Raw genomic sequence first — 56,623 nt, forward strand, 5'->3', positions numbered from 1 at the left:
GGAAGCAAGCAGTTGCAGGCTCTGCCCAACTGGGTATCGGTGAGCGAGGTTTTCAAAGGCACCGATTACTCGGAGTTCTTCGAAAAAGCAGGCATCACCTCCTTCAAGGACCCGCGCTGGCAACGCTACACGCAGCGCCTGAACAAGCTGCGCGACATCGCCAAGTACTCCTACGTCGTGCATGTTCTCGAACGTTCCATGAGCTACGAGGAGGTGACGGAAATTTTCGTGCGGGTGAACTCGCTCGGGGCGAAGCTGCGCTCCTCCGATCTCGCTCTCGCTCAGATGACATCGCGCTGGCCGAACCTGCTCAAGGAGCTCGAACAGTTTCAGGAAGAATGCGAGCAGAGCGGCTTCACGATCGACCTTGGTCAGCTCGTGCGTGCGATCGTCGTTTTTGCCACGGAGCAGTGCCTTTTCCGCGCCGTCGCGACCACCTCGGTCTCAGACCTTCAGAAGGGGTGGGCCGAGGCCAAGGAGGGATTGCGCTTTGCTATCAACTTTTTGCGTGCCAACGCGGGCATCGAGGATGAATCCCTCCTTTCCTCTCCGATGTTCGTCCACTCCCTGGCCGCTATCAGCCGCGTGAAGAAGAACAAGATCAGCCGGGAGGAGCAGCAAATCCTTCTGCGCTGGCTCCTGGTGGCCAATGCCCGTGGCCGCTATTCGCGCGGCTCAACCGAAACACTGCTCAACGAGGATCTGGCCGTCATCTTCCGCCGGGACGACCTCTCGGAACTCCTCGACATTCTCAAGCGGCAATTCGGGCGCCTTCACATCGAAGCGGGTGATCTTGCCGGACGCGGCGCAGGCAGTCCGCTCTTCTCGTTGGCTTACCTCGCGCTCAAGGATGCCGGAGCCAAGGATTGGTTCAGCGGCTTGGGTCTTTCGCTTACCCATCAGGGCCGCCTTCACTTCATCCAGTGGCATCATATCTTCCCCAAAGCGCTCCTCAAGGAGAACGGTTACGAGACCGGCGAAATCAACGAAATCGCCAATATGGCTTTCATCACGGGCCAGACCAATCGTCGTCTGGGACGCCGCGAGCCTACGGATTACCTGAAGGAGATCATGCAAAAGCAAGGGATTGGCGCTCTCACCACACAGCGTGTTCCGGCGGATCTCGACAGACTGCAGGTTGCGAAATATCGTGACTTCCTGGCTGAACGTCGCGAGGCGCTGGCGGCCTGCATGAACGCACTGATCGAGAAAAAAGCCGGGGCAGAGGATGGGGTCGCAATTCAGCTTTCTGTCGCCTGAATTCGCGGAGGTCTACGAGCATGCAGCGCGGGCCGAGAGCCTCGCCCACGCGGATCCTCGGGCCGCATGCTTCTATGCCCGCTTCTCCGTCGAAGTGCTGGTCAAATGGCTCTACCGCCATGAGGCGAGTTTAAGAGATCCCTTCGAGCATACGCTCTCGGCCTATATCCACGAGGCCAGCTTCAAGAACCTCGTGGGCGAGCCAATCGTCGCCAAGGCGCGGATCATCAAGGACCTCGGCAACAAGGCCGTCCATGATGGGCAGACCGTGCCTTTCGCGAAGGCCGCCACGGCCTTGCGCGAGCTGTTCCATATTTCCTACTGGCTCGTTCATACCTATGCCAAGGGCGCGAAGCCGGATCCGGCCGTCACCTTCTCGCCCGAGGCGCTGCCGAAGACCTCCCCCGTCGAAGCCAGAACCCTCGGCCAGCTTCAGGAGATCGCCCGCCGTTTCGCCGAGACGGTGAAAGCCCGCGACGACGCGGAAGCCAAGCGTCTCGCCAGCGAAACCGAGCGGGCCAAGTTGAAGGACGAGATCGCGGCGCTGCGCGCCCAAATCGCGCAGGTCAAGGCCGAGAACAGCCACCAGGCCGATACCCACGACTACGACGAGGCGGCAACCCGCGACACCTTCATCGATCTTCTCCTGAACGAGGCCGGATGGCCGCTCGACAAGCCGCAGGACCGGGAATACCGCGTCACCGGCATGCCGAACCTGAAGGGCGAAGGCTATATCGATTACGTGCTGTGGGGTGATGACGGCAAGCCGCTGGGCCTCGTGGAAGCCAAGCGGACAAAGCGTGATCCCCGAGAGGGCCAGCAACAGGCAAAACTCTATGCCGATTGCCTTGAGACCCATTTCGGCCAGCGTCCGGTGATCTTCTACACCAACGGCTACGAGCATTGGATCTGGGACGACAGGCGCTATCCTCCGCGTCCCATCCAGGGCTTTCTCACCAAGGACGAGCTGGAACTCGCCATCCGCCGCCGCGAGACCCTGAAGCCTCTTGGCTCCGCCGAGATCGACCGCGCCATCGTTGAGCGGTATTACCAGACACGCGCGATCCGCCGCGTGGCCGAAACCTTCGAGAAGGATCACCAGCGCAAGGCCCTTTTGGTGATGGCGACGGGCTCGGGCAAGACCCGCACGGTGATTGCACTGGCCGACCTGCTCATGGCAGCGAACTGGGCGCGGCGCATCCTGTTCCTGGCCGATCGCGTGGCGCTCGTGAACCAGTCGGTGAACGCGTTCAAGACCTTCCTGCCCGCAGCCTCGCCTGTGAACCTCGTCACCGACAAGGAGGCGACGGGCCGCGTCTATGTCTCGACCTATCCCACCATGATGGGCCTGATCGACGAGGCGCGGGACGGCAAGCGCCGGTTCGGCCCCGGCCACTTCGACCTGATCGTCATCGACGAGGCTCACCGCTCCGTCTATCGCAAGTACGGAGCGATCTTCGATTATTTCGACAGCCTTCTTGTCGGCCTCACCGCAACGCCGAAGGATGAGATCGACCGAGACACCTATCGCCTGTTCAATCTCCAGCGCGGCGTCCCGACGGATGCCTACACCCTGGACGAGGCCGTGAAAGATGGCTTCCTCGTGCCGCCGAAAGCCATTTCGGTACCGCTCAAGTTCCAGCGTGAAGGCATCTCCTATGACGACCTCTCCGACGAGGAGAAGGAAGCCTGGGACGCGATCGAATGGGATGAGGAAGGCACGGTTCCCGACCGCGTCGAGGCCGCTGCCGTCAACAAGTGGCTGTTCAACAAGGATACGGTCGACAAGGTTCTGGAACACCTCATGACCCACGGCCTCAAGGTGGCCAATGGCGACCGCATCGGCAAGACCATCGTCTTCGCCAAGAACCACGATCACGCGCAGTTCATCGCCTCCCGGTTCGACGAGAACTATCCGCACCTCAAGGGGGCCTTTGCGCGGGTCATCGACTTCAAGACCGAATACGCCCAGTCCCTGATCGATGATTTCAGCCAGCCGGAGAAGGCTCCCCATATCGCCATCTCCGTCGACATGCTCGACACCGGCATCGACGTGCCGGAGGTGGTGAATCTCGTCTTCTTCAAGATCGTGCGCTCGAAGACGAAGTTCTGGCAGATGATCGGGCGCGGCACCCGTTTGTGTCCGGATCTGTTTGGGCCGGAGCAGCACAAAGAATTCTTCGCCGTCTTCGACTTCTGCCAGAACTTCGAGTTTTTCAATCAGAACCCGGATCTGGCCGAAGGATCTCTCGGCGACTCCCTGTCGAAGCGGCTGTTTGCGTCGCGTGTTGAACTCATCGGCGAACTTGATCGATTGCTGGGCAAGGATGCTTCCCCTGCCCCGCCCGGCGACTACAGCCAGCCCCCGACGCCCATCAGCTCCATAGGCGAGCCGGGATCCAAGGCCGATCTTGAGGCACAATGCGGGATCCTTCGTGACGAGCTGGCCAAGCGCCTGCGGGACGAAGTGAACGGCATGAGCCTCGACAACTTCCTGGTTCGCCCCAAGCGTCGTCTGGTCGAGAAATATGCCGCCGATGACGCCTGGTCGAAGCTCGGCCTCGATGAGCAAACAGAGCTTATCGACGATATAGCCGGACTGCCATCGAGCCTCGTGGACGATGATCTTCCGGCCAAGCAATTTGACCTGCTCATCTTCAAAACACAGCTGGCCTGTCTGCGGCTGGAGAAAGCCTTTGAGGGGCTGCGCAAGAAGGTGTCGCAGATCGCACGCCTGCTCGAAGAGCTTTCGAACGTGCCCATGGTGGCGCGGGAGATTCAGCTTATCATCGACATCCAGTCAGACGAGTTCTGGCAGGACATCACCGTCCCGATGCTGGAGACTGTGCGCCGCCGCCTGCGTGAGCTGGTCAAGCTGATCGAGCTGAAGCAACGGCCCATCGTCTACACGGATTTCGAGGATGAGATCGGACCGGGTAACGCCATTGAACTGAGGGGCGTCAGCGTCGGCACCGACATGGATCGCTTCCGGCTCAAGGCTCGACATTTCGTCCGCGCTCATGAGAACCACATTGCGATCCTGAAGCTGCGCAGGAACGAGCCGTTGACGCCGACCGACCTGTCCGAGCTTGAGCGCATGTTCCTGGACGCTGGTATTGCCGCGCCGACCGAGATCGAGCGGGTCCAAGCCGATGGCGGCCTTGGCCTGTTTGTGCGCTCTCTCATCGGGCTGGAACGGGATGCGGCCAAGCAAGCCTTCGATGCCTTCCTCTCGGCCAAGAACCTGTCTGCCGACCAGATCGAGTTCCTCAACATGGTCATCGATCACCTGACGGAGCGCGGCGCCATGGACCCGCGGCTCCTCTACGAGAGCCCCTTCACGGACCTCAATGACATGGGCATTGCCGGCATGTTCACCGAAAGTGAGGTCGACCAAGTCCTTTCTATCCTGGAAGACGTCCGCCGACGTGCCGCGGCTTAGATCGTTGGCGCGAAGCATTCCGGCACCAAGTGAAAGACTGGGGCGGCCTTGCGACGCGTCTCGTAGAAGTTGTCCCAGAGTTGCTGAATCTCGAATGCCTGTCGCACCTCAAGCAAGCGACATCACAGGCAAATCAAAATGTGGGATGGAATGCGGGCTCAACCATTACCAACACAGCTAATCCACTGTGCAATAAGGCTTTTTAGAAAGGGAATGGCGGAGACGGAGGGATTCGAACCCTCGATACCCTTTTGGGGTATGCTCATTTAGCAAACGAGTGCCTTCAGCCTCTCGGCCACGTCTCCGTTCGCGAATGGACAGGGTCCACAACCCTGCCTCGCAGGTGGCGCAATAGACGCGAACAAGGGCCCTTCGTCAAGGCCCAAAAGCATCCCGTTAAGAAGGAAAAGGCCACGCGCCCGACCTCGGCCGTGCGGTCCTCTCCTCGAGGAGCGCATCGGATGGAATCCCAAAAGCGGATTCCACTTTTCACGTCCGATGCTCTAGGAGGCGGCATCGAAGAGACCAAAGGAGCCTGACGTGGCAGATATCAATCGAATCGGCGTCGCCGCCCGTTACAGCGATCTCGTGATTCACGGGAACACGGCCTATTTTTCGGGCTACGTGCCCGAGACCACCCTGGCAGGGACGGTCACGGAGCAGACCCGGGACGTGCTGGCGCAGATCGAACAGTCCCTGACCGAGATCGGCAGCGACAAGTCCAAGCTCCTGCAGGCCACGATCTGGCTGAGCGACATGGGGTCCTATGATGAGATGAACGCGGTCTGGGACGCCTGGGTCGTGCCCGGCCATACGCCCGCGCGGGCCTGCGTTGAGGCGCGGCTCGCCAACCCGGCTTATGCCCTCGAGATCCAGGTCACGGCCGCGCTCTGACGCGACGTTTCCCCGCGAAGGCGCTCAGGCCCGCTCGGTCTTGGTCGCCTTCGCCATGGAGCTCAGGCGTTTTTTCTCGTAGTGCTTGGCGAGGCGCAGGTGGCGCCAGATGGCGTAGTTCATGGCGATGAGAAAGCCGTAGGTGCCGCGCAGGAAGTGCAGCCGCCCGAAATAGGCCTTGAGAAAGGCAGCCGGGAACTCGCAATAGAGCCGCCAGGTCGGGATCGAGACGCCGCGCACCTCGAGGTCGAGGGCGAGCTGGTCGGTGTAGACGTTGAGCTTGGCGATCTGGTCGCCGAGCGAGCGGATCGAGCGGTGATGGACCAGGCCCTTGAGCTTGCCGACCCGCGTGCCCGGCTTAAGCTCGACCCGGTCGTGCACCAGCGAGGTCGAGTAGCGCCCGACCTCGCGGTGGTAGAGCCGCACCGGCGCGATCCGGTAGGCCAGCGGATGCGGCGCGGCCTCGCCGGGATAGGTCTCGGCAATGCGGATCCCATAGGCCGGGCGTGGCGGCTCGCCGTGCGCGAACAGCGCCCGGATCTCCGCGCGCAGGGCCGGCGAGAGCTCCTCGTCGGCATCGAGGTTGAGCAGCCAGGGGTGGCGGCACTGCTCCTCGCCGAAGCGCTTCTGCTGGCCGTAGCCCGGCCACGGATTGAACAGCACCCGTGCGCCCAGCTCCTCGGCCAGCGCCTGGGTGCCGTCGGTCGAGCCCGAGTCGATCACCACAACATCGTCCGTCAGGTCGCGCACGGCGCGGATCGTCGCGCCGATCCGGTCGGCCTCGTTCTTGGCAATGATGAACACGGACAATGGCAGCATGGCAACGGCTGCCTAGCCGCCCACGAAAAAGATGGCAAGGGGTTCCAAGCCCTTAGCGGCTCCTTGCCTCCCCGTGTTGTTTTTGGATCCCACGCATGGGCCTTCAGGCTCGCGGGAGTCCCCGAGACTTCCCGGAGTCATAGAGGCGGGCGCGGCGCGCCTTCATTCCGAGGCGGGATCCTGGCCGGACGCGATCAGCTCCCCTTGCGGCACCTCCCTGCCGCCCGCGGCCGAAGCCGTGGCGTGGCTGCGCACCCGCAGTTCCGCCAGTAGGGGGAAATGGTCCGAGGCGACGCGGGTGAGCAAGGTCCTGACCGGGGCAGCGTCGACCACCTCCACCGAACCGGTGACGAAGACATGGTCGAGGCGGAGCAAGGGGGCCCGGGTGTGGAAGGTCGGCTGCGGCGCCCCGCGCGCGCTCGAGAGCTGCGCGTCCCGCAGCCGGTCGGCGATCATGCGGTAGGAACGCGAATAGGGCGGCGCATTGAAGTCACCGAGCAGGATCGCCGGATCGGCACATTCGGGATGTCCCATCCAGTCGGGTCCAACCAGGGCCGACGCCTGAGCCCGGCGCTCGCCGGACCGGAGGGACAGGTGGGCATTGATGACATTGACCGTCTGCCCGTCGATCTCGGTGCGCACCCACAGGGCGCTCCGCTTCTCGAAGGAGGGTCTGGTCGATTGCGTCGGCAGACGCCCGGATTTCACGAGACGGGCGGGATGCCGGGTCAGAATGGCGATCCCGTACTGCTCGCCCAGGATCCGGATCGTGGGCTGGAAATGAAGATCCATCCCGAGCTTCTCCGCCAGGCCGGCAGCCTGGTCGGCCTCCCCCGCCCTCGTGCGTCCGGCCCGCACCTCCTGAAGCGCAACGATATCCGGGTTGCACGCCGCGATGACCTCGGCGGTCCGCATGGGTGAGATTTTTCGATCGGTGCCCAGCCAGCGGTGAACGTTGTAGGTGAGGATCCGGAAGGGGCGCCCCTGGTGATGGCTATGCTTCAAAGGTCGGTACCAGCTCGGTCAAGGGTGACGATGGACATGCATGGCCTTCCTGCAGGCATGCGGCGACGTTTCAGCTCGCGGCCTAGGGCGCGAACATGTCGGAACAATGGCCCATGATCGGCCCGAGTTCCTGCAAAACGCAACCATAAGGCCGTCTTGACCTTCCCATGATTGGAAGGATTACACCTCATCCCCATATGGGGATCAGGAGATTCGAGATGGCCGCCACCAACCGTTCCACCGCACCGGAGAGCGTCGACATTCCCGTCCGGGGGATGAGCTGCGCGTCCTGCGTCGGCCGTGTCGAGAAGGCGATCCGCGCGGTTCCCGGCGTGACGGCCGCGAATGTGAACCTGGCGACCGAACGGGCGCATGTGTCGTTCGCGGCCGACCGGGCCGATTCCCGCGCGGTGGCCGAGGCCATCCGGGCCGTGGGCTATGAGCCTGCGGAACACCACGCGGATCTCGCGATCGAGGGCATGACCTGCGCATCCTGCGTGGCGCGGGTCGAGAAGGCGCTCAAGCGCGTTCCCGGCGTGGTGGACGCCCGCGTGAATCTCGCGACCGGGCGCGCCGGCGTCGATTATCTCGGCGGACCCGACGTGGTCGCCCGGATGATCGCGGCCGTCGACGCGACGAGCTACGAGGCCCGCGAGATCCGCCAGGACCGGGACGAGACGGACCGGGAGCGCGCGGCCCGCGAGGCCGAGATCTCCGGCCTGAAGCGCGCTCTCGCCAGCGCGGCCGTCCTCACCCTGCCGGTCTTCGTGGTCGAGATGGGTTCGCATTTCATCGACCCCATCCATGACTGGGTCATGAACGCCCTCGGCCACCAGACCAGCTGGTATCTGCAATTCGCCCTGACGACGCTCGTCCTGTTCGGACCAGGCCTGCGCTTCTTCAAAAAGGGAGTTCCCGCCCTGCTGCGAGGAGCGCCCGACATGAATTCCCTCGTCGTCCTCGGCACCAGCGCGGCCTATGCCTATTCGGTGGTGGCGACCTTCCTGCCGGAGGTTCTGCCGGCCGGCATGGCCAATGTCTATTACGAGGCGGCCGCCGTGATCGTGACGCTGATCCTGCTCGGCCGCTTCCTCGAAGCCAAGGCCAAGGGCCGGACCTCGGAGGCCATCAAGCGTCTCATCGGCCTCTCCCCCAAGACCGCACGAGTGATGCGCGACGGCGTAACGCTGGAACTTCCACTCGACCAGGTGCTCACCGGCGACATCGTGCAGGTGCGCCCGGGCGAGAAGGTGCCGGTCGACGGCGAGGTCGTCGAAGGCTCCTCTTTCGTGGACGAATCCATGATCACCGGCGAGCCGGTTCCGGTCCGAAAATCGGCGGGCTCGGAGGTCGTCGGCGGCACGATCAACAAGAATGGCGGCCTCACCTTCCGGGCCACGCGCATCGGCGCGGACACGGTCCTGTCTCAGATCATCCGCATGGTGGAGCAGGCGCAGGGTTCGAAGCTGCCGATTCAGACGATGGTCGACGCGATCACCGCATGGTTCGTGCCCGCCGTCATGGCGGCGGCGGCCCTGACTTTCGCCGCCTGGCTCATCCTCGGGCCGGAGCCCGCCCTCACCTTCGCGCTCGTCAATGCGGTGGCCGTGCTCATCATCGCCTGCCCCTGCGCCATGGGGCTGGCGACACCGACCTCGATCATGGTCGGCACGGGACGCGCGGCGGAGCTCGGCGTACTCTTTCGCCGGGGCGAGGCGCTGCAGAGCCTGAAGGAGATCGGCGTCGTCGCGCTCGACAAGACGGGCACGCTCACGCAAGGACGCCCCGACCTGACGGATTTCGTCACCGCCGCCGGCTTCGCCGAGGCCGATACCTTGAGGCTCGTCGCGGCTGTGGAAACCCGCTCCGAGCACCCGATCGCCCAGGCGATCGTCGCGGCCGCCGAACGGCGGGGCTTGACGGTTCCCGTCCCCGAGAGCTTCGAGGCCGTGCCCGGCTTCGGCGTCTCGGCCGTCGTGGTGGGCCGCCGGGTCGATGTCGGCGCCGACCGCTTCATGCGGAAGCTCCGGCTCGACGTGGCCGCTTTCGCCGACACGGCGGCCCGCCTGGGCGCGGAGGGCAAGAGCCCGCTCTATGCCGCGATCGACGGCAGGCTCGCGGCCATCGTCGCCGTGGCGGACCCGATCAAGGAATCGACGCCGGAGGCCATCGCGGCCCTGCACGGCTTGGGCCTCAAGGTCGCGATGATCACCGGCGACAACCACAGGACCGCGCAGGCCATCGCACGGCGCATCGGCATCGACGAGGTGGTCGCGGAGGTGTTGCCCGATGGCAAGGTGGACGTGGTGAAGCGCCTGCGCCAAGCCCATGGCCGCATCGCCTTCGTGGGCGACGGGATCAACGACGCGCCCGCGCTGGCCGAGGCCGATATCGGTATCGCCATCGGCACGGGCACGGACATCGCCATCGAGAGCGCGGACGTGGTGCTCATGTCCGGGGATGTGCGCGGCGTCGTCAACGCCATCGCCCTGTCGAAGGCGACGATCCGCAATATCGGGCAGAACCTGTTCTGGGCCTTCGCCTACAACGTGGTCCTGATCCCGGTCGCCGCGGGCGTGCTCTATCCTGTCGACGGCACCCTTCTGTCGCCCGTCGTCGCGGCCGCCGCCATGGCGCTCTCCAGCGTCTTCGTGGTCGGCAACGCGCTGCGGCTGCGTCGCTTCAAGGCCCCTATCGAGACGCGGCAGGACCCAATGCCTGCCGCCCAAACCGCAGGAGGTGCGGCATGAACATTGGACAAGCGGCTTCGGCCTCCGGCGTTTCCGCCAAGATGATCCGGTACTACGAATCCACCGGCCTCATCCCGAAGACCGTGCGCACGGAGGCGGGCTACCGTGTCTATTCGGATGACGACGTGCATACGCTCCGCTTCATCCGCCGCGCCCGCGATCTCGGCTTCTCCGTGGAGCAGATCGCCGATCTCGTCTCGCTGTGGCGCGACCGCGAGCGCGCGAGCAAGGACGTGAAGGCCATTGCCCTCGGCCATGTGGACGTGCTCGAGCGCAAGATCCGCGAGCTGCAGGAGATGGCCTCGACCCTGAAACATCTCGCCGAGCATTGCTGCGGGGATTCGCGTCCCCATTGCCCGATACTCGAAGAACTCGCGAGCGAGGAACCGCTGCCCGTCCACGCGAGAGCGGAGGATGCGCGCTTCGGCGCTTTGGGCAAGGCGTAGAGCATCGACCGCAAAAGTGAGAACCGGTGTTGCGCGCAACGAGGCGCTCATCGAAGAAGGGAGCATCTGAATCAAGCGTCCGCCGCGTTGAGGCGGCGGACGCTTGCTCCCCTTACACGCCGAAGATCACATTCCCGTCTGGGCTGATCGCCCAGGCGGGGTTCCATGCGATCTCCCATGCATGCCCGTCAGGATCGGCCACATAGCCTCGAAAGCCCCCATGCGGCGGCGCGTCGGCCGGCCACATGATCCGGCCGCCTGAACGGGACAAGCGATCCAACGTGGCCTGCACATCCTCGCGACGGGTGACATTGTGGGCGAGAGAACAGAGGCCCGGCGCGGCGGGATCCTCGCGCCGCATGTCCTCGGCAAGGGCGCGCCGGATCCATGTTCCGAGGACGAAACCGTTCATCTGGTAGAAGACGATGTCTTCGTTCTCGAAGACGGGCCTCCAGCCGAAACCTTCGACATAAAAGCGCCGGGAGCGGGCGAGATCGCCCACGCCGAGCGTGATGACGGATATCTGTTGCTGCATCAGGTCATGTCCCTACGTTGTCCTGGCGCACCATGCGCCAGGGCTCACGTCATGGGACTTGGTGCAACCGCACCAGCCAGAGCTTCCCGCGGGAAACGACCGGGCTAACCAAACCGGTCCGCCTTTTTCGACGGCGCAAGAGTACCCGTCCCGGGCTCCCGGTCAAGAACCGAGGCGTCGGCGCCTCAGGCCGCCATCTCGACCTCGCGGCCGCGGCCGAGCTCGTGCATCCACTGCGCGAATTCGGGCTTGCGCCCGATCTGGCGTCCGTAGTGCCGGCGCAGGGCGTCGACGAGGCGGCCGTTGCGGGACAGACAATCGTCGGCGAACGCGATCATGCGCGAGTTCGGCCAGGCCTGGGGCCTGATCTCGACCAGGCGCTCGAAGAGACGGTCTTCGCTTTCCTCGGGCGTGCTCTGGGCCATCAGGGTGAGCATCGCGGCGGTCGAACGCGAAATGCCCATGTGGCAATGAACGAGCAGATGCCCTTCCGTCCGCTGGGCCCTGCCCGCCGCCACCTCGTCGCCGAAGCGCAGCACGGCCTCCACATGCTCGGCCTGCGGCAGGATCATGCCCTCGATGGGATTGATGATGTCGTGGAAGCGCAGGATCGTGCGGTGGTGGGGATCGTAGGCCCCGAAAGCCTCCGGATCCGGATGGTCCGGATCGAGAATCGAGAGCACATGCGTGACGGCCCTCTCCTTCTGGTCCGGCAGTTCGGAAATCCCGCAGATCGTCAGCATGGAAATGGCAAGAGATTGCATCGCGTCACTCATTGAAGGAAAGGCCGTGCCCCTCGCAGGGCCCTGCGCGGATGTTGTACCCATCCTGGGGGAAGCCTTTCAACCCTGCCCAATGATTGTGTCCTTTTGATCACAGCGCGGCTCAGCCACATTTCTGCCATTGCAGTAACACCTTGTTGTCACCACCTGGGCTATGAACTTCTTGGATCTTTAGCGCCGCCAGCAACTCCTGGCGGCAAAAGCGAAAAACCAGAAACTGCGAGCCTCCCCCACTGATGTTTGCTCTAACGGCCTCACGCTTGCCCATGTTGCGAAACGCCATCCGCTTCTGCGCCCTGATTCTTCCGATGGCGCTCGCCGCCTGTGTCACGACGTCGGGTCCGCCGCAGCAGGCGGTCAGCCGCATCGATCCCGCCTTCATGGCCATGTACGGCTCGCGTCCGGACGAGACCCATCCGCTTCCCGCCACCGACATCTCCGAAGTCGACCCGCGCTTCCTGCGCCGAGAGGTTGCCTATTATGGCCGCGAGGAACCCGGCACCGTCGTGGTCGACACCTCGGCCCGGTATCTCTATCTCGTGCGGGAAGGCGGCCGCGCCATCCGCTACGGTATCGGCGTGGGCAAGGAAGGCATGGCCTGGGCCGGCCGCGCGCGCGTCGGCCGCAAGGCCGCATGGCCGAACTGGACGCCCACCGCCGCGATGATCAAGCGCGAACCCGAGCGCAACCGTCCATGGGCAGGCGGCATGCCCGGCGGCCTTCAGAACCCCCTCGGTGCCCGCGCGCTCTATCTCTACAACAACGGCGTCGACACCATGTACCGCATCCATGGCACGACGGAGCCCTGGTCGATCGGCCAATCGGTCTCGTCCGGCTGCATCCGCATGTTCAATCAGGACGTGATCGACCTGTACAACCGCGTGCCCGTCGGCTCGCCGGTGGTGGTGCTGAACGGCCGCAGCCCGTTCAACGACGTCGACACGGAAGACGGCCGCGTCTCCTATTACTGATCCGACAGCCTCCCCTCCCGATCATGAAGCAAGGGCCGGTCTTAGACCGGCCCTTGTCTTTGGCGTACCGGACTTCCTGGGGAGCTTCCCCTGGAGGGCTGAACGCACTGTCCTATGAATCATTGTCCAGGCTCCGTGCGAAGGATTGCTCATGGACGATTGGTTCCCGCAGGCCTTGAAGCTCACCACACGCGCCATCGAGGTCGGCGGCATCGCCATCATCGTCCTCGGCACCTTGGGGGCGACACTCGCCGTCCTCTGGCAGTTGCTTCAGGGGCGCGGCTTGGACGACATCTTCGGGCTCTACCGCTCCAATATCGGGCGCGCGATCCTGCTCGGCCTCGAGTTTCTCGTTGCGGCCGACATCATCAACACGGTCGCCATCGAGCCGTCCCTGGAAAGCCTGCTCATCCTCGGCGGCATCGTGCTCATCCGCACCTTCCTGAGCTTCTCCCTCGAAGTGGAGATCGAGGGGCGCTGGCCGTGGAAACGGCACCGAAGCGAGCCCGGCGACAAGGGCCGTGGCCCGGGCAGCTTGGCGGTTGACGGCGCGGATTTGCGCTCATAAGAAAACACTCCGGCCCGCAAGCCGCCGCCGCCCTTCAAGCGTCCGTCGGCTCCACAATCTGCCTTTTCCTCCGCTCCACCCATGTGTGGATGGCGTGTGATCGCGCACATCCGTCCGCGATCTCCTCCGGCAGGTTTTCCATCTGACTCGAAGCAGCCCTCTGTTCCTCTCGCGCATAGTCCGCGACAGGCTGCCTCCAGCGACAGCTTTCGACCATGACGACTTTCGACACAGGCACATTCCTGAGCCGCATTCCCTTCGCGAAGATCGGCTCCGGCCCCGACCCCATCGTTGTTCTCAACGGCGGGCAGGCCTTCGTCCGGCGCCCCACGCCCGCCCGCACGGCGAGAGATGCCAGGCGCATCGCCCGGCTCCTGCCGTCCCATCGCACGGCCTATCTGCTCGGCTACGATCCCGCGCCGCCGGCGGGCTACAGCATCGGCACCATCGTCGGGGACGTGTCGCGGATCCTGCGCGAGGAGATCGGCCCCGCGAGCGTGATGGGCATTTCCTTCGGCGGCTTCGCGGCGACGCGTCTGGCCGCCGACCATCCCGATCTCGTCAAGGATCTGGTCCTCATGGTGAGCGCTCACCGCTTCTCGCGGGAAGGCCGTCGCAGCGTCGACCGGCAGATCGCCTGCGCCTGGCAGGGCGATTTCGAGGGCTTCCTCGACGAATTCGGCCTCGTCTTCCGACGCCCCTGGCTCAACTGGCTGCTCCGGATGCGCCTGAAGCAGGAGCGCAGCAGGCTCCGGGAGACGATGAACGATCCCGCCACCATCGTGCGCGGCCTCCACGCGGTGGCGGGCGAGGATTTTGGCTCAAATCCGGATTGGCTGAAAGCGATCCGGGCCCGCACGCTCCTCGTCGGCGCGACCCGCGACCCGTTCTTCGACGTCGACGCGATGGAGGAAACGGCCCGGCTGATTCCCTCCTCGCAGCTCAAGCTGTTCAGGGGCGAAACGCACATGCTTCCCGTCGAACGGACCCGGGCCGTGGCGAGGGCCGTGAAGGCGTTTCTGCAGTGATGATCGGAAGCGGAGGGAACCTTTTTCGTGTCCTTCCCGCCTCCCCGTCCTGGCCGTCCCCGGACTTGATCCGGGGATCAGCCCTGACCATCCACGCCTTGGAACCGGAGCCGCTCTTTCGCGCGATGCTCCACTCCTTGAATGGCGCATCGTTGCGAGCGGACCCGGAGGGCCGCGTCAGCGAAAACCGGGTCCACTTTTCCGCACGATGCGCTAGAGCCTTTTCCGCAAAAGTGGATGCCGGTTTTGCGAAGAAAAGGCGTCTTTCTCAAACAACAAATGCCTTTTCCGTGAACCGAAGTTCATGGAAAAGGCTCTAGAAGTACCGCGCCAGATTGGTCCGGATGCGCTCCAGCACCGGCACGCCTGCATCCGGCAGAGCGAAGGTCCGGCCGGTGATACGCTCATAGGCGTCGATATAGACACGCGAGGTTTCCAGAATCACGTCGGCGGGGATTTCGGGGATCGGGTCCTTGTAGGGATCGCAGCGCGCGACGACCCAGCTGCGCACGAAATCCTTGTCGAAGCTCTCGGGCCGCTCGCCCGCCTCGAAGCGCTCCGCATAGCTCTCGGCGAACCAGTAGCGGCTGCTGTCGGGCGTGTGGATCTCGTCGGCGATCATGATCCGGCCCGCCTCGTCGATACCGAACTCGTATTTGGTGTCGACGAGGATCAGGCCGCGCGCCGCTGCCATCTCGCGGCCCCTCGCGAAGAGCGCGAGAGCGTAATCCGACACGGTCTTCCACTGCTCGGCGGTCAGCAGCTTGCGCTCGACGATCTCATCCGCGGTCAGCGGCTCGTCGTGGCCGCCATGGAAGGCCTTCGTGGTCGGCGTGATGATCGTGTGCGGCAGCTTCTGGTTGTCGCGCATGCCGTCCGGCAGGCGGATGCCGTACATCTCGCGCGCGCCCTGCTTGTAGAGCGAGAGGATCGAGGTGCCGGTGGTTCCGGCGAGATAATCGCGCACCACGATCTCGACCGGCAGGATGGTGAGCGTCTTGCACACGGCCACGTTCGGATCGGGATATTCGATGATGTGGTTGGGGCAGAGATCGGCTGTCTGCTCGAACCAGTACCGGGCGGTCTGCGTGAGCACCTGCCCTTTGAGCGGAATGGCCGCCAAGTTGCGGTCGAAGGCGCTGATGCGGTCGGACGCGATGATGATGCGCCGCCCGTCCGGCAGGTCGTAATTGTCGCGCACCTTGCCCCGGTAATGGTTCGGCAGTTCCGGGATCGTCGCATCCTCGAGAACGTAACCGGCATATGCCCCGAGGGCTGCTTGATCGACCATGCTCACCTGCCACGGCTGTTCGGGTTCCAGCCCTCCACGGGGCCACGCCGACTTCTAGCGCATCGTGCGAAAAAGTGGACCCGGTTTTTCGCCAGAACGATGCGCTCCATCTAAGAGGCGAACATCGTGCGGACCCAGCGGGCCGCGCGAGCGAAAAGCGGACCCGATTTTCACGAACGTGGCCCGCTGGGTCCGCTCAAACGATGCGCTCATCTCAGAAGGGAGCATCGGATCCCCGGGCAGGTTAGCCCCCGGCTCGAGAAACATAGGCCTTTCCACGGGTTCAGTTGGGGTTCAGTTGGCCCCGGCGCTCCTGCGCTGCACCACGTTGAGGCCGGACAGGACCACAGTCGTCTCGTAGCCTTGGGAATCCACGATGGTCCATTGTTTGAGGGCGTTCGCGCGGCTGTCGAAGCGCAGCGTGATCTTGGACGTTCCGCCGAGCGTCGCGCTGTCGTCGAACGCCACCGTGATCACGCCGTCGCGGCCGATCTGGACGTCGCGGATCTTCGTGTCGCGCGCCAGATCGACGTTCTCCTGCACCAGGAACTTCAGGGGCGTCTGGCCAACCGGATAGACGTCGTTGGTGCCGAGCTTCTTGTCCCGGATCGCCACGTTGCGCCCGTCCGACACGATCTCGAGGGTGCTCGGCGGCGAATAGGCAAAGTGCAGCCGCCCCGGACGCTGCACGGAGAGGGTTCCCTCAACCTGCTGCCCGTTGGGGTTCTTCTGCACGAAATAGGCGGACATCTGCTCCATGCTGTTGAAATAGGCGTTCACCCGCTCCAGGGCGGCGGCCGGAGAGGTCGGGTTGGGCGGCGAAACGGGCGTGACGGGGGCGGCCCGGGCCGCGACGGAGGTCGGCGCCGGAGCGCTTTGCGAGGGCGTCGCGCGCGCGGGCTTCGGCGGCTCGGGCACCTTGACGGGAGCCGGCTCGGGAGCTTTCGGCGCTTCGGCCGCCTGGGCCGGCGACTGCGGCGCGGGCGTCGGGGTTTCCGAGACGGCCTCCTTCACCGCAGGCGCGGCGGGAGCGGGTTTCGGCTCAGGTGCGGCCGCCGGCTGGAGTTGAGGCTGCGCGGCCTGCTGGCGGGTCGACGGCTTCGGCTTGGGCGCCGCAGTTTTGGTCAGGGGCTTGACTTGGGGCTTGGCCTGGGGCTTCGCCTGCGGCTGAACCGGCACTGGGGGCGCCGCGGGAGCGGCAGGCTCCGCCTGCTGAACCGGAGCGGCCTGCGCGTCCGGTGCGCCGCCCTGCCCCTGACCGGGCTTGAAGATGCCGTCGAGGAAGCGCGTCAGCGGATCGGCCGCCCGCTGCTGGGCGAGAGCCGGCGTGGCGAGCGCCAGAACGAGGGCGAGACCGGCGGAGCGGCGCAAAGACTTCTTGAGCATGACTCGACTGCAAACCCGAAAATAGGACATATCCGCAAGGCGGCTCGCCGCGTGAGCGTGGCGGTCCAGCCTTATCGCGTCGATAAAGGGCTGAATGAAGGCACTAATTTGGGGATGAAAGCGAGTCGCGTCTAGAGCATCGGACCCAAAAGTGGATTTGCACTTTTGGGATTCCATCCGATGCTCCCAGCTTGAAAAGGGCGCATCGTTCAGGGCGAAAAGCCGGATCTGCATTTTGCCCGCGGCCGCCGGGGCTCACGACGCGCCGAGGACCGGGCGGAACTCCAGTCGGCTCGATCGCTGCCCTCAGGCGGCGTTGGCGAACTCCTCCTCGTCCTCGGCGGAACGGACCGGGGCCGGCTTCGGCTTGGGCTTGGCCGCGCGCGGGCGGGACTGGCGCTTCTTCTTTGCGGGCTTGCGCATTCCCATGCCGCTCCACCAGCCCTGCCAGCTCCAGGCCCCGGGACCGGCGATAAGGGAGAACATCAGCCCGGACAGGACGCCGAGATTGGCGAGGAAGAGCGCCTGCTCGGCTTGGCGGTTCAGGCCGCCATAGTCCCAGAACCGGTGCAGGGCTCCGGTGGAGACCGCAACGGATGCGATCAGGGCCAGGGCGCTCACGCGCGGCGCGAGGCCGAGGATCAGGGCGAGAGGAGCCACGATTTCGGCGACCGCGATGACGGTCGCCACGATGTCGCCGTAAGGAATACCCTTGAGGGTCAGCGCCGCCGCGAAGCCCGAGATATTGGCGAGCCGGCCGATGGCGGGGGGCAGGAAGCAGCAGGCCAGCAGGATGCGCCCAAGGAGCAGAATTCCGTTCGTCGCGCCCGCATTCATGATCAGCCCTCTCCTCATCGGTCGCGGCCCGGAATCGCGGGCCGCCGGTCCGCATTAGAGGCAGAGGTTCTTAAACTGTTCTTAGCGCATCGCGCGAAAAAGCGGCCCCGGTTTTTCGCCAGAACGATGCGCTCGTTCCAGGAAGGGAGCATCGGATGGGTCCCAAAAGTGCAAATCCACTTTTCACGTTCGATGCTCCAGCCCGCCCGGCTTTCCACGCCTTCTTGAGCGCGGGCCGGTCGGGAGGCGTGCACACGCTGCATCACAGGCGCATGTTTCTCTCGCGCAGCATGCTCTCCCAGCGCAGGGTGTGCTCCACGATGGTCGAGAGATCGTCGTAGCGGGGCTCCCAGTGAAGCCGCGAGCGGGCGCGGGTGGAATCGGCCACGATGCTGACCGGATCGCCCTCGCGCCGGGGCGCGAGGCGGGCCTCGAGCGGCCGTCCCGAGACCTCTCGGACGGTGTCGATCACCTGCGACACCGAATAGCCGTGGCCGTATCCGCAATTCACCACCAGGCTCTCGCCGCCGGCGCCGAGATGATCGAGCGCCTGCATATGGGCCGAGATCAGGTCGCTCACGTGGATGTAGTCGCGGATGCAGGTGCCGTCGGGCGTTGGATAATCGGTTCCGTAGACCTCCATGGAGGGCCTCATGCCGAGCGCCGTCTGGACCGCCACCTTGATGAGATGGGTCGCATTCGCGGTGCATTGCCCGTGCCGCATGGCTGGATCCGCTCCGGCTACGTTGAAGTAGCGCAGGACCACGAAGCGCATGCCGTGGGCTGCAGCCACGTCACGCAGCATCACCTCGGTGAGCTGCTTGGAGCTGCCATAGGGCGAGAGCGGCGCGAGCGGCGCATCCTCCGCAAGGGGCCGGTCGGACGCGTTGCCGTAGACCGCCGCCGTGGACGAGAACACGAAGGTCTGAATGCCCGCCGCGACCGCCGCCGCCAGAAGCGAGCGGCTCTTGACCGTGTTGTTGAGGTAGTAGCCGAGCGGATCGCGCACCGATTCCGGCACGACGAGCTTGGCGGCGAAATGCACGATGGCCTCGATGGAATGGGATTTGAGCGTCTGGAGGACCAGCTCGTAATCGCCCACGTCGCCGACCACGAGGGGCACATCCTCAGGGACGGACCATCGGAAGCCCGTCGAGAGATTGTCGAAGACAACGGGATTGTGGCCCGCATCGCGCAGAGCCAACACCATGTGGCCGCCAATATAGCCGGCCCCTCCAGTCACCAGAACGTTCACGGGCTTCCTCAATGCTCTTTCGCGTCATCGTGGCCTGAATGGGTCTGGATTTCCAGTGCGGCCTGCTGGCAAAACAGACGGCCTACACGGACATTTATGATAGGGTGCTGCATGAACGAACGCACGGAATACTGGTGGGTCCACCACGATTCCAGAATCCAGCCGGCGGAGGTCGGTTTCGTCGGCGGCATTCCCGTGCATTTCCGGTTCCTCGGCACCGCAGGCCAGGTCCGGGCTGAATCGGCCGAGCTGATTGAGCGCCTGCCCGCCCCACCCACGCCCGTCTTCCGCCCTCCTCCGGCCGCAGCCGCCTCTCCCGCGGTCAAGCCGCAGATATCCGGCTCCTGGCTGTGGTTCATCGGCATCCTGCTCCTGATCTTCGTCGCGCAATGCTCGGGGCCGATCTTCGACGCGCTCAAGTGAGGATTGAAGCCGAGACCCGAATGCGCGCCGCTCCGCGCATTCGGATGCGCTGTTCCATAACGAGATCAATTCGGTGCTTTAGCTGTCAGAACCCGTTAGACAAGTCGCTGATTGTCCTCGTTAGAGATGTCACTTCTGGGGAGAGGCTACCTTAGGGCTCAGCCCACCTTGAACAGGCTCTTGGCCTGCCCTCGCCGACGCGGTGCTTTGCGGCTGCGGCTCATGTCGAGCTCCTTCTGCCGCTCGGCGATATAGGCCAGAACCGGCCCCAGCCGCTTGTTCTCGACAATGGCCGCCTGATCCACCTGCTGGCGGCGGTCAAAGGGTCTGTACGGCAGCTCCAGGCCCTTGTGCTTGATGGCCAAGCGCCCATCCGGATAGTCGTAGACGATCACTCGCTGGCGGGCGAGGGACAGCGTGATCGCGTTTGGCTCGAGAATGAACAGCACCTGGTCGTATTGAAGGGTCAGGCTGCGCGAGACCGTGCGCTCCTCCCGCCAGGCGAACACGTCATCCAACTCATCGTCCTTGCTCAGCGGTCGATGCAGGTCCTTGTCGCTGTAGGGCGCCTTGGCAAAGCGGCGGTTGAAGTCCGCGATGAAGGCGGGCAGGAACGCGTTGCCCGCCTCAAGGGTCGAGATCCCAGCCAGACGCAGCTCCTTGACCAGCCGGTCCTGCAAGGTGCCGTTGGCGCGCTCGACCCGGCCTTTGGCTTGGGGAGCAATGGCGCAGATGATGTCGATGTCGAGCTGATGCAGCGCCCGCCCGAACTGGGTCATGCCGTCGCCGCCGGTTGCCCCTACCTTGTTGATCCGGAAGGTAGCATGCTTGTCAGAATAGAATGCTACCGGCTTGCCGTAGGCCTCCAGGTACTCCCGGGTGGATCGGAAATAAGCGAAGGTCGACTCGGTTTCGACGAACTTCAGGTGCATCAGCCGGCTGGTGGCATCGTCAATGTAGACCAGCAGCGTGCAGGGCGGGCCGCGGTCCTCAAACCAGTCATGCTCGGAGCCGTCGATCTGGATCAACTCGCCGACGCAGTCACGTCGATAGCGCGGCTGGTGGCGGTCCTGCCACAGGCCCGCCGCGATCATCCAGCGCCGGATCGTCTCGACACCCAGAGCGATGCCGTGCCGCCCGGCGAGCTTCTCGCAGGCGAGGGTTGGGCCGAAATCGGCATCGGTGGCTGTGATCAGCGCCAGCACCTCGCTTCGCAGCGCCGCCGGATAGGAGCGGTTGCTGGGCTTGCCGCGCCGGCTCGACACCAAGGCTGCGGGACCGCCGGCATGGTCGGCCTTCAGCCATCTGAACACCTGGCGCTGTGGAATCGGCAGCAACTGGGCGGCTTCGCGTACCGTAATCCGCTCCGCCACAACGTCCCGCAGAACGTGAACCCGCGCGATCTCCGCCCGGCTCATCGCGATCACCGTCATCAGACCCAATCTCCCCAGCACCATCACCCAGGGAGAGTGACATTTGTAACGGGGAGAGGGGTGACCTTTCTAACGGGGGTCTACAGCTCCATGTCGCGGAGGGCCGCTTCTGGAACAACGAACAAACCGCCCCCCTCTGGGTTGGCTGGTATCCATTCAGGTCAGAGGGATCGCCATGCCGCGCTTCTACTTCGACGTGCGCGAGGGGGCGAGCTTCACCCCTGACGAAGAAGGCCTTGAGTTCGACACCCTGGACGCCGCCGAACGCGAGGCTGCCTGTACGGCGGCGGAGATCGGCCGGGATCGGCTGCCGAAGGGCGATGCTCGGGAGGTCACAGTCGAGATCAGAAACGAACACCGCCAGCGGGTTCTGACGGTAACGGTCTCGATGGAGATTAACCGGGTAGACCCGGAGCCGTTGCGCCCGCACGCGTGAGACAATTGTCCGCAAATTGCACGTCATGTCCTTTATCGAACCGGATCCGGTTGATGATGTCCTCTGGCTGTCCATGTATGCCTGACATGAGAGGCATCATGGCAATTCTGCTCGTTGAGGATGATCCGTTCGTGCGGGAGATGGCCGCAACCCAGTTGGAGGAGGCGGGCTTCGAGGTCATTGAAGCCGTTAACGGCGGCGAAGCTCTCAAGCTCCTGCAAACCGGGATCACCGTTGATGCCCTGCTGACCGATATTCGCATGCCAGAGGCCAATGGCTGGGAGGTGGCCAGGGCCTGTCGCGAGCGATTTCCGGATCTGCCTGTCATCTACGTGACGGGGTATGCCGAGCAGATGCAGCCGGTCTCTGGAGGAGTCATTCTCTCGAAGCCTTATAAGATGGCGCAGGTGATTGGCCTCTTGAAGACCGAGCTTGCTTGAGGAGAGAGATTTCCGAGAAGACGCTTCCTGGAATCCGTCACGGTCGGCGCCAGCGCGAAGTGCCCCTGGCCTTTCGACTGGGGACGGTTTGAGCACGCTACCAACCAAGGGGCCTCAGCGTCGGATGGCACTACTATTTCAAGTGAAGAAGGACCGGACCCTGCGACACTTTCGGTGCACTCGCGCCAATGTCCGACGCATTCTGCCCGATCCAGTCCTTGGCCCTTTGGACGCTCTCATCGGTACCTGTCTTGTCCTGACAGACCGTGATCGTGATGCCGCCATCGCCGGTGCGGATCAGAGAGTAACTTACAAATCCCTGTACCGACCGCATCAGGCTCTCGACATCCGACTTACGCTTCTCCAGCAGGTCAAAAAGCTCCCTGGCCCCTTGACCAGAGTAGGTTCTGATCACCGCATGCATGGCTCTTTCCTCCGTTTCGCGTCCGCCCTCCGTCGGAAGCTATCCCACGACCGATGTGGATAGCATCGCGTGTTGAGGACGAGCGAGCGTGCGCCTCTCTGAGTGAAGCGTCAAATGCCCCTCAGGCGAGGTCGGTCACCGCCATTCCGCTCCGTCGGTGAAGGAAGCTCACCGGACCAGAAGCGAAGCATGAACCGCGCGTAAAACCTATGTTTGGAATGCAAATTGCGTCGCCCAGAACGGGTGCAATCGCTCGGGGAGCTCGGCAATAAAGGGGAAGGCAAGCGGCTTTGTGGTCGAGGAACGATTGGCAACCGCTCTGCACCTGCCATTTGATGATGATCCTAATGTAGGATCAGGACATGACATTGTGCCCAGCTCTCCCTATGAAACCTCCAACGGGCCCATTCCAGGTTTGCGCCTGCCCCTCTACGTATGGAACGTGCTCCAGAGGGAAAATATCACGACCCTCGATCAGTTGAGGGCTGTGGCTGGTCAGATCGAGCAGGTGGTCCCAGGCATTGGGATCGGGATGGCCCAGGTGATCAGAGCAGAGCTCGCCCGTGTAGCGGCACGCGAAGGCAACTCTGACGAGCCCCAGTCGCCTAATCCGTGATGGCAGGCCCAATGCCGAGAAGGCGCTTTACGGAGCCCAATACGGTGTCGTTTCAGCGCCTTCGTAAGACGATCTCGGAGCGCCACCGCTAGTCGTTGTACTGGGTGGGTAAAACGGAGCGTGCCGAGCCAGCCAGAACATCCGGTCATCCCTTCGTGAGCTTGTAGCGGGCGGTCCGAAAAGCCCATACTGATGGGCGCCTCCAGTGGGATCCGAAAGCTGCCATGGCAATCCTCTTTGCCGTGCTGCGGATCGGCGCTAATCTGCCCAACTGTGGTTCCGGTGTGCGGGAGCGACCGATGGAACCGGATATCGAGCGGATCGAACGCAGGCTGGCGGCCATCCTGGCCGCTGACGTCGCGGGTTATTCCCGGCTCATAAATCGGGACGAGGCTGGCACGCTGCGGGCCCTGACCGCTCATCGTGACGTCATGGACCGGCTCATTAGCGATCACGGCGGGCGGATCGCCAACACCGCCGGTGACAGCGTCCTGGCCGAGTTCCCCAGCGCCGTTGATGCTGTCCGATGCGCCGCCCAGGTGCAGGAGGCCCTCGCAGCCGCCAACCAGGACAGGCCCGAGGAGAAGCGCCTCCGATTTCGGATCGGGGTGCATGTCGGAGATGTGATGGTGCGTGGCGGCGACCTGTTGGGCGACGGAGTCAACATCGCCGCACGGCTGGAGAGCCTCGCTGCGCCGGGTGGCATCTGCCTCTCGGACGCGGCCTATAGCTATGTGCGGAAGGTCATACCTCTACCGTTTGCCGATCTTGGGCCACAGACGCTGAAGAACATCGACGAGCCCATTCGAGCCTATGCCCTGGGTCCCAGTTCATCCATCTCGGCTGGGACAGCATACGCCGCATCACGCTCCGCCCCCGACAAGCCCTCGATTGCGGTGCTCCCGTTCAGCAACATGAGCGGCGACCCGGAACAGGAGTACTTCGCCGATGGCATCGTGGAGGACATCACCACGGCCCTGAGCCGGGTCAGGTGGCTCTTCGTGATCGCCCGGAACTCGGCCTTCACCTACAAGAGCAAGCCCATCGATGCGCGCCAGATCGGCCGCGAGCTCGGCGTCCGCTATCTCCTGGAAGGCTCGATCCGCAAGGCCGGTCAGCGCGTCCGGATCTCAGGGCAACTGCTTGAGGCCGCTACGGGCGCCCACCTGTGGGCGGATCGCTTCGATGGTGAGATCTCGGAGATCTTCGAGCTCCAGGATCGCATCACCACAAGTGTCGTGATTGCGGTCGAGCCGAGCCTGCGGTTGGCGGAGATCGAACGGGCCCGGCGCAAGCCGACCGACAATCTCGACGCGTATGATCTGTACCTCCGTGCACTCCCGGCCATCGACGTCTACACACGGGTGGGTTTCGAGGAGGCCGAAGCTCTGCTCCGTAGAGCCGTGGCTCTCGACCCGACCTATGCGGATGCGCTCGCGGCCCTTGCAGAATGTCTCGTCCGCATGACGGTCAATGGATGGGCCGCGGACAAGCAGGCCAGCACCACCGAAGCCTGCGAGCTGGCTGGACGGGCAATTGCGGCCGCCCCTGAGAACGCGGCGGTCCTGGCCACCGCGGCCTGGGCCTATTCCACCCTGGGCGTCCGCTTCGAACAATCGCTCGACTTGGCGAACCGCGCGCTCGCCCTTCACCCGAACTCGGTGCATGTGCGCTCGTTCTGCGGATGGGTCTACCACTACTTCGGGGACAGTCTGCGGGCCATCGAGCAGTTCGAGGAGGCGCGCCGCCTGAGCCCGGTCGACCCAAAGGGCTATTTCCCAATGCTCGGCCTGGCGGCGGCGCACTTGTTCGCGGGCCATTTTGAAGAGACCGTGACCTTGACCGGCCGGATCCTGGTCGAGGTTCCGACGCACAATGTCGCGCGCCGCTACCGCGCTGCGGCGCTCGCACATCTTGGCCGTATCGAGGAGGCTCAGGCGGTGATCGCCGAGCTCCTGAAGGCGCAACCCACCTCCAGCCTTCGAACGTCCCGAAGCACCAGTTTCCATAACCCCCGCATGGCCGAGCTCTACCTCACGGGACTGGAAAGGGCTGGGCTACCCGAATGACTGCGCCTTCTACTCCAGCAGTGCGTCTGGCGCATGCACGATGGATCCATCGATCTCGAACCGGGGGAAGACGGACCGGACTGGGAGGTCCAGTCGCCCGCATAGTGTGACAGAATTTCTGCCGTGCGGCATTTGGCAGACCATACCGAACCCCGCATGTTTTCCGGCACAGTGGAGATCCAGCGTATGGGTTTCCCGGATCACATTGAAAAACTGTATCAGGCGTTTCTCGCCCAACGAGGTCCTGCTAAATGCCGGGTCTGCCAATGCGACATCCCGTCGGAGAAGCGCCGAGGCCGCCCACGGCCGACCTGTCTCCCATGTGATGTGTATCAGGCCGCGCTCACGGCGGTCTCTCCTGAACCGCGGCCCTGCGAGTGCTGCGGGGTTGATTTCCGGCCACAACGGGATGCGGCAAGGTTCTGCTCCGATCCCTGTCGGCGCGCCGCTCACAGCGAGCGGCGGCGCTCCCGAGCGTTCCAGGAGTGTCAGGGATGCGGCATGCGTCGCAAGGGCAGAGCCCGCAAGTACTGCACGCCTGAGTGCTGTCGGCGGCACCGGAACGCGCAACGGCGTAAGAGCCAGCTGCCAGCTCTCCTCACCTGCCCTGAGTGCGGTACGCTCTTCAAGCCCTGGCGCGCTGGCGTCATGTATTGCTCACCGGCTTGCGGCAGGCGGCGTGCGGGTAAAAATTACGGTGCACGCCACCAAGAGCCCAGATGCACGAGAGCCAATCGGCTTCCCAGAGACATAACCTGAGGGAGACTGAAGTCTGTGTTAGCGGTTCGGGAGCAAGCTCGCTTTTCCTTGTCCATGCTGGCGGATGCGCGGCTTGTTGCTAAGCCTAAGCGCAAACTACCGGCGTGGACCTGGTGATCTCGGTAGATGCAAGGGACTTATAATCCCACGAGGTCAGAGCCAGCGGATTTACAGTCCGCCCCTTTGCCGCTCGAGGGTGCAAGGAATTGCAGTCCTCTGTATAATCGCTCGGCGACTGAGGTGGACCACCCTTTTGAGTCTGATCCCCGGCCGACTGCGGGTTGCGTGGAGATCCCTGTTTACGGCTTTCGTCCGGTCATGACCATATGAGCAAGCGTGTCGGCATCGAGGCCGTCGGTGAGTTCCTCGGCAACTTTGCGGCCGCCCTTGAGGATGACAACCCGTGTTGCTACCGCAACGACGTCGGCCATGTTATGACTGATAAGGATCACCGTGCGGCCCTCCGCGCGAAGGCGGCGGATGAGATCGAGCACTTGGGCCGTCTCCTTCACACCTAACGCAGCCGTCGGCTCATCCATGATGATCAATTCAGCGTTCCAGCGCAGGGCTCGACCGATCGCGACCGCTTGGCGCTGTCCCCCGGACAGACGTTCGACCGGCGTCGTCATATCCGCCACGTTGATGGCGAGACGCTGAAGATAGCCCCTCGCCTCGTCCGCCATGCGGCGCTTGTCGAGGAGGCGAGCGAAAGGCAGTCCGAAAACAGGTCGTGTCACCTCGGAGCCAAGAAATACATTCTGCGCAATGGAAAGCCGGGGCGCGAGTGCCAAGTCCTGATAAATCGTCGCTACCCCGCGCTGCAGGGCATCCTGCGGCGAGCGGAGACGGATCGGCTCGCCTCTGAGTGCGATGGTCCCGCTCGTCGGTTCCTGCGCCCCCGAAACGATCCGGATAAGGCTCGATTTGCCGGCCCCGTTATCACCGCAGATGGCAAGCACTTCACCAGCATGGACATCGATATCGACGCCTTTGACGGCCTCAACTGCCCCATAGATTTTCGTGATGCCGCGGAGAGACAACAAGGGCGCCGGCGCGGCGCCCTTGGCAATACTGAAAGTGGGCTTCATCAGTTATCCATGAACTGCTTCACGTTCCTGGCGTCGACCAGGACAGCGTCGAGGAACAGGTAGGGGCCCGCCGTGACCGACTCCTTGGACTGCTTCTTGACCGCGATGGTATCGATCGCCTCGACGGCCTTTTTCCCCATCTCCTCGAAGGGAATCGCAACGGTCGCCGTCAGGGTGGATTCGGGATCGGCGATGCGCCGGTAAGTGTCCGCACCACCGTCAATGGAGACCAGCGGGATCTCGCCCTTTTTCACGCCCTGTGCCCTCAGCAGGTCGTCAATGACGTAAGCCTGTCCATCGAACGACGCCCAGATGCCTTGGACCTGACCCTGGTTCTTCAGAAGCAGAGCCTGCATGCCGTTACGGACATCGTCCCGCCAACTCTGCGTCCGGGCCATGGTGTGGGTTCCAAGCACCTTGACGCCGGTATTTTCTGACAGGACGGCGTCGAGGACCTTGCCACGAATGCGCGTCCCGACGTTGCCGTCGAAGCGCTGGGTCACGATATTGCCCTGATAGTTCATCTGTCCCAGCAGATAGAGCGCGGCCTCGGCACCAACCTTGTATTCGTTCACCTGAATATCGAACAGGGTGTGGGCGCTCGTTCCGGCCATCACGGTCAGGACCGGAATGCCGGCCTCCTTGGCACTCTTGAGTTGCGCCTCAGCCTCGACGGGCTTTCCCATCGCGATCAAGATAGCATCCGGCTTGCGTTGAATGAGCGTATCAAGCTGCTCGGCATGCTTCGGGAGCGAACCCTCGGAGTTGAGGATGTTGACGTTCCACCCTTTCGCCTTTGCGGCTGCAGCTGCGGCGTTCGCCACGCGGGCGTGCGTCTCGGACGACATTTGAAAGCCGATGACGGCAAGGTCGAAAGCCTGGGCTGCGGTTGGAAGCAACGCAGCCGCAACGAAGTTCGCCCCAAGCGCGAGCGAGACCAGCAATTTTCTCATAAACGTCCCCCTGATCGTGGTCTGTATGGCTTGGCGCAATAGTATCGTGAGAATTGCGGGCGTCACGTCCTGAAATTCAACTTCTTGACGAATGCCGCGCGTTTCACAGCAGCTGCGGACAAGGCGACTGAGGCGACGATGATGAGCCCGAGCGCAATATCCTGCACGTAATAGGCCGCGCCGATTAGGATGAGGCCATTGCCCAGAGCCTTCAGCGTGAAGGCAGCGACCAATGTTCCGATCACGTTCGGCTTGCCGGGCGTGAACATAGTCATGCCGAGCAACACTGCTGCAATGGCATAGAGAAAATGGTCGCCCGCCATGTTCGGCGCTGCCGAGGACACGCTTGCGGCAAGGAGGACGGCTGTGCCTCCGGCGAGCAGGCCCGAGAGACCGAGGCCAAGGCGCTTCATTCTTGCTGTTCGAATCCCCGCAAGGCGTGCCGCCTCCTCAGCCTCGCCGGTAGCGACAAGATGAGAGCCTGTCCTGGTCCAGTTCACGAAGACGAAGGCGGTCGCGGCGATGGAAACGAGCCACCAGACAAGATTGGGAATCCCCAGGAGAGAGCCGCGCGCAAGCCCTGTGAAGCTCGTCGGCCAACGCCCGACGAAGGCGACACCCTGCGTGATCATGAAGGCGAGGCCCTTGGCGACGGCGGCGGTCCCGAGCGTTGCGATAAGCGAAGGAACCCTGAGGGCCGTGACGGCCAAGCCATTGGCGACACCGCAAAGGAGCCCGGCCCCCAGACCGGCGACAATCGCCATCCAGACAGGCTGGCCGGCGTGGACGAGGGAACCAGTGATCACGGCGCAAAGGCTCGCAACTTCCGCAATCGAGAGATCCAGTTCAGCCGTCATGAGAGCAAGCGCGAAACCAAGCGCCAGGATGGCCAGGAAGCTCGTTTCCTTCAGAATGATCGACAAATTTCCCGCCGTCGGGAAGGCCGGAGAGACAACCGCGAAGAAAGCCACGATCGCGACTCCTGCGAGGGCGGTGCCATAGGTCGAGAGAAAATGCCGCATTCGATTCACTCGCGTATCAACGTTCATCTTGAGGGGCGGCGACCGTCGCCAAGCCGTCCGCAATGCGCATGGCGGCAAGCCGGTGCGCAATCGGCGCAGTGGCCGAGACAGCATCCGTGTAGACCGCGTAGAGCGCATCATAGTGTTCGGCCCGATCGATCTGGGGCTCGAACTGCCTGACAGGCGGTGCAATCATTTGCTGAGCTTCGGTGAGTGAGGCGAAGCGGCCGAGCCCGGTCCAAGCGACGGCCGCACAACCGAGGAGACCTGGCTCGTCGTAGGCTCCGACGGCCACGGGACGGCGCATCGCATCTGCCCGCACCTGGCACCAGGCTTCGCTCCGCGCGCCTCCTCCCCCGAACCTGATCTCCCTGACGGCCTCGCCCGTGGCCGCCTCCGCGCGCTCAAGCACCAATCGTGCAGCGAAGGCCGCACCCTCCAGCACTGCCCATGCAAGGTCGGTTGATCCATGGCCCTTGGCGAGGCCCAGGAAAGCGCCGCGCAGGTCGGGATCCCAGTACGGCACGCGCTCCCCCTGCAGGAAGGGAAGGAACAGGACAGGCTGCGGATGGCGCGGCCCGGCAAGCAAGAAGGACAGGCTTTCGGCAAGGTTATGGTCCTGACCGCCACAGGCGTGGACCAGCCAGGGTATGACGTCACCCCCGTTCTGGCTCGGCCCTCCGATCTGATGCAGGCCGTCCCCCCAATCGACACTCATGAGCCCGGGCGCTGTCGCGGGCTGGCTTGCGATCAGCCCCAACACCTCGCTGGTACCCACGATATTGTACGCCAGGCCCGAGCGAAGTGCCCCAAGCCCGAGAACAGCCGTCCAGGTGTCGTTGGACGCCATGAAGACAGGGCATCCCGCGAGGGCATCGAGCGGAGACGGAAGCCCGCTGCGAACCCGATCGATCATGGAGGACGGCTGAACAAGGTCAGGCAGGAGGGAGCTGAACCGCGCCAGCGGCCCCTCGCTGCGGATCACAGCCAGGAGGCGGGCCAGCGAGATGCGATCACTCGCGGGCCGACGGGTCAGCCTGAGTGCAAGATAATCCTTCGGCTCAATGACGACCCGTGCGGCTGCGAAGGCCTCAGGCTCGTGGCGCTGAACCCAGGCCAGCCGCGCCACCGGGTGAAAGACGTCGATGCTCTCGCCGTCGCAGGCTGCGGCAAGGTCCAGTACTTCAGAACCAGCCCGGCTGTCGCGCCATGTGATCGCGGGCCGCACGGCGTGCCCGTCATCATCAACCAGAACCTGGGTTCGGGTCATTCCGCAAATTGAGACGCCGACCACCTTGTGCAACAAGGAAGGTCCTGCAGAGGCGAGAGAAGCGACGAGTTTCTGAAAGGTATGCCACCACACCTGTGGATCGACCTCGGACCTTCCGTCAGGACTCACTGGAACGGCAAGGGTCTGAGTTGCTTGAGCCACGATGCGACCTTGCTCGTTGATCAACCCAACGCGGAGGCTGGAGCCGCCAAGGTCGCAGCACAGAATTGTCGCGCTTACATCATCCGCCGGCTGCCCCATCGTTCAGGTCTCTGCCCCTTCTCCCCGCCCGTCTCCGGGACCTATCTGATGGATAGTGGCACGTAAATCAGAAACTTCACTTTGCCAGGAGCTCGCGATCAGCGTCAGAACGCGGGACTTTCGTTAACTTGGGACACAAAGCAGCGACGGTCGAACACGCGTCTCGTGTTGGTTCCAGTTCGAATCGTCGAACCCCCAACCTCGGTGTTCGAACTCGGCAAGGTGGGGGCAGGATGAATGAGCCAAGCGCGCGATTTTGTGCCCCCGGCGTGCCCCCACCGCCAGAAACACGAAACGCCCCGATCGGGGCGTTTGCGGGAATCTCTTGAGATCTCAAGGAGAAGAAGTGGTGCCCAGGGGCGGAATCGAACCACCGACACTGCGATTTTCAGTCGCATGCTCTACCAACTGAGCTACCTGGGCATCCGAGGCTCGGCGTGTGCCGTGCGCGTCGTGGGGCGGTGTATAGTCAGACCTTTGCCGCGTGTCCAGCCGCCCGAGAAGAAATTTTCGAAGAAATTTATTCGCCGTCTTCCCGGTCGTCCTCGCCCCGGTCCTCCGGGTCGTCGACGGCCGGAATCGCATAGCCGCCGGAGAGCCACCGGTTCAGGTCGACATCCGCGCAGCGCTTGGAGCAGAAAGGCTTGAATTCAGGGGTCGCCTGCTTGCCGCAGATCGGGCATTTGCCGGTCGGCGTCAGGGGCTTGTTCTCGTTGGCAGGGTCCATGCCTTGGTCCTCTTCGGAATCAGGCGGCGTCGAGCCAGGTTCCGCGCACGGGGAACCCTTCGCCGTCGAGCAGCGCCACGGCCTCGTAGAGGGGCAGCCCCACCACGTTGGTGTAGGAGCCGACGAGCTTCACCACGAAGGTTCCCGCCAATCCCTGGATCGCATAGCCGCCCGCCTTGCCGCGCCATTCGCCCGACGCGAGATAGCGCTCGAACTCCTCCCGTGAGAGACGCTTGAAGCGCACCCGGGTTTCCACGAGCCGCTCGCGGAACGAATCCTTCGGCGAGATGAGGCAGATCGAGGTATAGACCCGGTGCGCCCGCCCCGACAGGATGCGCAGGCACCCCGCCGCCTCGTCCACCACCTCGGCCTTGGGCAGGATGCGCCCGCCCGCGACCACCACCGTATCGGCGGAAAGAATATAGGCGTCCTTCAGGTCCTCGCGGTTACGCGCCGTCTTGCGGGCGACCTCCGCCTTGGAGCGGGCGAGGCGCTTGGCCAGGTCCTTGGGGCCCTCGTTCTTCAGAGGCGTCTCGTCCACGTCCGCGGGCAGAAGGGCATCGGGCTCGATGCCGGCCTGCTGCAGAAGGGCGAGCCTGCGCGGCGAGGCGGACGCCAGAACGAGCTTCGGACGCAAGCCGGAATTCGACACCTCGGAAGAAGACGCCACTTTGATCTCCACGCTCCAGGGCCGCAGAAGCCCGTCAGGACGATTGACAATTTGCCGGGCGCACGGCCTTGCGCCCGGTCACAACATGGCACCGGCGACGCTTGAATCAAGCGGCGGAAGGCGGCTCGCTGTCCGGCGCCCCCGGGGGCGGGTTCGAGAGGCCCTTGGCGGCCTCGGCGCGGGCGAGCTGGCGATAGCGCATCACGCTGAACGGGATCGAGCCGAGGAAGAGAACGGTGATCCCGGTCAGCATTTCCCAAGGGAAATTGACCAGAAGCCCGAAGACGGCCACCGAGAGCACGAAGATCGGCAGCACCCATTCCCGGGGCACCTTCACGCCGATGGTCTTGCCCGAATAGACCGGGATCGTGGAGACCATCAGAAAGGCCAGGCCCAGCAGGTAGATGAGCGCGATGGGCGCGACCGCGGGGCCCACCGGAAAGCCCAGGAACGAGAGATAAAGCGGCAGCATCGAGGTCAGCGCGCCTGCGGGAGCGGGCATTCCGGTGAAGAAGTTTTTCTTCCATTCCGGCCGGTGCGGATCGTCGAGCATCACGTTGAAGCGGGCAAGCCGCAGGACCATGGCGATGGCGAAGACCAGGACGGCGATCCACCCGATCGCTTTGAGTTCGTGCAGCAGGAAGCTGTAGAGGATGAGGGCCGGCGTCACGCCGAAATTGACGAAATCGGCCAGGGAATCGAGCTCGGCCCCGAAGCGGGACGTCCCCTTCAGCAGGCGCGCCACCCGGCCGTCGACCCCGTCCAGCAGGGCGGCCACGACGATGGCGACGACAGCCGGCTCATAGCGCCCCTCGAAGGCCAGTCTGATTGCCGTAAGGCCCAGGCACAGGGCGATCAGCGTGATGATGTTGGGAACGATGACGCGAAACGGCACGGGCTTGAACAGCCGCTTGCGCGGCTCGTTCGGATCCGGGGCGAAGGGAGGAAAAAGATCACTCATGGCATGAACCTAACGCATCACGCGGAAAAGTGGACCCGGTTTTCACGAACGTGGCACTCCGGGTCGCCGGCGCGGCCCTCCGGGTCGGAGATCCGGCGATGCCTGGAAGGGAGGAGCCAGCCCGACCGGTGAGCCGAGCTGAGCAGGGTGTGGTCATGGGAGAAGCGCAAATGGCTGTGGACAGTTCCGTCCCACGGATCCGAAGTGGGCCGGCAAGGGATCAAGCGAGGAAGCAGGCAAGAGAGCAGGAAGGGCGCATTTTGGCCCTTCCTGGAGCAAGGTCCGATCACCCGTTGCGGTACTGGCGGGCGGGCTCGCTGGCGGTCAGGTCGGCCAGGACGGTCTCGCCGGCCACCGCCGTCTGGCCGAGGCCCACGAGAACCTGGGCGCTCATGGGCACGTAGATGTCCAGCCGCGAACCGAACCGGATGAGGCCGAAACGCTCGCCGGTGCTCAAGGCATCGCCCACCTTGACGAAGGAAACGATGCGGCGCGCCACGAGGCCTGCGATCTGCACGACGCCGATCCGGGTTCCGGCCGTCTCGATGACGAGGGCGTTGCGCTCGTTGTCCTCGCTGGCCTTGTCGAGCTCGGCATTGAGGAACAGGCCGGGCGTATAAAGGATCTGCTCGATGCGGCCCGTCACCGGCGAGCGGTTCACGTGGCAGTCGAACACGTTCATGAAGACCGAGATGCGGGTCATCGGCTCGGGCGGCAGGCTCAGCTCCGCCGGGGGCACCGCCGTGGTGATCAGGTTCACGCGTCCGTCCGCCGGAGAGACGACGAGGCCCTCGCGCAGCGGGGTCACACGCGGCGGATCGCGGAAGAAGTAGCAGACCCAGACCGTCAGGATGGCGCCGATCCAGCCCAGCGGCGACCACAGCCACGCCAGGACGATGGTCGCGAACAGGGCGATCAAGATGAAGGGATACCCTTCCTTGTGGATCGGAACGAAGATGCGGCGCATCGATTCGAGGATATCGGTCATTCTCTTGAAGCCTTGCTGGAGCATGATCAGAGCAAGCGGAAACCGGCTGCTCGCCCGGATCGTGCGGCAAAAAACGGATCGGGAGCCTGACCACCCTCCAAGGGGACCCGATCAAGCTCTTGAGTTTGCAAGGGGATGGCAGGAGCCGGCCTTCCCGTCAACCTGCCACGCTTTCGCCGGCCTGCTCCTCTTCCTCGGCACGCTTCAGGGTCTCGCGGGCTTCGTCCGCCTGCCGCTGGCGGTTCCACATGGAGGCATAGACCCCGCCGAGATCCAGAAGGCTCGCATGGTCGCCCCGCTCCACGATGCGCCCGTGGTCGAGAACGATGATCTCGTCGGCCCCGATCACGGTGGACAGGCGATGGGCGATCACCAGGGTGGTGCGGCCGCGGCTGACCCGGTCGAGGGCGTCCTGGATCTCCTTTTCCGTGAAGGTGTCGAGAGCCGAGGTCGCCTCGTCGAGGACGAGGATCGGCGGAGCCTTCAGGATGGTGCGGGCGATCGCCACGCGCTGCTTCTCGCCGCCCGAGAGCTTCAGCCCGCGCTCGCCCACCGGCGTGTCGTAGCCCTCCGGCAGATAGCCGATGAAGCGGTCGATCTGGGCGAGGCGCGCCGCCTCCCTCACCTCTTCCGGGGTCGCGTCCCAGCGGCCGTACTGGATGTTGTAGCCGATGGTGTCGTTGAACAGCACCGTGTCCTGCGGGACCATGCCGATCACCTTGCGCAATGAGGCCTGCTGCACATCGGCGATGTTCTGGCCGTCGATGAGGATGCGTCCGCTCGTGGGCTCGTAGAAGCGGAACAGCAGGCGCGAGATGGTGGATTTGCCTGCGCCGGAAGGTCCCACGATCGCGACCGTGTGGCCCGCGGGAACCTCGAAGGTCACGCCCTTCAGGATCGGGCGCTCCGGGTTATAGGAGAAGTGCACGTCCTCGAAGCGCAGGACGGCCTGCCCGACCTCGAGCGGCTTCGCGCCCGGCTTGTCCTGGATCTCCGGATTCTGCTCGATGATCCGGAACATGTCGTCGATGTCGATGAGCGCCTGCTTGATCTCGCGGTAGAGCATGCCCATGAAGTTCAGCGGAATGTAGAGCTGAACCAGCATGGCGTTGACCAGCACGAAGCTGCCCACCGACACCCGGCCGGCCATGATGTCCCGGGCCGCCAGAACCATCACGACGGCCATGCCGATGGAGAAGATCACGGCCTGTCCGGCATTGAGCACGGCGAGCGACGTATAGGTCTGCGTCGAGGCCGTCTCGTAGCGCTCCATGGAGCGGTCGTAGCGCGCGGTCTCCCGCCGTTCGGCGCCGAAATACTTCACCGTTTCGTAGTTGAGCAGGGAATCGACCGCCTTGGTGTTTGCGTCCGTGTCGGAATCGTTCATCTGCTTGCGGATCGAGATCCGCCACTGGGTCGCCTTGTAGGTATAGGCGAGATAGATCACCACCATCACGAAGACGACGAACGAATAGACCCAGTCGAACTCCCAGGCGAGCAGGCCCAGCACCATCACGAACTCGAGAATGGTGGGGATAAGGGTCAGAACCACGAGGCGCGACAATTCCTCGATGCCCTCGCGGCCACGCTCGAGCACGCGGGTGAGGCCGCCGGTCTTGCGCTCGAGATGGAAGCGCAGGGACAGGCGATGCATGTGCTCGAAGGCCTGGAGTGCGAGATTGCGCACCGCATGCATCGCGACCTTGGCGAAAAGGCCGTCGCGCACCTGCGTGAGCACCGCCATGAGAATGCGCGTGACGCCGTAGACGAGCGTGAGCAGGATCGGCGACTTCCACAGCCAGGAGCCGGCGGTCGCCGCGACCTCGGCAGGCTTGGCGCTGCTGCTCGTCACGGCCACGAGCGCATCCGTCGCCCATTTGAAGGCGAACGGTGTCACCATGGTGACGCCCTTGGCCACGAGCAGCAGACCGAAGGCCAGGAAGACGCGGCGCTGCAGGTCTGGCCGCCCCTGCGGCCAGAGATAGGGCCAGAGTTTCGTCCAGGTCGCAGCCAAGCCGTTGGGGTTGCGCGCGGCGGCGCTCGTCGGGGGGACGGAAGTTGTGGGAGGCATGACCAGAGAATCCGAGTGAACTGTCGGACCCCGATATAAGGGATCGGGCCGAGGAATTCACCCCGCTCCTTTCCGGCGGGCGTTTTCAGGCGAAGCGGATCCGGTCCGCCGTCCGGCAACGCGGCAAAGCCTAGTACGGAGCGCCCCCACACAGAGTGAGGCACCTCCGATCCAGGCCCGATCAGTTGGTGCCCTGCTCCTGCTTGTTGGGAAGCACGAAGACCTGGCCCGGATAAATGAGGTTCGGGTTGCGGATCTGGTCCTGGTTCGCCCCGTAGATCACGGTGTAGCGATAACCGCTGCCGTAGATCCGCTGGCTGATGCGCCAGAGATTGTCGCCGCGCGAGACGATCGCCGTATTGATGTTGGGAACCACGACCGTTCCCGCTGCCGCGACCTGGGCCTCGGCGGGCTTCCCTGCCGTTTCGGCCTGCGAGGCCGGAGCCGGGGCCGGGGGAGCGACCACGTCCGCCCCGGGCACGGCCGATGCGACCTGGACCGGCACGTTGAAGCCGACCTCGGCCCTCGATTTCACTTGGCCCGAAACCGGGTCGACATCGTCGAGACGGATGCGGTAATCGCCCGGACGCACGCCCGAGCCGATGGAGAACGACACCTTGCCGTCCCCCCCGGCTCCGCCAGGAGCGATGAGGGCTTCGTTGAGATACAGGCGAACCGTCGCGCCGGGAGCCGACAGGCCGGACACGAAGAGCTTTCCGCTCTCGGTCTCGACGCTGACGATCTTGATTTCGGGCCGGGGCGTCGGCTGGGCCTTGGGCTCCGAAGCGGCGTTCGCCTGCTGCGGCGACTGAGGAGCAGGTGCTGCGGGCCCGTCGACCTTTGCCGGCGGATCGGGCTCCTTCGGCGTATTCTGGGCGATCTGCGGCTCCGGCGGCTCGGGATTGGACAGCACGACCGTCGGCTGGTCGGGTGTGGTCAGGGTGACGAGAGGCCGCTTCTGGGCCGCATCGATGACCACCGTCACGCTTTGCACGGAGCGCTGGCGCACCCCGTCGGGCGCGATCGATTGCAGCACGATCTGGTGGGAGCCCGGCGGCAGGGCCGGCGGCACGATCGCGAAGAGGCCGGAGGCATCGGCGACGGCGCGGGCGTGAACCTGATCGCCCCGAAGGAGCTCGATGGTCGCCCCGGCCGCGGCGCGGCCGGCGATCACGCTTTCGCCATTGGGCTCGACGCGCACGAGATCGAAGGACGGCACGATGGGAGCCTCGGTGGGCTTCTGGCCGGCTGGCTTGGCATCGGCCTTCTCCGGCGTCTTCGATGTCACGGCCACGGCAGCAGGTTTCTGCGGCGCAGCGTCATGCGGCTGCACGGTCGCCTGAGGAGTATCGGCCTGTCCGGACGTTACGGACGCGGTCGGAAAGGCCCAATAAAGAGCGCCGACAAGAACCGCGACGACGCCGGCAGCTGCCGCACCGAGAATTGCGATGGTACCTTTAATCTCTGTCGCCTGCGACATGTGCTTTTTCTCAAACGCGGCACTTTCGTGCATTTAAACCGTTTATCTTTCAAAAGGCTACGGCCATAAAAGGGAATCTCTATGTTTTATGATACGACGCGGGAGGCTCCCCACCTCCCCGAAGGGCCCATGTCAGATCTCAAGGCTATTCAATCCATTTGCGTCTATTGCGGCTCCGGTTTCGGAGACGACCCGGTCTTTGCTGAAAATGCGGCGGCATTGGGTCGGGCCATGGCCGAGCAGGGAATCAATCTCGTCTACGGCGGCGGCAATGTCGGCCTCATGGGCACGGTCGCTCAGGCGGTGCTGGACCACGGCGGCTATGTCACGGGCATCATTCCGGACTTCCTGAAATCGCGCGAGAAGCTCCTCGACGAGGTCCAGGAGACCATCGTGGTTCCCGACATGCACACCCGCAAGCGCCTGATGTTCGAGAAGGCCGACGCCTTTGTGGCCCTGCCGGGCGGCATCGGGACGCTGGAAGAGCTGGTCGAGCAGATGACATGGGCGCAGCTCGGCCGTCACACGAAGCCGATCCTGATGCTCAGCACCAAAGGCTTCTGGAAGCCCCTGCTCACCCTCTTCGCCCATATGCGCGACCAGGGCTTCATTCGCCCGGGGCTGGAGCTCAGCTATCTCGTGGCCGAAAAGGTCGAGGACGTCGTCCCGATGCTCGAAGCCGCCGCACGCCGCGTCGGCATCGTCGAGAATGAAGATCTGATCGAGACGAAGTTCTGATCTCGCACAAAAGCTATTCTGTTACAAAAAGGCGATGTAGGTTCACTCCGCTATGAACAAGCGTCCTGGTCGGATACGCGCGGAATGGACCTTTTCCTGTCTCGGTTCTGGATAGTCGCGGTGCTGATCCTCACCGCAACAGCGGCCTCGACTGTCCAGGCCGCCGAAGCCCAAGGCCACGGCGAGCATGAGGATCCCTCGAACAGGAGACTGCGCGATAGGCGTCCTGGCAGCGTTCAGATCCACGTCGGACGTCGAGATCGTAGAGATCGGTCCCATTCGACCTATGCCAAGGAACGAAGTCGATTGCCTGTACGTTTACGGGCCTTCCGCCCTCCCCTGACGCCATGTCCGATGATGAGCGCATCATGCGGACCCAGCGGGCCGCGCTACCGAAAAGTGGCCCCGGATCTCCGCTCAAACGATGCGCTCCTCTAGGAGGAACCATCCTATCCCGCGCGGGACAGAACGAGCCCGCCCAGGATGAGCAGAGCCGCCACGATGCGCTGCCAGGAAATTTCCTGCACCGGCAATCCGAATGCCCCGACCGCGTCGAGGATGAGGGCTGCGACCACCTGTCCGAACACGAGTGCCGCCACGGTGCTGACCACACCGAGCTGCGGCACGCCCCAGATCACAATGGCCACGTAGAACGCGCCCAGGAGGCCGCCGAGCCAGGACCACCACGGTGCGGACGCGACGGCGCTGCCCGAGGGCAAACCGCCGCGAAAGGCGCTGATGACCGCGAGGATCAGAAAGCCGATTCCGAAAGAGATGCAGGCGGCCAGCAGCGGATCGCCGAGCGAGCGCGCCAGTGCTGCGTTGATCGGGGCCTGCGACGACAGGAAGACGCCGCCGAGAAGAATGCCGGAGATCGGCAGCAGGAGTGAGATGTTCATGGGCTGTCCCGGTCCGTGATTGTGGCCGTTCATAGACGCGCAGGCTGTCCGATTCAAACCCCTCGGCTACGCAAGAAGCGGAAATCGCCCGGTCGTAGCGGGCAGCCGGCCGACGTCATCGCGCTCCCCTTTCCCTGCCTTGCGTGTCATCCCGGAGCAGGTGGGATCCCTACCCACGACGTATGAGGGAAAGGCGCGTCGGCTCACGGGCGCCCTCATGAGGACCGTGCTTCCCGTGAGACGGCGTCAGAGCGTCGCGCCGCTCTTCAAGAGCTTGTAGGTCATGGAATCGGTCAGGGCCTGGAACGATGCGTCGATGATGTTGGCGGACACGCCGATGGTGGTCCAGCGCTCGCCCGACGCATCGGAAAATTCTATCAAGACGCGCGTCACGGCGTCCGAACCGCCCTGATAGATGCGCACCTTGTAATCCACCAGCTCCAGATCCTGGATCAGGTGCTGATACTTGCCGAGATCCTTGCGCAGGGCCACGTCGAGCGCGTTGACCGGACCGTTGCCTTCGGCGGCGGAGATGAGAACCTCATCGCCCACGCGCACCTTCACGATGGCCTCCGACGCGGTCACGAGTTCGCCCATCGCATTGTAGCGGCGCTCCACGTTCACCGAGAAGCGCTCCACGTCGAAGAAGGCCGGCACTTCGCCCAGGATCCGCTTGACCAGCACGTAGAAGGACGCGTCCGCTCCCTCGAAGGCGAAGCCCTCGGATTCCTTGCGCTTCACCTCGTCGAGCACGCGCGCGATGCGCGGATCGCCCTTCTCCAGGGCGAGGCCACAGCGCTGGAGCTCGGCCAGGATGTTCGATTGTCCGCCCTGGACCGAGACCAGAACCTTGCGCGCGTTGCCGACGACTTCCGGCTCCACGTGCTCGTAGGTGCGCGGATCCTTCAGCACGGCGGAGGCATGGATGCCCGCCTTGGTGGCGAATGCGCTGGCACCGACGAAAGGCGCGTGACGGTTGGGCTGGCGGTTGAGGATCTCGTCGACCTGACGCGACACATGGGTGAGCTGACCCACGGCCTCGTCGGTCACGCCGAGCTCGAAGCGGGAGGCGTAAGCTTCCTTCAGCTTCAGGGCGCCGATGAGCGTGATCAGGTTCGCATTGCCGCAGCGCTCGCCGAGGCCGTTGAGCGTCCCCTGGATGTGCCGGGCACCGGCCTCCACGGCGGCCAGCGAATTGGCGACGGCGCAGCCGCAATCGTCATGCGTGTGAACGCCCACATGCGGGCCCGGCACGACCCTCGTGACGGCGGTCACGGTCTCCGCGACCTCATGAGGCAGCGTGCCGCCATTGGTGTCGCAGAGCACGACCCAGCGCGCGCCCGCCTCATACGCAGTCCTGGCGCATGAGAGCGCATAATCGGGATTGGCCTTGTAGCCGTCGAAGAAATGCTCGCAGTCGACGATCACCTCGCGGCCCCTCGCGCGCGCGGCCTCGACGCTGTCGCGGATTCCGGCGAGGTTTTCCTCGAGCGTCGTCTCGAGCGCCACGTGCACGTGATAGTCCCACGCCTTCGCGACGAAGCAGATCGCGTCCGCCTCGGCATCGAGAAGCAGCGACACGCCGGGATCGTTCGAGACCGACCGGCCAGCTCTCTTCGTCATGCCGAATGCGGTGAACTTGGCGTTCTTCGTGCGCTTTTCCGAGAAGAAGGCGGTGTCGAGCGGGTTCGCGCCCGGATAGCCGCCTTCCACGTAGTCGATGCCGAGCCTGTCGAGCAGTGCCGCGACGGCCCGCTTGTCCTCCAGCGAGAAGTCCACGCCGGTGGTCTGCGCGCCGTCGCGCAGGGTGGTGTCGAAGAGATAGACGCGCTCGCGGCTCATGACGACAGCTTCCGATCCTCGGCGGGTGCGAGGCGTTTTTCCATGGTGGTGGTGCCGAGCCACTCGTCGCCGAGCGACAGGGTATTGCGGCGCTGAGGCTGAAATCCGTGTTTCTGGAAGAAGGGCTGCGCGTTGTCGCTGACCTCCGCCACGAGACGGGCGGCGCCGCGCGCCGTCGCGAGCCTCTCGACCGCGTCGTAGAGCATGGTGCCGACCCCCTGCCCGGCCACGGCGGGATGCACGTGGAAGAGCTCGATCAACTCGTTGTCCTTGAGCGCGATGAAGCCGACGGGCGAACCTTCGACCGTCGCCACGAGGGTGAGATCCTTGGCGAGTTTCCCGGCGAAATCCTCTTCCTCCGCCTGCAGCCTCCAGGCCTCCTGCTGGGCTTCGCTGTAATCCTCGCCCGTCAGCTCCTCGATGCTCGCTTGAAAGACCTCGACGAGCGCCGGAAGATCGGCGGGAAGGAAGGGGCGCAGGCCCGGTTTCGGCATCGATTGTCCCATCAGCGTGCTCCCTCTTGGATGACACCGTCGTCATGGCCGCACGTGTTGCGGCCATCCACGTCTTCGAAACACCGCGCCGGAAAGGCGTGGATGCCCGGATCGAGGCCGGGCATGACGAGGGAGAATGCCGGAACGCTCATCGCGCGACCTCCCAGGTGGTGGTGCCGTCCTTGTTGTCCTTCACGACGACATTGAGCGCCGCGAGCTCGTCGCGGATGCGATCGGATTCGGGCCAGTTCTTCGCCGCGCGCGCCGCTTTCCGAGCGGCGATCAGGCCCTCGACCACCGCGGGATCGACCGCGAGCGCGGCGCGTTTGCGCGCCTTCCAGCCTTCCGCTCCTTCCAGGAGGAAACCCATGGCACGCAGGTTCGCGCCAAGCTCCTCATAGGATCCCTGCCCGTCGAGAGCGTGCAGCTCCGCGAGCATTCTGGGCGTGTTGAGGTCGTCCGCGAGCGTCTCGACGATGTGATCCGACAAGCGCGCCGCCTCGCCGTGGCCCGCGAGCTCGTACCAGCGGTCGAGGGTCTTCTCGCTTTCCTCGAGCCCCTTGGCGGTCCAGTCGATGGGCTGGCGATACTGGGTGCGCAGCATGTTGAAGCGCAACACTTCGCCCGGCCAGTCCTTCAGAAGGTCGTGGATGGTGAAGAAGTTGCCGAGCGACTTCGACATCTTCTCGCCTTCGACCTGCAGGAAGCCGTTATGCATCCAGACATTGGCCATGCGCGGCGTATCGAACGCGCAGCAGCTCTGCGCGATCTCGTTCTCGTGATGGGGAAACACGAGGTCGATGCCGCCGCCGTGAATGTCGAAGACCTCGCGCTCCTGCGGGTCGGAGCAGGCAAGCCTGGTCTCGAAGGCCTGGATCAGGTGCTTCCACGACATGGCGGAGCACTCGATGTGCCAGCCGGGACGGCCCGGGGTCGCAATGCCGGCGGGCGACGGCCAGGCCGGATCATGCGGGCCGGACGGCTTCCAGAGCACGAAATCCATGGGGTCGCGCTTGTAGGGGGCCACGTCGACGCGGGCGCCCGAGAGCAGCTCGTCGAGGGAGCGCTTCGAGAAGGCGCCGTATTTCGGCACGTTCGGCAGCCTCTGCATGGCCGCAACCGAGAAGAGCACGTGCTCCTCGGCCACATAGGCGGCTCCCCTCTCGATGAGACGCTCGATGATCATGCGCATCTCGTCGATGTGCTCGGTCGCCCGGGGTTCCACGAAGCTCGGCCGCTCGCCCGGCAGGTTCACGTCCTCCGGCATGAGGACGCCGAGCGCCCGGATGTCGGCGTGGAACTGATCCTCGGTCTTGAGGGTGACCTCCCGGATGGCCTCGTTATGGGGCAGGTCCGGGTAATCGCGGGCGGCGCGGGCGTTAATCTTGTCGTCCACATCCGTGATGTTGCGCACATACGTGACCGCTTCCGGGCCGTAAACATGCCTCAACAGACGGAACAGCAGGTCGAACACGATGATGGGGCGGGCATTGCCGATATGGGCGTAGTCGTAGACCGTGGGGCCGCAGACATACATGCGCACGTTCTTCGGATCGATCGGGACGAACGCGTCCTTCGACCGGGTGAGCGTGTTGTAGAGCTTCAGCTGAGGCGCCATGAAACCAGGTCCCTGTCAGGCCACGAGGCCGGAGATTGGTTTCATTCTTGGAATGAGAACGAGACGGCTCCAGCCAGCGTGGCGCGCTAGCCGCAAATAATCCCGGAAATGAGGATCGTTGCCGTGTTCATGAAAGCATCAATGCCCCGTCCAGGGACAGGCGTCAAGGTTCCCGTGCCGGTACGCACATTCCGTTTGCATCCACGCAAGAAACGGGTCTTAACCAAACCCGTTAGACCTTTATTCACGGGCTCCCGTGATAGTAAAGCACTTATTCAATCGATGAGGTTTTCTATGCGCCGCGCATATGCCGTGCTCGGGTTGGGCACTGCCGTGTTCCTTTCAGCCGCGTCCCTGACGCTGCTCTCGAACGGCACTCGGGCCTCATCGACGGAAGCAACCTTCCTCGTCCCCGCCGCCGATGGCTATGGCGTCGCGGAATGCCTCATCTCAAGCCAGGCATGTGGCCAAGTTGTGGCGGATACCTGGTGCGAGTCGCAGGGCTATGTCAGGGCGGCCTCGTTCCGTCAGGTCGAGGCCGAGGAAGCGACCGGCTCGATCCAGAAGGTCTCGGTCGGTAACGCCGAACTCCGTCCCGTCTCGATCACCTGCTCGAACTGAGCCCGACTTTCCGATCTCCTCCCCTATCATCCCGGGGCAGCCGCAGGCTGAGCCCGGGATCTCTATCCGCTAACGATGCAGAATGTGGCCGTGAAGGCGATTGCGCATCATCTCTTCGATGCGCTGTGGTTACGGATCCCCACCTTGGCGGGGATGACGGCAGGAACGAATGCCGCGTTACTTCTTCAGCCAGTCGCCGCATTTCGGCGGCGTTTCCATCCCCCAGGGCATCAGCGGCACGGTGGAGGTGGAGTTCTTGGGCGAGCCCTCGATGGGCCGGTCCGAGTAGACCATGTAGACCAGGGTATTGCGCTTCGCATCGCATCCGCGGACGATCTGCATCTTCTTGAAGATGAGCGAGCGGCGTTCGCTGAACACGATGTCCCCCTGCCCGAATCGCTGCTTGAACGTCACGGGGCCGATCTGGCGGCAGGACAGCGAGATGTCGGACACCTCCTCGGCCACGCCGAACGTGCCGGAAATGCCGCCCCGCTCCGGGGTCGTGTAGTGGCAGGCCACACCCTCCACGAGGGGATCGTCGATGCCGTAGACGGCGAGCTTGTCGTCAGGGGTCAGGGCGCGCCAGACGGTCGATTTCTTGAAGATCAGATCCGGCTCCTGGGCCAAGGCGCCCGTGGCGCCCCCCGCGGCGAGGGCGAGGACCAGAGCGATTCGAGCGAGCATTCCCATTGTCTCCTGCTGTTACGCTGCATGTGGGGATGCCGCCCGCCTTTGACGAGGGCCCGAAAATGCGCCCGCAACCTTATTTGCTCCCGGAGCCGGATGGGGGTACATGCATCCTGCTGTCTTGAGGCTTCACCGGAGGCCTGCGAGGGGGTAAATCACAATAGGGCCCAATTCCGGCGGCACATGACCTCCAGCGTTAAATACAGCTCCTGGCCATGACGCCGTACCGGACCCGAGTTCTGCGATCAGCTTGATGACAAAGACATTCCTTCTCCGCACCCTTCTTGCCGTGACGGCCCTCCTGGCCGCCGGGCAAGCCGCTTTCGCCCAGTCGGCCGAGTGCCAGCGCTTCCGCGCGGAACTGGCGAATCTCGAGCGCAGCGGAGGCGGAGCCCCGACCGGGCAGATGCAGGCCCAGCGGTCGGAGATCAACCGGCTGGTCCAATACTACAACTCGATCGGCTGCGAGCGCGGCCCTCTCGGCTTCCTGGCCGGTCCCGCCCCGGCCCAGTGCGGCAGCATCGCGGCGCAGATCCGGCAGCTCGAGGCCGGCTATGCCCGTCTCGCCGCCCAGGCCATCGACCCGTCCGAGGTCGAGGCGCGCCGCCGCCAGCTTCAGGTCGCCGTGCAGCAGAACTGCTCGGGCGAGCAGCCCCGCGGCTTCTTCGAATCGATCTTCGGCCCGCCGCGCGGTCAGCAGCCGCAGGAGATCATGCCCGAAGGACAGCCGATCATCGCCGATGAGGGACCGCGTGCCCTCGGCGGCGGCCGCCTGATCTGCGTGAAGGCATGCGACGGCGCCTTCTTCCCGCTCACGACGCCTCCCGGCGGTCAGCAGAGCGCCGACGAGATGTGCCAAGCCCTCTGCCCGGGCACCGAAACGACGGCGTACGCCTATCCCGGCGGCGACGACGGCCTGACCCGGGCGGTCTCGCTCTCGGGCAACAAGCCTTATACGTCGCTCGCCAACGCGTTCAAGTTCCGCAAGAGTTTCGACGAGAGCTGCGCCTGCAAGCGCCAGGACGAGAGCTGGGCCGTGGTCCTGCGCAAGGCCGAGAGCATGCTCTCGCAGCGCAAGGGCGACATGATCGTGACCGCCGAGAAGGCGGAGGAGATGTCGCGTCCGAAGGCCGTTCAGGCCCGCAAGGCGGCCGAGAAGAAGGCCGACGAGGAAGAGAAGGCCGCCGCCGAGAGCGCCGCCGCCGCTCCGACCGCCAGCAAGGAATCCTCGGGCATCGGCCCGCAATCCATCGAGAACACCCGGGTCGTCGGCGAGAACGAGGGCAACCAGCAGGAAGTCGTCGTCGGGAACGGCCAGAAGAAGACCGTCCGGGTGATCGCACCGAGCCTCATCCCGGTGCCGACCCCGCAGAACTGATTCGGTCCGTCAGGGCCGCCCTGAGCCGTCACCCCGGGCCCGCGCAGTCGGGCATGACGGTGAAGCGCAGGTGTGGCCCGGCGCCCTTCTCTCTTGCCGCGAGGAGGGTTCGCGGAGCGCATTTCATGCTATGAAGCGCCCCATGAAACCGCTCGATCACACACGAATGCCGCAGGCCCCCGGCAGGGCCGACCCGATCATCTCGGTCTCGGGCCTGTCCAAGACCTATGCGTCCGGGTTCCAGGCCCTGGGCAACGTCGACCTCACGATCCGCCGGGGCGAGATCTTCGCCCTGCTCGGCCCCAACGGCGCCGGCAAGACGACGCTGATCAGCATCATCTGCGGCATCGTCAATCCGAGCGCGGGCACGGTCACGGCGGACGGACACGACATCGTCCGCGACTACCGCCCCGCCCGCACGAAGATCGGCCTCGTCCCGCAGGAGCTCACCACGGACGCCTTCGAGAGCGTATGGGCGACGGTGAACTTCAGCCGCGGGCTCTTCGGCAAGCCCGCGAACCCGGCCTATGTCGAGAAGATCCTCAAGGACCTCTCCCTCTGGGAGAAGAAGGACACGAAGATCATGGCGCTATCGGGGGGCATGAAGCGCCGCGTGATGATCGCCAAGGCCCTCTCGCACGAACCGAACATCCTGTTCCTCGACGAGCCGACCGCCGGCGTCGACGTGGAGCTCAGGCGGGACATGTGGACCATGGTGCGCGGCCTTCGGGAGAGCGGAGTCACCATCATCCTCACGACCCATTACATCGAGGAGGCCGAGGAGATGGCCGACCGGATCGGGGTGATCAACAAGGGCGAGATCATCCTGGTCGAGGACAAGCACGTGCTGATGCAGAAACTCGGCAAGAAGCAGCTGACGCTGCACCTTCAGAGCCCGCTTGGTGCGCTGCCTGCGGATCTGCAATCCGAGCACCTCCAGCTCTCGGCCGACGGCACCGACCTGATCTATACCTTCGATGCGCAGAGCGAGGAGACGGGCATCGCCACGCTCCTGCGCCGGCTCAACGAGCACGGCATCGACTTCAAGGATCTGCACACCTCCGAGTCGTCGCTCGAGGACATCTTCGTCAGCCTGGTGAGGGGGCGCCCGTGAACGTCTATGGCATCAAGGCGATCTATCTCTTCGAGATGGCCCGCACCTGGCGTACGATCATGCAGAGCATCGCGTCGCCGGTTCTCTCGACATCGCTCTATTTCATCGTCTTCGGCTCGGCCATCGGCTCGCACATGGCCAATATCGACGGCGTGAGCTACGGCGCGTTCATCGTGCCCGGCCTCATCATGCTCTCGCTCCTGACGGAGAGCATTTCGAACGCCTCGTTCGGCATCTACATGCCGAAATTCACGGGCACGATCTACGAGATCCTCTCCGCGCCGATCTCCGCCATCGAGACGGTGATCGGCTATGTGGGCGCCGCCGCCACGAAATCGGTGATCATCGGAACGATCATCCTGGTCACGGCGCGGCTCTTCGTGGATTTCTCCATTCAGCACCCCCTCTGGATGGTGGCGTTCCTGGTGCTCACCTCCGTCACCTTCAGCCTCTTCGGCTTCATCATCGGCGTGTGGGCGGACAGCTTCCAGAAGCTCCAGGTGATTCCGCTGATGATCGTGACCCCGCTCGCGTTCCTCGGCGGCAGCTTCTACTCCATCAACATGCTGCCGCCCTTCTGGCAGAAGGTCGCCCTCTTCAACCCGGTGGTCTATCTGGTCAGCGGCTTCCGCTGGAGCTTCTACGGGGTCGCCGACGTGGATGTCGGCATCAGCCTCGGCATGACGTTTCTGTTCATGCTGATCTGCCTCGCGGCGATCTGGTGGATTTTCCGGACGGGCTACAAGATCAAGGCATAGCGCTTCGTGCGGAAAAGTGGGCCCGGTTTTCCGCTCCGAACGATGCGCCATCGAAGGGGTGGAGCACCGGACCCAAACGTGGAATCCACTTTTGGGTCCGGTGCTCTAGGTCTTCTCGGAGTCATGGCCGTCCCCTCTGACGCGATGGCCGCACTTGGTGCGGCCATCCACGCCTTCCGAGACGTCGAGCCATCAAGCCGTGGATGGCCGGGACAAGCCCGGCCATGACGAAAAGGTCTTACGCCGACTGCCCCGCCAGCCGCGCCTTCGCGCGCTCGGGGCCGATCAGCGGCAGGAGGCTTGCGAGTTCCGGGCCGTGATCGAGCCCCGTGAGCGCGAGGCGAAGCGGCATGAACAGGGCCTTGCCCTTGACGCCCGTTTTCGCCTTCACGGCCTCGGTCCATGCCTTCCAGGTGGAGGCGTCCCATGGCCCTTCCGGCAGCAGGCCCGACGCCGCATCGATGAAGGCCCTGTCCTCGATGACGGGCGTCACCGGGCCGCGCACGACCCTGGCCCAAGCCGCCACGTCCCGCACCTTCGTCAGGTTGCCCCGTACGGCGTTCCAGAACGTCTCGCCCAGATCCGCGTCGAGCACGGCGAGGCGCTCGCGCACGGCGTCATAGGGCATCTCGTGGATGAGGCGCGCGTTGAGATGCTCGAGTTCGCTCTCGTCGAATTTCGCGGGCGCGCGGGAGATGTGGGAGAAGTCGATGAGCCGGGCGAGTTCACCGAGATCGGCGACCGGGCGCACGGCCTCCGCCGAGCCGACGAGCACGGCGAGCGAGGCCACCGCCTGGGGCTCGAGCCCCGCATCGCGCAACCCCTGCACGGAGAGATGGCCGAGGCGCTTGGAGAGCCCCTCGCCGCTCGCCGTGATCAGCAGACTGTGATGCGCGAAGATGGGAATGCCGGCCCCGAGCGCCTCGAAGATCTGGATCTGCACCGCCGTGTTGGTGACGTGGTCCTCGCCGCGGATCACATGCGTGATCTTCAGCTCGATGTCGTCGACGACGGACGGGAGCGTATAGAGATAGGTCCCGTCCTCGCGCACCAGCACGGGATCGGAGAGCGAGCTGCAATCCACGCGGCAATCGCCACGCACGAGATCGGTCCACGCCACGTTCGTATAGTCGAGGCGGAAGCGCCAATGGGGCTTGCGCCCTGCCTCCTCGAGGGCCTTGCGCTCCTCGTCCGTGAGCTTGAGCGCGGCCCGGTCGTAGATCGGCGGCAGGCCCCGGGCGAGCTGGCGCTTGCGGCGGAACTCCAGTTCCTCCGGCGTCTCGTAGCAGGGGTAGAGACGGCCGACATCCTTCAGCTGCTCGGCCGCGGCGTCGTAGAGATCGAAACGCTCCGACTGGCGCACGACGATGTCGGGCGCAATGCCCAGCCACTTCAGATCGGTCTCGATGGAATCCGCGTATTCCTGCTTCGAGCGCGCGAGATCCGTGTCGTCGAAGCGCAGGATGAAGGTGCCCCCCTCACGACGCGCGAAAAGCGCGTTGAGCAGGGCCACGCGGGTGTTGCCGATATGGATATGCCCGGTCGGGGACGGGGCGAAGCGAACGATGGGCTTGGACATGGAACCGGTATGGCGAAGGGCGCGCGGCGGCGCAAGGGGCAACCGGTTCGGACAGAGGGCTCTCCTTCATATCCTCCCTCTCCCCTCATGGCAGCGCTTGTCTCTATGCCCCTGTCGTCCCGGGGCGAGCGCAACGAGAACCGGGACGTCACGAGAGGCAGCCGTGGCGGGAGGAGGACGGGAAGAGCTCTCCTCACACGTCCATCGAACCCAGGCGCGGCTTGCCCGTCGCGCGCTCCAGGGCCTCGTCCTTCCGGTGAGCCGCAAGGCCCTGGTCCCGGAAGCGGTTCACGATGGGATAGCGCCGGTCGCGCCCGAAATTCTTGCGCGTGACCTTCACGCCCGGCGCGGATTGGCGGCGCTTGTACTCGGCGAGGTAGAGCAGGCGCTCGACCTTCTTCACCACCTCGGCGTCATAGCCCTTGGCGACGACGTCGGAGACGCGAAGCTCCTCCTCCACGAGGCCGCGCAGGATCTCGTCGAGATCCTCGTAGGGCGGCAGGGAATCCTGATCCTTCTGGTTCTCCCGAAGCTCCGCCGTGGGCGCCTTGGCGAGAATGTTCTGAGGGATCACGGTCCCGTCGGGCCCCAGAGCGCCCTTCGGCTTCCAGCGGTTGCGCAGGGCCGACAGGCGATAGACCTCCATCTTGTAGAGGTCCTTGATCGGGTTGAAGCCGCCGTTCATGTCGCCGTAGATGGTGGCATAGCCCACCGACATCTCGGACTTGTTGCCGGTGGTCACCACCATGGCGCCGAACTTGTTCGAGATCGCCATGAGGATGGTGCCGCGCGCGCGGCTCTGGAGGTTCTCCTCCGTAATGTCGCGCTCCCGGCCGGCGAAAAGGGGCTGGAGCGCAGCCTCGAACCCCTCCACCGGCTCGGCGATGGGCAGGATGTCGTAGCGCACCCCGAGAGCACGGGCGCAATCCTCCGCATCCTTCAGGGATTCGCCGGAGGTGTAGCGGTAGGGCAGCATCACGCAATGCACGCGCTCGGGTCCAAGGGCATCAACCGCCATGGCGGCGCAGATGGCGGAATCGATGCCGCCGGAGAGGCCCAGCACCACGCCGGGGAAGCGGTTCTTCTCCACGTAGTCGCGCAGGCCCAGGACGCAGGCGGCGTAATCGGCTTGCCCCCCCTCCTCGACCGTGGCCATGGGGGCCTCGCGGCAGACCCACCCCTCCTCGGTCTTCTCCCACAGGGTCAAGGCGACGGCCTCCTCGAAGGCCGGGAGCTGGCAGGCCAGCGCGCAATCCGCGTTGAGGATGAAAGACGCGCCGTCGAAGATCAGCTCGTCCTGGCCGCCGACCTGATTGAGATAGACGAGCGGCAGGCCGCTTTCCGTCACCCGGGCGGCGGCGATGTTGAAGCGCTCCTCCGTCTTGCCCCGGTGATAGGGCGAGCCGTTCGGCACGAGCAGCAGTTCCGCGCCCGTCTCGGCCAGGCATTCGACCACGTCGCCGGCCCAGATGTCCTCGCAGATCGGAATGCCGATGCGCACGCCGCGGAAATTCACGGGCCCCGGCAGGGGCCCGGGATCGAAATGCCGCTTCTCGTCGAAGACGTCGTAATTCGGCAGGTCCACCTTGTAGCGGACCGCGATCGCGCCCCGGTCGAGGAGCGCGTAGGCGTTGTAGAGTTCGTCGCCCTCGCGCCATGGCAGGCCGATAAGCAGGCCCGGTCCGCCATCCGCCGTCTCGCGGGCCAGGCGCTCGAGGGCGGCGCGGCACGCGTCCTGGAAGGCGGGTTTGAGCACGAGGTCCTCGGCCGGGTAGCCCGCGAGGAACTGCTCGGCGAACATCACGAGGTCGGCGCCCATGCGGGCCGCCTCCGCACGGGCGCGGCGGGCCTTCTCCTCGTTCCCGGCTACGTCGCCGACGATGGGATTGAGCTGCGCGAGAGCAATTTTGAGCGTGTTCTGAGCCATGGCTCTGAGAAGTAGCGCGCCGCCGGGCGCACAGCAATGCGAAGCGGGAACGATCCCCTCCGCGAATGCGCCTCGGGCCCGCTCCCCCGCCCGTCATGACGCCAAACGACGGGCCGCGGCCTTCGGAACCCAATACAGTCCAGGTCGTTGTCCTCACACGAATTACGCAATGGAGGCAACATGTTTAAGGGTGGTTTGCTTTGGCTGATCGGCATTCCTCTTCCGATCATCCTGATCCTCTACTTCATGGGCTGGCTGAGCTAGGTTCGTTTGTCGCGTATCACTCACCCATGACAGTAAAAGGGGCGCCCATGGCGCCCCTTTTCTTCATTCTCATTCGGCTGCCAGGGCGGCGGGCCGTTCCCGCGCCTGACGCTCGCGCTTGATCAGCTCGGAGGTCAGGAACGCGATTTCCAGCGCCTGCTCCGCGTTGAGGCGCGGATCGCAATAGGTGTGGTAGCGGTCGGAGAGATCCGCATCGGTGAGCGCACGGGCGCCGCCGGTGCATTCCGTCACGTTCTTGCCGGTCATCTCCAGGTGAATGCCGCCCGCGTGCGTCCCTTCCGCCTGATGGATGGCGAAGAAGTCCCTCACCTCGCCCATGACGCGCTCGAAGGGCCGAGTCTTGTAGCCGGAGGCGGCCTTGATCGTGTTGCCGTGCATCGGATCGCAGGACCACACCACCGTGCGGCCTTCCTTCTGCACCGCGCGGATCAGGCGCGGCAGATGCTCGGCCACCTTGTCGGAGCCGAAACGGCAGATCAGGGTGAGCCGTCCGGCCTCGTCCTCGGGGTTCAGGGCTTCGATGAGCCTGAGGAGCGAATCCGCCGTGAGCGTCGGGCCGCATTTGAGGCCGATCGGGTTCTTGATGCCGCGCATGTATTCCACATGGGCGTGGTCCACCTGACGGGTGCGGTCTCCGATCCAGACCATGTGGCCGGAGGTGGCGTACCAGTCGCCGGTCGTGGAATCCACGCGGCTCAGGGCCTCCTCATAGCCGAGCAGGAGAGCTTCGTGGCTGGTGTAGAAATCCGTCGAGCGCATCTCGGGATGCGTCTCGGGATCGATGCCGATGGCCCGCATGAAGTTGAGACTCTCGGTAATCCGCTCGGCCAGCTCGCTGTAGCGCGAGGATTGCGGCGAATCCTTCACGAAGCCGAGCATCCAGCGATGCGCGTTCTCGAGATTGGCGTAGCCGCCGGTCGCGAAGGCGCGGATCAGGTTGAGCGTCGCGGCCGACTGGCGGTAGGCCTCGAGCTGGCGGCGCGGATCGGGCGTGCGGGCCTCGGGCGTGAAGGCGATGTCGCTGATGATGTCGCCCCGGTAGCTCGGCAGCTCGACGCCGTCGATGGTCTCGGTCGCGGAAGAGCGCGGCTTGGCGAACTGGCCGGCCACGCGGCCGATCTTCACTACGGGCGAGCCGCCCGCATAGGTCAGAACCACCGCCATCTGAAGGAACAGGCGGAAAAAATCGCGGATGTTGTCGGCGGAATGCTCGGCGAAGCTCTCGGCGCAGTCGCCGCCCTGAAGCAGGAAAGCCTCTCCCTTGGCGACCTTCGCCAGCTCGCGTTTCAGCTTCCGGGCCTCGCCCGCAAAAACGAGCGGGGGAAAGCCTGCGAGCTGCTGCTCTACGCTTTCAAGCGCCTCCGGGTCCGGAAAGGCCGGAACCTGCTGGATTGGCTTGTTTCTCCAGCTGTTGGGCGTCCACCGCTCAGTCATGACACTTGGCTCCCGTGTCGTTTGTATCCTCTCGTGGCCGCAACAAGCGGCACGAAAGGGCACCTATACACGACACAAACAAAAAGGCGAGTGCCGAAAGGACGCGTTCCGGTCCGAGAAAATCAACCGGGATGAGAGAGGAGCCGTCATGCCTTCAAGAGAATGGGCTCTCTTCTCTATGGCCGATCCCGCCCGTTGACCAACACGGCGGCTGCGCGCAGAAGCGCACGGAAACGGGCGGGCGCGACCGGTTCACAACCTCCTCAAGAGGCTCGCGAAGCTGCGGAGATTTCCGTCGATCGGCTACCGCGACGGGCTCCCCCTCATTCTCGACCCGCGTAACTGGATCGACAACCGGCTTCTTGCGCCTCGCCCTGACCACGACCGTCAGGAGCCTGTCGGTTTTCACCGAGCAGGAGACCATCTACAGCATCGGACGTGAAGTCGACCTCACGCCCGATGCTTTAAGTCTATGTTTTGAGCATCTTTTCACGCAAAACCGGTTCCCACTTTTGCGTCCGATGCTCTCCTTGCTTGAGCATCTTTCCACGCAAAACCGGTTCCCACTTTTGCGTCCGATGCTCTAGATGCGCCGCCTGGACGGCGTCCTCTCCCTCGACGGCGAGACGATCTTCGTCAAGATCGACGTGGAGGGCATGGCCGAGGCGGTCCTGCGCGGGATGCCCCGCCTCCTGGACCGGGCCACGGGCCTGCTCCAGGCCGAGATCTCCGAAGCGGAGCAAGGCGCGGTCGCGCTCCTCGAAGACCATGGCTGGCGCTTCGTCAAGCGGATCGAGGGCGATCGGTATTCCGCCAAGGAGTAACGGGAAGGCTTGGCGAGGCTCCCCGCTTCAGGCCTCACCCGACATCCACCGGCTTCTTGACCACGACGGGCGTCCGCATGGTCACCAGTTCCTCCGAGGCCGTGGGATGAACCGCGACGGTCCGGTCGAAATCGGCCTTGGTGGCTCCCATGGTGACGGCGATGCCCGCGAGCTGGATCATCTCGCCCGCATCGTGCCCCATGATGTGGACGCCGACGACCTTGTCGGTGGCCTTGTCGACGATGAGCTTCATGAGCACCCGGTCCGCCCCTCCCGAAAGAGTAGCCTTCATGGGCCGGAAGGCGGTCTTGTAGACGTCGATATCCCCGTAAACTTCCCGCGCGGCATGCTCGCCGCAGCCGATCACGCCGATTTCCGGGGTCGAGAACACCGCAGTGGGGATCAGGTCGTGATCGACGATGGTGGGTCTGTTGCCGAACACCGTGTCGGCGAAGGCGTGGCCCTCGCGGATCGCGATGGGCGTGAGGTTCGCCCGGTTGGTCACGTCGCCGACCGCGTAGATCGACGGGATCAGGGTCCGGGAATAGGCGTCGACCGGGATCGCCCCCACCTCGTCGACGGTGATCCCGGCCTTCTCCAGGCCGAGCCCCTTCGTGTTCGGGCGCCGCCCGGTCGCGACGAGCACCTGGTCGACGGTGACGACCGAGCCGTCGGAGAGGGTCACGGCGATGCCGTCCGCCGTCCTGTCCAGGCGCGTCAGCGTCCTCTCGAGTGCCAGGTCGATCCCGCGCCGGGCATAGGCCTCGCCCAGCGCATCGCGCACGTCCTCGTCGAAGCCGCGCAGGAGCTTGTCGCCCCGATGGACCAGGGTCACATGGCTGCCGAGTCCCGCGAAGACCCCTGCGAATTCCACCGCGATATAGCCGGCGCCGACGATCATGATGCGCTTGGGCTGGGTTTCCAGGTGGAAGACTTCGTTCGAGGTGATGCCGAGTTCGCCGCCCGGAATGGGAGGATCCATGGTGGGATGGGCCCCGACCGCCACCAGGATGAAGCGGGCGCGGATGCGGGCTCCGGTCGCAAGGACGTGAACCGTATGGGCATCCTCGATCACGGCGCGGCTGTTGACGATCTCGACCCCGGCCTTCTCCAGGTTGGTCCGGTAGATCCCCTCCAGCCGGTCGATCTCCTTGTCCTTGTTGCGGATGAGCGTCGCCCAGTCGAAGCTCGGCTCCCCGACGGTCCAGCCGAAGCCCGCCGCGTCGTGGAAATCGTCGGCGAAGCGGCTGGCATAGACCATGAGCTTCTTCGGCACGCAGCCCCGGATGACGCAGGTGCCGCCGACCCGGTATTCCTCCGCGACCATCACCTTGGCGCCGTAGCCCGCCGCGATGCGGGCGGCGCGGACCCCGCCGGAGCCCGCTCCGATGACAAAGAGATCGACATCGAACTGGGGCATGGGTTGGTCTCCGTTGGGAATCGGCTGTGCGCTGCCCCTCATATAATGGCTGCTCCGCCGATGCCGCCAGTGCTCGCGCCAAGCTTGCAGGACATGGCCCGCATGCAAGGAGCCCCATGGCCGTCCCTTAAGCCAAGGTTCAACATCGATCGGGAACTCGGATGCTTGCCCGAGGGGCAATCCGGCTTTACGGTCTGCGCCACACGTTCTGACGTGACGTTTAGTCCCTTGGAGGAAACAGAATGAGGCAACTCGGAAAGAGCTTCTGGCGCGGCGCCCTCGCGGCGGTGGCGGTTGCAGGCTTCGTAACATCGGCGGCAGCCCAGATGGAGCTGAAGATCATGGCTCCGGCGGCGCCGGGCGGCGGCTGGGACCAGACCGCCCGCTCCATGCAGCAGGCTCTGATGCAGGCCGGCATCGCCAAGGGCGTGCAGGTCACCAACGTTCCCGGCGCGGGCGGCTCCATCGGCATTGCCCAGCTCGTGAACAACTCGAAGGGCGACGGCAACCAGCTCATGGTCATGGGCTACGTGATGGTGGGCGCCCTCCTGACCAACAAGTCCCCCGTCACGCTCGACCAGACGACCCCCATCGCCCGCCTGACGGCGGAATACGAGGCGATCGTGGTCCCGGCCGATTCCCCGATCAAGTCCGTGAAGGACCTGGCCACTGCCATCAAGGCCGATCCGGCGAAGGTGACGTGGGCAGGCGGCTCGGCCGGCGGCGTCGATCACATCGCGGCGGCGCTCTTCGCCAAGGCGGCCGGCGCCGACCCGACCAAGATCAACTACATCCCGTTCTCGGGCGGTGGCGAGGCCCTCGCGGCGATCCTCGGCGGCAAGGTGACGGCCGGCATCTCCGGCTACGGCGAGTTCGAAAGCCAGATCAAGGCCGGCAAGCTGCGCCTCCTCGGCCTGAGCTCCCCGGCCGACAAGGCCACGGCCGAGCAGCCTTCGATCAAGGCCGAGGGCGTGGACCTCGAGATCGCCAACTGGCGCGCCGTCGTGGCCCCTCCCGGCATCTCCGCCGACCAGAAGAAGGCCCTGACGGAGGCCATGGACAAGATGGCGAAGTCCAAGGAATGGCAGGAGATCCTGAAGGCCAAGGGCTGGGATGATGCCTACCTGTCCGGCGACGCTTTCGCCAAGCTCCTGGGCGAGGAAGTGATCCGCACGAAGGAAGTCCTCACCGCGGTGGGGCTGGTGAAGTCGTAAATTTCGCGTTAATGCCCTTCGAAGCGCCGCGTTCACAGAGCGCGGCGCTTTTGCTTTCAGGATATTTCTCATGTCATCTCAGCATCGGCGTATCGACGCAGCGGGCTTCGTCATCGCCCTCCTCCTCCTTGCCCTGGCGGGCCTGGTCTGGTGGGACATGACCAAGCTGCAGCTTCTCTCCCCCTATGACGTCGGCCCCAAGGCCATGCCCGTCATCGTGTCCATCGGCCTCGCCCTTCTCGCCGTCGGCAACGGGATCGGAGCCCTTCGCGGCGACCTGCCCGACCGTGAAAGCCTCGATTGGAAGCCGATCATCCTGATCGTCGGTGGCCTCGCCGTCCTGATTACCCTCATTGCCATCGGCGGCGGCTTCATGATCGGCACGGCCATCCTGTTCGCCACGACCTCCGCGGCCTTCGGACGCCGCGCCT

51 protein-coding genes and 2 tRNA genes (2 of these 53 running past the window's edge) are annotated in these 56,623 nt (G+C 64.5%); 21 read left to right on the plus strand and 32 right to left on the minus strand.

What is annotated here, in order from left to right; all coding sequences use genetic code 11:
• Together AB8841_RS23850 and AB8841_RS23855 are read left to right on the plus strand one after the other, a co-directional pair.
• Positions 1-1,260, plus strand: partial view of a DUF262 domain-containing protein gene (locus tag AB8841_RS23850; RefSeq protein ID WP_370438244.1) — the 3' portion only. It extends 507 nt beyond the left edge of the window; the window shows 1,260 of its 1,767 coding nt (coding positions 508-1,767); the start codon falls outside the window, past its left edge; its stop codon occupies positions 1,258-1,260.
• Positions 1,229-4,702: a DEAD/DEAH box helicase family protein gene (locus AB8841_RS23855; RefSeq protein WP_370438245.1), complete on the plus strand. Its 3,474-nt coding sequence runs from the start codon at positions 1,229-1,231 to the stop codon at positions 4,700-4,702. The genes AB8841_RS23850 and AB8841_RS23855 overlap by 32 nt, the downstream gene beginning before the upstream one ends.
• A 214-nt stretch (positions 4,703-4,916) precedes the next feature.
• On the opposite strand, the gene AB8841_RS23860 is transcribed toward AB8841_RS23855, so the two are convergent.
• Positions 4,917-5,007 (minus strand) — tRNA-Ser (locus tag AB8841_RS23860).
• Positions 5,008-5,242: 235 nt separating this feature from the next.
• Between AB8841_RS23860 and AB8841_RS23865 the strand changes: the two genes are divergently transcribed.
• A complete protein-coding gene (locus AB8841_RS23865) occupies positions 5,243-5,596 on the plus strand; it encodes a RidA family protein (protein ID WP_370438246.1) in 354 nt (117 codons plus the stop codon).
• A 24-nt stretch (positions 5,597-5,620) separates the two neighbouring features.
• Here the strand turns inward: AB8841_RS23865 and AB8841_RS23870 are convergent, their stop codons facing one another.
• Positions 5,621-6,415: a glycosyltransferase family 2 protein gene (locus AB8841_RS23870; protein ID WP_370438247.1), complete on the minus strand. Its 795-nt coding sequence runs from the start codon at positions 6,413-6,415 to the stop codon at positions 5,621-5,623.
• Positions 6,416-6,577: 162 nt separating this feature from the next.
• Positions 6,578-7,330 carry an endonuclease/exonuclease/phosphatase family protein gene (locus AB8841_RS23875; protein WP_370438248.1) on the minus strand — a complete coding sequence of 251 codons (753 nt, stop codon included), beginning with the start codon at positions 7,328-7,330 and terminating at the stop codon, positions 6,578-6,580.
• Positions 7,331-7,638: 308 nt separating this feature from the next.
• Here AB8841_RS23875 and AB8841_RS23880 point away from each other — a divergent pair, with 308 nt between their 5' ends.
• Both AB8841_RS23880 and cueR read left to right on the plus strand, forming a co-directional pair.
• Positions 7,639-10,170, plus strand: a complete 2,532-nt coding sequence (locus AB8841_RS23880; protein WP_370438249.1) for a heavy metal translocating P-type ATPase — start codon at positions 7,639-7,641, stop codon at positions 10,168-10,170.
• Positions 10,167-10,616, plus strand: a complete 450-nt coding sequence (cueR, locus tag AB8841_RS23885) for a Cu(I)-responsive transcriptional regulator (RefSeq protein WP_370438250.1) — start codon at positions 10,167-10,169, stop codon at positions 10,614-10,616. Before AB8841_RS23880 ends, cueR begins: the two co-directional genes overlap by 4 nt.
• A 112-nt stretch (positions 10,617-10,728) precedes the next feature.
• Here cueR and AB8841_RS23890 read toward each other — a convergent pair whose 3' ends face one another.
• Both AB8841_RS23890 and AB8841_RS23895 read right to left on the minus strand, forming a co-directional pair.
• Positions 10,729-11,151, minus strand: coding sequence for a VOC family protein (locus AB8841_RS23890; protein ID WP_370438251.1), 423 nt, complete (start codon positions 11,149-11,151; stop codon positions 10,729-10,731).
• Positions 11,152-11,336: 185 nt separating this feature from the next.
• Positions 11,337-11,915, minus strand: coding sequence for a tyrosine phosphatase family protein (locus AB8841_RS23895; protein WP_370438252.1), 579 nt, complete (start codon positions 11,913-11,915; stop codon positions 11,337-11,339).
• Between the two features lie 284 nt (positions 11,916-12,199).
• On the opposite strand from AB8841_RS23895, the gene AB8841_RS23900 reads away from it, so the two are divergent.
• From AB8841_RS23900 to AB8841_RS23910, 3 genes are all read left to right on the plus strand, one after another.
• Entirely contained in the window at positions 12,200-12,904 is a 705-nt protein-coding gene (locus tag AB8841_RS23900) for a L,D-transpeptidase (RefSeq protein WP_370438253.1), read from the plus strand.
• A gap of 151 nt (positions 12,905-13,055) precedes the next feature.
• On the plus strand, positions 13,056-13,472 hold the full coding sequence (locus AB8841_RS23905) for a DUF1622 domain-containing protein (protein WP_370438254.1): 417 nt from the start codon (positions 13,056-13,058) through the stop codon (positions 13,470-13,472).
• Between the two features lie 215 nt (positions 13,473-13,687).
• Positions 13,688-14,500, plus strand: coding sequence for an alpha/beta fold hydrolase (locus AB8841_RS23910; RefSeq protein ID WP_370438255.1), 813 nt, complete (start codon positions 13,688-13,690; stop codon positions 14,498-14,500).
• Positions 14,501-14,816: 316 nt separating this feature from the next.
• Here AB8841_RS23910 and AB8841_RS23915 read toward each other — a convergent pair whose 3' ends face one another.
• From AB8841_RS23915 to galE, 4 genes are all read right to left on the minus strand, one after another.
• The gene (locus AB8841_RS23915) at positions 14,817-15,791 is read right to left on the minus strand and encodes a phosphoribosylaminoimidazolesuccinocarboxamide synthase (RefSeq protein ID WP_370438256.1); all 975 of its coding nucleotides are present in this window, start codon (positions 15,789-15,791) and stop codon (positions 14,817-14,819) included.
• A 294-nt stretch (positions 15,792-16,085) separates the two neighbouring features.
• Positions 16,086-17,177: an outer-membrane lipoprotein carrier protein LolA gene (locus AB8841_RS23920; RefSeq protein WP_370438257.1), complete on the minus strand. Its 1,092-nt coding sequence runs from the start codon at positions 17,175-17,177 to the stop codon at positions 16,086-16,088.
• A gap of 306 nt (positions 17,178-17,483) precedes the next feature.
• On the minus strand, positions 17,484-18,014 hold the full coding sequence (locus AB8841_RS23925; RefSeq protein WP_370438258.1) for a DoxX family protein: 531 nt from the start codon (positions 18,012-18,014) through the stop codon (positions 17,484-17,486).
• Between the two features lie 262 nt (positions 18,015-18,276).
• A complete protein-coding gene (galE, locus tag AB8841_RS23930; RefSeq protein ID WP_370438259.1) occupies positions 18,277-19,269 on the minus strand; it encodes a UDP-glucose 4-epimerase GalE in 993 nt (330 codons plus the stop codon).
• Between the two features lie 111 nt (positions 19,270-19,380).
• Between galE and AB8841_RS23935 the strand changes: the two genes are divergently transcribed.
• The gene (locus AB8841_RS23935) at positions 19,381-19,692 is read left to right on the plus strand and encodes a hypothetical protein (RefSeq protein WP_370438260.1); all 312 of its coding nucleotides are present in this window, start codon (positions 19,381-19,383) and stop codon (positions 19,690-19,692) included.
• A gap of 158 nt (positions 19,693-19,850) precedes the next feature.
• On the opposite strand, the gene AB8841_RS23940 is transcribed toward AB8841_RS23935, so the two are convergent.
• Complete coding sequence (locus AB8841_RS23940) at positions 19,851-21,125, minus strand: ISNCY family transposase (protein ID WP_370438261.1); 1,275 nt, start codon at positions 21,123-21,125, stop codon at positions 19,851-19,853.
• Positions 21,126-21,300: 175 nt separating this feature from the next.
• On the opposite strand from AB8841_RS23940, the gene AB8841_RS23945 reads away from it, so the two are divergent.
• Positions 21,301-21,561: a hypothetical protein gene (locus AB8841_RS23945; RefSeq protein WP_370438262.1), complete on the plus strand. Its 261-nt coding sequence runs from the start codon at positions 21,301-21,303 to the stop codon at positions 21,559-21,561.
• Between the two features lie 98 nt (positions 21,562-21,659).
• Complete coding sequence (locus AB8841_RS23950; RefSeq protein WP_370438263.1) at positions 21,660-22,001, plus strand: response regulator; 342 nt, start codon at positions 21,660-21,662, stop codon at positions 21,999-22,001.
• Positions 22,002-22,134: 133 nt separating this feature from the next.
• Here the strand turns inward: AB8841_RS23950 and AB8841_RS23955 are convergent, their stop codons facing one another.
• Positions 22,135-22,425, minus strand: coding sequence for a hypothetical protein (locus tag AB8841_RS23955; RefSeq protein WP_370438264.1), 291 nt, complete (start codon positions 22,423-22,425; stop codon positions 22,135-22,137).
• Between the two features lie 915 nt (positions 22,426-23,340).
• On the opposite strand from AB8841_RS23955, the gene AB8841_RS23960 reads away from it, so the two are divergent.
• Positions 23,341-25,110 (plus strand): adenylate/guanylate cyclase domain-containing protein, encoded by a 1,770-nt coding sequence (locus AB8841_RS23960; RefSeq protein ID WP_370438265.1) that lies wholly within the window; start codon positions 23,341-23,343, stop codon positions 25,108-25,110.
• Positions 25,111-26,168: 1,058 nt separating this feature from the next.
• Here the strand turns inward: AB8841_RS23960 and AB8841_RS23965 are convergent.
• From AB8841_RS23965 to AB8841_RS24015, 11 genes are all read right to left on the minus strand, one after another.
• On the minus strand, positions 26,169-26,957 hold the full coding sequence (locus tag AB8841_RS23965) for an ATP-binding cassette domain-containing protein (RefSeq protein ID WP_370438266.1): 789 nt from the start codon (positions 26,955-26,957) through the stop codon (positions 26,169-26,171).
• Positions 26,957-27,910, minus strand: a complete 954-nt coding sequence (locus tag AB8841_RS23970; protein ID WP_370438267.1) for a sugar ABC transporter substrate-binding protein — start codon at positions 27,908-27,910, stop codon at positions 26,957-26,959. The genes AB8841_RS23965 and AB8841_RS23970 overlap by 1 nt, the downstream gene beginning before the upstream one ends.
• 62 nt (positions 27,911-27,972) lie before the next feature.
• Positions 27,973-28,932 carry an ABC transporter permease gene (locus tag AB8841_RS23975; protein WP_370438268.1) on the minus strand — a complete coding sequence of 320 codons (960 nt, stop codon included), beginning with the start codon at positions 28,930-28,932 and terminating at the stop codon, positions 27,973-27,975.
• Positions 28,933-28,948: 16 nt separating this feature from the next.
• Positions 28,949-30,463, minus strand: coding sequence for an FGGY-family carbohydrate kinase (locus tag AB8841_RS23980; protein ID WP_370438269.1), 1,515 nt, complete (start codon positions 30,461-30,463; stop codon positions 28,949-28,951).
• Positions 30,464-30,810: 347 nt separating this feature from the next.
• A tRNA-Phe gene (locus AB8841_RS23985) sits at positions 30,811-30,886 on the minus strand.
• A 97-nt stretch (positions 30,887-30,983) separates the two neighbouring features.
• Positions 30,984-31,190: a DNA gyrase inhibitor YacG gene (gene yacG, locus AB8841_RS23990; protein ID WP_370438270.1), complete on the minus strand. Its 207-nt coding sequence runs from the start codon at positions 31,188-31,190 to the stop codon at positions 30,984-30,986.
• Positions 31,191-31,209: 19 nt separating this feature from the next.
• Positions 31,210-31,860: a Maf-like protein gene (locus AB8841_RS23995; protein WP_370438271.1), complete on the minus strand. Its 651-nt coding sequence runs from the start codon at positions 31,858-31,860 to the stop codon at positions 31,210-31,212.
• A gap of 106 nt (positions 31,861-31,966) precedes the next feature.
• Positions 31,967-32,821 (minus strand): CDP-diacylglycerol--serine O-phosphatidyltransferase, encoded by an 855-nt coding sequence (gene pssA, locus AB8841_RS24000; RefSeq protein ID WP_370438272.1) that lies wholly within the window; start codon positions 32,819-32,821, stop codon positions 31,967-31,969.
• 286 nt (positions 32,822-33,107) lie between these two features.
• Positions 33,108-33,809 (minus strand): phosphatidylserine decarboxylase, encoded by a 702-nt coding sequence (locus tag AB8841_RS24005; protein WP_370438273.1) that lies wholly within the window; start codon positions 33,807-33,809, stop codon positions 33,108-33,110.
• A gap of 157 nt (positions 33,810-33,966) precedes the next feature.
• Positions 33,967-35,880, minus strand: coding sequence for an ABC transporter ATP-binding protein/permease (locus tag AB8841_RS24010; RefSeq protein ID WP_370438274.1), 1,914 nt, complete (start codon positions 35,878-35,880; stop codon positions 33,967-33,969).
• Between the two features lie 181 nt (positions 35,881-36,061).
• Positions 36,062-37,360 (minus strand): LysM peptidoglycan-binding domain-containing protein, encoded by a 1,299-nt coding sequence (locus AB8841_RS24015; RefSeq protein ID WP_370438275.1) that lies wholly within the window; start codon positions 37,358-37,360, stop codon positions 36,062-36,064.
• Between the two features lie 129 nt (positions 37,361-37,489).
• Here AB8841_RS24015 and AB8841_RS24020 point away from each other — a divergent pair, with 129 nt between their 5' ends.
• The gene (locus AB8841_RS24020) at positions 37,490-38,098 is read left to right on the plus strand and encodes a TIGR00730 family Rossman fold protein (protein ID WP_370438276.1); all 609 of its coding nucleotides are present in this window, start codon (positions 37,490-37,492) and stop codon (positions 38,096-38,098) included.
• Positions 38,099-38,547: 449 nt separating this feature from the next.
• Here AB8841_RS24020 and AB8841_RS24025 read toward each other — a convergent pair whose 3' ends face one another.
• The 5 genes from AB8841_RS24025 to cysS form a co-directional block, all read right to left on the minus strand.
• A complete protein-coding gene (locus AB8841_RS24025) occupies positions 38,548-38,997 on the minus strand; it encodes a DMT family transporter (protein WP_370438277.1) in 450 nt (149 codons plus the stop codon).
• A gap of 246 nt (positions 38,998-39,243) precedes the next feature.
• Entirely contained in the window at positions 39,244-40,839 is a 1,596-nt protein-coding gene (gene cimA, locus AB8841_RS24030; protein ID WP_370438278.1) for a citramalate synthase, read from the minus strand.
• A complete protein-coding gene (locus AB8841_RS24035) occupies positions 40,836-41,345 on the minus strand; it encodes an N-acetyltransferase family protein (protein WP_370438279.1) in 510 nt (169 codons plus the stop codon). Before AB8841_RS24035 ends, cimA begins: the two co-directional genes overlap by 4 nt.
• Complete coding sequence (locus tag AB8841_RS24040; protein WP_370438280.1) at positions 41,345-41,485, minus strand: hypothetical protein; 141 nt, start codon at positions 41,483-41,485, stop codon at positions 41,345-41,347. Before AB8841_RS24040 ends, AB8841_RS24035 begins: the two co-directional genes overlap by 1 nt.
• The gene (gene cysS / locus AB8841_RS24045; RefSeq protein WP_370438281.1) at positions 41,482-42,951 is read right to left on the minus strand and encodes a cysteine--tRNA ligase; all 1,470 of its coding nucleotides are present in this window, start codon (positions 42,949-42,951) and stop codon (positions 41,482-41,484) included. Before cysS ends, AB8841_RS24040 begins: the two co-directional genes overlap by 4 nt.
• A 294-nt stretch (positions 42,952-43,245) precedes the next feature.
• Between cysS and AB8841_RS24050 the strand changes: the two genes are divergently transcribed.
• The gene (locus AB8841_RS24050) at positions 43,246-43,572 is read left to right on the plus strand and encodes a hypothetical protein (protein ID WP_370438282.1); all 327 of its coding nucleotides are present in this window, start codon (positions 43,246-43,248) and stop codon (positions 43,570-43,572) included.
• Between the two features lie 177 nt (positions 43,573-43,749).
• On the opposite strand, the gene AB8841_RS24055 is transcribed toward AB8841_RS24050, so the two are convergent.
• A complete protein-coding gene (locus tag AB8841_RS24055; RefSeq protein ID WP_370438283.1) occupies positions 43,750-44,256 on the minus strand; it encodes a CreA family protein in 507 nt (168 codons plus the stop codon).
• 256 nt (positions 44,257-44,512) lie between these two features.
• On the opposite strand from AB8841_RS24055, the gene AB8841_RS24060 reads away from it, so the two are divergent.
• From AB8841_RS24060 to AB8841_RS24070, 3 genes are all read left to right on the plus strand, one after another.
• Positions 44,513-45,637: a DUF2865 domain-containing protein gene (locus tag AB8841_RS24060; RefSeq protein ID WP_370438284.1), complete on the plus strand. Its 1,125-nt coding sequence runs from the start codon at positions 44,513-44,515 to the stop codon at positions 45,635-45,637.
• A gap of 142 nt (positions 45,638-45,779) precedes the next feature.
• The gene (locus AB8841_RS24065; protein ID WP_370438285.1) at positions 45,780-46,751 is read left to right on the plus strand and encodes an ABC transporter ATP-binding protein; all 972 of its coding nucleotides are present in this window, start codon (positions 45,780-45,782) and stop codon (positions 46,749-46,751) included.
• Positions 46,748-47,509 (plus strand): ABC transporter permease, encoded by a 762-nt coding sequence (locus AB8841_RS24070; protein WP_370438286.1) that lies wholly within the window; start codon positions 46,748-46,750, stop codon positions 47,507-47,509. Before AB8841_RS24065 ends, AB8841_RS24070 begins: the two co-directional genes overlap by 4 nt.
• A 238-nt stretch (positions 47,510-47,747) precedes the next feature.
• On the opposite strand, the gene gltX is transcribed toward AB8841_RS24070, so the two are convergent.
• From gltX to AB8841_RS24085, 3 genes are all read right to left on the minus strand, one after another.
• The gene (gene gltX, locus AB8841_RS24075) at positions 47,748-49,088 is read right to left on the minus strand and encodes a glutamate--tRNA ligase (RefSeq protein ID WP_370438287.1); all 1,341 of its coding nucleotides are present in this window, start codon (positions 49,086-49,088) and stop codon (positions 47,748-47,750) included.
• A 193-nt stretch (positions 49,089-49,281) separates the two neighbouring features.
• A complete protein-coding gene (locus tag AB8841_RS24080) occupies positions 49,282-51,015 on the minus strand; it encodes an NAD+ synthase (protein ID WP_370438288.1) in 1,734 nt (577 codons plus the stop codon).
• A gap of 333 nt (positions 51,016-51,348) precedes the next feature.
• Positions 51,349-52,734 carry a class II 3-deoxy-7-phosphoheptulonate synthase gene (locus AB8841_RS24085; RefSeq protein ID WP_370438289.1) on the minus strand — a complete coding sequence of 462 codons (1,386 nt, stop codon included), beginning with the start codon at positions 52,732-52,734 and terminating at the stop codon, positions 51,349-51,351.
• Between the two features lie 362 nt (positions 52,735-53,096).
• On the opposite strand from AB8841_RS24085, the gene AB8841_RS24090 reads away from it, so the two are divergent.
• Both AB8841_RS24090 and AB8841_RS24095 read left to right on the plus strand, forming a co-directional pair.
• Complete coding sequence (locus AB8841_RS24090; RefSeq protein WP_370438290.1) at positions 53,097-53,321, plus strand: hypothetical protein; 225 nt, start codon at positions 53,097-53,099, stop codon at positions 53,319-53,321.
• Positions 53,322-53,558, plus strand: a complete 237-nt coding sequence (locus AB8841_RS24095) for a hypothetical protein (protein ID WP_370438291.1) — start codon at positions 53,322-53,324, stop codon at positions 53,556-53,558. It begins immediately after the preceding gene.
• A gap of 34 nt (positions 53,559-53,592) precedes the next feature.
• Here AB8841_RS24095 and gor read toward each other — a convergent pair whose 3' ends face one another.
• Entirely contained in the window at positions 53,593-54,978 is a 1,386-nt protein-coding gene (gene gor, locus AB8841_RS24100) for a glutathione-disulfide reductase (RefSeq protein ID WP_370438292.1), read from the minus strand.
• A 242-nt stretch (positions 54,979-55,220) separates the two neighbouring features.
• On the opposite strand from gor, the gene AB8841_RS24105 reads away from it, so the two are divergent.
• Positions 55,221-56,192 carry a Bug family tripartite tricarboxylate transporter substrate binding protein gene (locus tag AB8841_RS24105; protein WP_370438293.1) on the plus strand — a complete coding sequence of 324 codons (972 nt, stop codon included), beginning with the start codon at positions 55,221-55,223 and terminating at the stop codon, positions 56,190-56,192.
• Positions 56,193-56,262: 70 nt separating this feature from the next.
• On the plus strand, positions 56,263-56,623 hold the 5' portion of the coding sequence (locus AB8841_RS24110) for a tripartite tricarboxylate transporter TctB family protein (RefSeq protein WP_370438294.1). Its footprint extends 110 nt past the window's final position; only the first 361 of its 471 coding nucleotides appear in the window; it begins with the start codon at positions 56,263-56,265; its stop codon lies off the right edge, out of view.

It is taken from the genome of Microvirga sp. TS319, from assembly GCF_041276405.1.
GTDB lineage: Bacteria > Pseudomonadota > Alphaproteobacteria > Rhizobiales > Beijerinckiaceae > Microvirga.

Coding starts and splice junctions, on each gene's coding strand:
- AB8841_RS23855 (WP_370438245.1), top strand. CDS start 1,229: ATGGGGTCGCAATTCAGCTTTCTGTCGCCTGAATTCGCGGAGGTCTAC.
- AB8841_RS23870 (WP_370438247.1), bottom strand. CDS start 6,415: ATGCTGCCATTGTCCGTGTTCATCATTGCCAAGAACGAGGCCGACCGG.
- AB8841_RS23875 (WP_370438248.1), bottom strand. CDS start 7,330: ATGCGGACCGCCGAGGTCATCGCGGCGTGCAACCCGGATATCGTTGCG.
- AB8841_RS23880 (WP_370438249.1), top strand. CDS start 7,639: ATGGCCGCCACCAACCGTTCCACCGCACCGGAGAGCGTCGACATTCCC.
- cueR (WP_370438250.1), top strand. CDS start 10,167: ATGAACATTGGACAAGCGGCTTCGGCCTCCGGCGTTTCCGCCAAGATG.
- AB8841_RS23890 (WP_370438251.1), bottom strand. CDS start 11,151: ATGCAGCAACAGATATCCGTCATCACGCTCGGCGTGGGCGATCTCGCC.
- AB8841_RS23895 (WP_370438252.1), bottom strand. CDS start 11,915: ATGCAATCTCTTGCCATTTCCATGCTGACGATCTGCGGGATTTCCGAA.
- AB8841_RS23900 (WP_370438253.1), top strand. CDS start 12,200: ATGTTGCGAAACGCCATCCGCTTCTGCGCCCTGATTCTTCCGATGGCG.
- AB8841_RS23905 (WP_370438254.1), top strand. CDS start 13,056: ATGGACGATTGGTTCCCGCAGGCCTTGAAGCTCACCACACGCGCCATC.
- AB8841_RS23910 (WP_370438255.1), top strand. CDS start 13,688: ATGACGACTTTCGACACAGGCACATTCCTGAGCCGCATTCCCTTCGCG.
- AB8841_RS23915 (WP_370438256.1), bottom strand. CDS start 15,791: ATGGTCGATCAAGCAGCCCTCGGGGCATATGCCGGTTACGTTCTCGAG.
- AB8841_RS23920 (WP_370438257.1), bottom strand. CDS start 17,177: ATGCTCAAGAAGTCTTTGCGCCGCTCCGCCGGTCTCGCCCTCGTTCTG.
- AB8841_RS23925 (WP_370438258.1), bottom strand. CDS start 18,014: ATGAATGCGGGCGCGACGAACGGAATTCTGCTCCTTGGGCGCATCCTG.
- AB8841_RS23935 (WP_370438260.1), top strand. CDS start 19,381: ATGAACGAACGCACGGAATACTGGTGGGTCCACCACGATTCCAGAATC.
- AB8841_RS23940 (WP_370438261.1), bottom strand. CDS start 21,125: ATGACGGTGATCGCGATGAGCCGGGCGGAGATCGCGCGGGTTCACGTT.
- AB8841_RS23945 (WP_370438262.1), top strand. CDS start 21,301: ATGCCGCGCTTCTACTTCGACGTGCGCGAGGGGGCGAGCTTCACCCCT.
- AB8841_RS23950 (WP_370438263.1), top strand. CDS start 21,660: ATGGCAATTCTGCTCGTTGAGGATGATCCGTTCGTGCGGGAGATGGCC.
- AB8841_RS23955 (WP_370438264.1), bottom strand. CDS start 22,425: ATGCATGCGGTGATCAGAACCTACTCTGGTCAAGGGGCCAGGGAGCTT.
- AB8841_RS23960 (WP_370438265.1), top strand. CDS start 23,341: ATGGAACCGGATATCGAGCGGATCGAACGCAGGCTGGCGGCCATCCTG.
- AB8841_RS23965 (WP_370438266.1), bottom strand. CDS start 26,957: ATGAAGCCCACTTTCAGTATTGCCAAGGGCGCCGCGCCGGCGCCCTTG.
- AB8841_RS23970 (WP_370438267.1), bottom strand. CDS start 27,910: ATGAGAAAATTGCTGGTCTCGCTCGCGCTTGGGGCGAACTTCGTTGCG.
- AB8841_RS23975 (WP_370438268.1), bottom strand. CDS start 28,932: ATGCGGCATTTTCTCTCGACCTATGGCACCGCCCTCGCAGGAGTCGCG.
- AB8841_RS23980 (WP_370438269.1), bottom strand. CDS start 30,463: ATGGGGCAGCCGGCGGATGATGTAAGCGCGACAATTCTGTGCTGCGAC.
- yacG (WP_370438270.1), bottom strand. CDS start 31,190: ATGGACCCTGCCAACGAGAACAAGCCCCTGACGCCGACCGGCAAATGC.
- pssA (WP_370438272.1), bottom strand. CDS start 32,821: ATGAGTGATCTTTTTCCTCCCTTCGCCCCGGATCCGAACGAGCCGCGC.
- AB8841_RS24005 (WP_370438273.1), bottom strand. CDS start 33,809: ATGACCGATATCCTCGAATCGATGCGCCGCATCTTCGTTCCGATCCAC.
- AB8841_RS24010 (WP_370438274.1), bottom strand. CDS start 35,880: ATGCCTCCCACAACTTCCGTCCCCCCGACGAGCGCCGCCGCGCGCAAC.
- AB8841_RS24015 (WP_370438275.1), bottom strand. CDS start 37,360: ATGTCGCAGGCGACAGAGATTAAAGGTACCATCGCAATTCTCGGTGCG.
- AB8841_RS24020 (WP_370438276.1), top strand. CDS start 37,490: ATGTCAGATCTCAAGGCTATTCAATCCATTTGCGTCTATTGCGGCTCC.
- AB8841_RS24025 (WP_370438277.1), bottom strand. CDS start 38,997: ATGAACATCTCACTCCTGCTGCCGATCTCCGGCATTCTTCTCGGCGGC.
- cimA (WP_370438278.1), bottom strand. CDS start 40,839: ATGAGCCGCGAGCGCGTCTATCTCTTCGACACCACCCTGCGCGACGGC.
- AB8841_RS24035 (WP_370438279.1), bottom strand. CDS start 41,345: ATGGGACAATCGATGCCGAAACCGGGCCTGCGCCCCTTCCTTCCCGCC.
- AB8841_RS24040 (WP_370438280.1), bottom strand. CDS start 41,485: ATGAGCGTTCCGGCATTCTCCCTCGTCATGCCCGGCCTCGATCCGGGC.
- cysS (WP_370438281.1), bottom strand. CDS start 42,951: ATGGCGCCTCAGCTGAAGCTCTACAACACGCTCACCCGGTCGAAGGAC.
- AB8841_RS24050 (WP_370438282.1), top strand. CDS start 43,246: ATGCGCCGCGCATATGCCGTGCTCGGGTTGGGCACTGCCGTGTTCCTT.
- AB8841_RS24055 (WP_370438283.1), bottom strand. CDS start 44,256: ATGCTCGCTCGAATCGCTCTGGTCCTCGCCCTCGCCGCGGGGGGCGCC.
- AB8841_RS24060 (WP_370438284.1), top strand. CDS start 44,513: ATGACAAAGACATTCCTTCTCCGCACCCTTCTTGCCGTGACGGCCCTC.
- AB8841_RS24065 (WP_370438285.1), top strand. CDS start 45,780: ATGAAACCGCTCGATCACACACGAATGCCGCAGGCCCCCGGCAGGGCC.
- gltX (WP_370438287.1), bottom strand. CDS start 49,088: ATGTCCAAGCCCATCGTTCGCTTCGCCCCGTCCCCGACCGGGCATATC.
- AB8841_RS24080 (WP_370438288.1), bottom strand. CDS start 51,015: ATGGCTCAGAACACGCTCAAAATTGCTCTCGCGCAGCTCAATCCCATC.
- AB8841_RS24085 (WP_370438289.1), bottom strand. CDS start 52,734: ATGACTGAGCGGTGGACGCCCAACAGCTGGAGAAACAAGCCAATCCAG.
- AB8841_RS24095 (WP_370438291.1), top strand. CDS start 53,322: ATGCGCCGCCTGGACGGCGTCCTCTCCCTCGACGGCGAGACGATCTTC.
- gor (WP_370438292.1), bottom strand. CDS start 54,978: ATGCCCCAGTTCGATGTCGATCTCTTTGTCATCGGAGCGGGCTCCGGC.
- AB8841_RS24105 (WP_370438293.1), top strand. CDS start 55,221: ATGAGGCAACTCGGAAAGAGCTTCTGGCGCGGCGCCCTCGCGGCGGTG.